Origin of the sequence: Gemmatimonas sp., assembly GCF_036405635.1 — a bacterium.
GTDB lineage: Bacteria > Gemmatimonadota > Gemmatimonadetes > Gemmatimonadales > Gemmatimonadaceae > Gemmatimonas.
The window spans coordinates 57672-109581 of record NZ_DASWXE010000076.1 but is presented as its reverse complement, the minus strand read 5'-3'; the positions used below and the strand labels follow the sequence as shown (position 1 = coordinate 109581).

Genomic DNA, 51910 nt, shown 5'->3' with positions numbered 1-51910 from the left:
GGCCATCGTCGGCACGGCAATGCCCTGCCAGAGCAGGGAACCGATCAGCGGCCATTGAAACATCGCCGGCGTGCTCCCCGACGTGCCCGCCGCCGGATCCACGAGCGTGAAGGAACGGATGCGCGCCGGTTGCTGCGCGGTATAGGTCGCGACGATGGGACCACCGGCCGACAGGCCCACCAGCTGCACATCGCTGGTCCAGCCCAGTGTGTCCAGCAGATCGCCCACCTGGCGGTTGAACAGCGCACGATCGTACGCCACATCCGGGCGATCCGACCAGCCGCGTCCGTAGGTGTCGTAGCGGGCCACGCGGAACCCCGCCCCTGTCAATGCAACGAAGGTCGAATCCCAGATGTACGCCGGTACCGAGAACCCATGGACCAGCAGCACGCGCATGCCGCTGTCCGGACCGGCCACCTCGTAGTGCGTGATACCGTCTGAAAGGCGCGCAAACTGGCCTGGCACATCTCGCCGCGCCGCATCGTCGAGGGTACGTGATTCCGGATCCCGCAGTCGCAGGACGAGAGCGCCGATGGCAACCAGCGCGAGCAGAGCAAGCAGAAGACGTCGCATGCCGGAGTCTACGCCCGCTCCGGATCCTCCGCCAACGCCGTGACGACGCACCGCTGCCCCCGGAGGGCACGGGTCACTATGATTCAGGGGTTCTATCGTCCGGCGCGGCCCCTGAGCCGCGCCGTCTGCGTTCCACCCCCAATGGTGGCCCGAACATGCAGGAGCCCATGCAGCACGCGCATCGCGACTTCCTGAACATCGCCGACTTTTCGTCGGACGAGACGTACGCCCTGCTCGATCTCGCCGAACGGATGCGCACTGGCGCATACCAGGCGAAACCGCTGGCGGGCAAGGCGTTGGCGATGATCTTCATGAAGGCCTCGACGCGTACCCGCATGTCGTTCGAGGTGGGCGCCAACCAGCTGGGTGGCACCGCGCACTTTCTGTCGCCGCGCGATGTGCAGCTCGGGCGCGGAGAACCCATCGCCGATACCGCGCGCGTGCTCTCGCGGTACGTGCACGGCATCATGATCCGCACGTTCGCGCATCAGGATGTGGTGGAGCTGGCGGAGTACGCGACCGTGCCGATCATCAATGGCCTGACGGACCTGTCCCATCCCTGTCAGGTGCTCGCCGATGTGCTCACCATGCAGCAGCACCTGGGTGGCGTGCGTGGCAAGACCGTGGCGTGGATCGGTGATGGCAACAACATGGCCAACTCCTGGATGGAAGCCGCTGCACACCTCGGCTTCACGCTGCGCATGGCCTGCCCGGAGGGCTACGATCCGGACGCACAGTTCCTGCAGGAAGCGAAGGCGAAGGGCGGTGATGTCCACCTGCTGCGTGACCCGCGTGAAGCGGTCGACGGCGCCGACGTCGTCACCACCGACGTGTGGGCGTCGATGGGGCAGGAAGAGGAGCAGGCGCAGCGGGCGATGGCGTTTGCGCTGTACCAGGTGGACGCCGAACTGATGGCCCGTGCCGCCCGTCAGGCCATCTTCCTGCACTGTCTGCCGGCACACCGTGGAGAAGAAGTCACCGCCGACGTGATCGATGGTCCACAGAGTGTGGTGTGGGATGAGGCCGAGAACCGCCTGCATGTGCAGAAGGCCATCATGGCCGTGCTGATGGGTGGCGAGCGCCTGTGACGTTGCGTTGATGGGCGTTTTTGATCGACGCGCCGCTGGGGTGAGCACATGCCCCTAGCGGCTGGGCAGGAAGCACCGGATTTCACGTTGCTCACCGACGCAGGAAAGCCGCTCACCTTGTCCTCACTGCGCGGCAAGTGGGTGGTGTTGTATGCCTATCCCAAGGACAGCACCGCCACCTGCACCGTACAGGCCTGCGACCTGCGGGATGGCGTACCGCGCTTTCGTCGACGCAAAACGGTCGTGGTCGGCATCAGCCCCGACTCGGTGGCTTCGCACCAGCGATTCAAGGCCCGCAACGAGCTGCCGTTCACCTTGGTCGCCGATCCCGACCGTCAGGTGCTGGAAGCGTACGATGTGTGGAAAGAGAAGGTGTTGTATGGCCGACCGTACATGGGCGTGGTACGTACCACGTTCCTCATCGACCCCGCCGGTCGCATCGCGCGGGTGTTCGAACGGGTGAAATCTCGAGGGCACGCCGAGGAGATTTTGGCAGCCATTGCCGAACTGGCATGAGCGCGTAGGTTCGGGCATCTTTCAGGACCTGTGGCCACCACACACTTGGTGGCGCTGGCCAGCTCTTCCATCCCGATCATGACTGCCAACGACTCCGGCGCGCAGGGCTCTTCGCTCAAGCGCACGCCGCTGCACGATACCCACGTCGCGCTTGGCGCGAAGATCGTCCCCTTCGCCGGCTATGAAATGCCGGTGCAGTATCCCGCCGGCATCACCGTCGAACACAAGGCGGTGCGCGAAGCGTGTGGCATGTTCGACGTGTCGCACATGGGCGAAGTCATTGTGCGCGGCCCCGATGCCATTCGATTCGTGTCGTCGGTGACCAGCAATGACGTCGCCGCGCTGGCCGTGGGGCAGGTGCAGTACAGCACCCTGCTGCGCGCGAACGGCACCATTGTCGACGACCTGCTCGTCTATCGCTTCGCGGATCACTTGATGCTCGTGATCAACGCCAGCAATCGCGACAAGGATCTCGCACACCTGCGCGCGCACATGACGGGCTTCGATTGCACCATGGAGGATGTGTCCGACGCCATGGCACTGCTCGCCGTACAGGGCCCGCAGGCACCCACCATCGTGGCGTCGCTCTCCAGCGTGCCACTCGATGGCGTGAAGTACTACTGGTTCACCGAAGGCGAAGTCGCGGGCATCCCCTGCATCATCTCGCGCACGGGGTATACGGGTGAACTCGGATTCGAACTGTACTTCGATGCGACGCGTGCGCCGGACATGTGGAACGCCGTGATGGCGGCCGGCACGGTCACGCCCTGCGGACTCGGCGCGCGTGATACGCTCCGTCTCGAAGCAGGCTTGTGCCTCTACGGCAACGAGCTCGATGACGAAATCACGCCGCTCGACGCAGGACTCGGATGGCTCGTCAAGCTGGGTAAAGCCGAGCCGTTCCTCGGCAAGGACGTGTTGGTGCAGCAGCATCAGGACGGCACCGATCGCAAGCTCGTCGGCTTCACCTGCGAGGAGCGGGCCATTCCACGGCACGGCTACCCGGTCGTCTATGGCGGCGTGTCGTTCGGCGAAGTGCGCAGTGGCACCATGAGTCCCACGCTTGGCATCCCTGTGGGCACCTGCTATCTGCCCGCCGCCGCGGCGGTCGAAGGTACGCGGTTTGAAGTCGACATTCGTGGCAAGCGTGTGCCGGCGCGCGTGGTGAAGCTTCCCTTCTACAAGCGGCCGGGGAAGGCGTGAGTACTCGCGCACGCCCCGCAGCGCACAGTCGCGGCGGCGTGGACGACGCGGAACGCAACGTCGTCGCCATCCTGATGACGGATGTCGAGCCGGCGGTGCGCCTCAATGCGGCATTGGAGGCGGAAGGCGTCGAGACCGTCACGATCTCGCCGATGGATGATGTGCGCGGCGAGATCCGTCGCGCGCGTCCGACCATCGTGGTGTTGACGGGCGCGTTGCTCGATGGTGCCAACACCGCGCTCGTGCGGCAGCTGTTGTGGGACAATGTGCCGGTGCTCGGCTTCACCGATGTCAGCGATCCCACACTGCTCGACCGGCTACGCGAAATCGGCTATGCCGACACCTGGTCCAAGCCCGTCCATCTCGAAGAAGTGGTGGATGCGATTCGTCGGCGACTGGAGCGTCGTCGCCTCGCGGAACTCACTGGATTGGTGGGTGAGTCGGCCGGCATTCGCGAAGTGCTGGTCAAGGTGGAGCAGATCGCGCCGGTGACGAGCACCGTGCTCATCGAGGGTGAGAGTGGCACCGGCAAGGAACTCGTGGCGCGTGCGATTCATCGGTTGAGTCCGCGTCGTGGCAAGCCCTTCATCGCCGTCAATGTCGGCGCGTTGCCGGAGACGTTGCTCGAGAGCGAGCTGTTCGGTCATGAGAAAGGCGCCTTCACGGGCGCCGCAGAGCGACGGCTCGGGCGTTTTGAGCTGGCGGATACCGGCACGCTGTTTCTCGATGAGATCGGCGAGATTCCGCCGTCCACGCAGGTGAAACTGTTGCGTGTGCTCGAGGAGCGCGAAGTCACGCGCGTGGGCGGCAGTCAGTCCATCCCGATCGATGTGCGTGTGGTGGCTGCTACGAATCGGCCGTTGCGTGAGCATGTGGAAGAGGGCGGTTTCCGCGCCGATCTCTTCTATCGCCTCAATGTGCTCAGTGTGTATCTCCCGCCACTGCGGGAACGGCGCGACGATATTCCTTTGCTCGTGCGCCGTTTTGTCACCGAGTTCTCGCGGATGCACGATCGCGAATTCCAGGGCATCTCCGCCGATGCGCTGAGTTTGTTGGTCGAGTACGGCTGGCCCGGCAACGTGCGCGAACTGCGCAACCTGGTGGAGAGCATGGTGGTGCTCGCGCACGGTCGTGAGATCGTGGCCGATGACATTCCGCGCGCGATTCGCGACGGCGGTGGTCGTCGTCTGCTACCGGTGCACGTCGGTCCGGTGTTGCAGGGCGCCGAGCGCGCGCAGGGGCGCGAGTTGGAATTCATTGTGCGCTCACTCGTCGAACTCAAGTTGCAGGTCGAGGAGTTGCGGCGTCGCATGGATGTGGAGACGCGTGTGGTTCAGATGGCGCCCGGGGCACCGATGTCGAATGGTTGGGTCGGAGAAGTGCGGCATCCTGCGTCGTTGGGAGGCGGTGGCTACGAGGACATGAGTGTGGCGGCGGCGTCCGGTGGGCATCGGGGCATCGAGCCCCGGGAGCAGGCGGTGCCGCAGCCCGTGATCACCCTCGATGCGAGCATGACGATGGCCGATATCGAGCGGGTGGCGATCCTGGCGGCCCTTCGGGACAGTGCCGGGAATCGCCGGAAGGCGGCTGAGCGGCTGGGGATCGGGGAGCGCACCCTGTACAGGAAGCTGCGGGAGTACGAGGGCGGGGAAGAGGGCGAAGGGGACTCCACCCTAGAGGAAACATGAGGTACAAGGTCCTACATTCAAGCGGGACAAGTGGTTGGCCGATCGTGAGCCTTGCTACAATGCGATCTCAGCCACATATTTGGCCCGTTGACAGCCGGAGCGGACGCTTCGGTTCGCCTTTGCAGCGGAGCTCAGCCTGTCCATACCAATCAACTTCGGCATGACCTCTCCTTCGGTGTCCGGTGGGACGATCGCAGGAAGCGTACTCCCGATCCGACGTGCGGAGGAGCTGATTCAGACGCTCCCGGGCGTGTTGTCCGTCCGCATCGTCCCAAGTGAGACCGGGGCTGTCGATGAGATTCATGTGCTCACGACGGACCAGGTGGTCCCGAAGCATACGGTACGGAATATCGAGAGCGCGCTGATGGCGCAGCTCGGTTTGCGGGTGAACCACCGCAAGATTTCCGTAGCGACGACGATAGATGCTCCCCGTGCTGTGGATCGGGCCGTGCCGCCTGTGGGCGGGGTGGCCGGTGTGACCGCGGTGCCAGCCGGTGCTCCGGCTTCAGCGTCCACGGCATCGCCAATTCCGTCTCCCGTGGCGGCTCCCGTGGCGGCTCCGGTGGCCGCGGCGGCGATACCGGGCTCCCCTGTGGTTGAGCCCGCCGCCGCTGTGCTGGGGGATGCAACGGCGGGCCTGCCTGGAGCGGTGCAGGAAAGTGTCCTTTCACGTTTCGGGTCGTCTGCCCCCGTAGTGTCCCGTCCCGATGTGATGCTGGGGCGGCGTCTGCTGATCTTCGAGGATATCGAAGTGCGGCGGTCGCGGGTGCGGGGGGTGACCTGTCTGGTCACCCTGTCGCGCGACGGACAGGAGTTTGTCGGTGAAGCGGACGGACAGGAATCGGAGCGGTCTCGGGTCGAGTTGGCAGCGCGGGCAACCGTGCAGGCGATCATGGCAGCGCGTGGAGCGCAGGCAGGTGGCCGTGAACTTGGGCTCGAGGGTGCGAAGGTTCTCGAAGCATTCGATCGAGAGTTTGTCTTCGTGAGCATTTCGGCGCGTGTGGGTCGCGAGCCGGTGGTGTTGACGGGGAGTTGTGAAGTGCGGGAGAGCGCGGAGACGAGCGCAGTACTGGCAGTGCTCGACGCGACGAACCGCTGGTTGCATCTGGACAGATAGGGCGCCGCCGAAGGCACCCGTCCACACACACTTCATTCGTCACCAATCGACGAAGCATCCCGTTGTCCCCGTCAACCGTCGTAGAGCGGAGCTGAGCGGGCAGGCCAAAGCAGTAGGAGCGGAGCCAACCTCGAAAAGCACCCACGTTCTGAAAGGAGCGTGCGTGACTACCCCGAAGGGAGGTGACGCAGAGTGGAATTCCTGGCTGAGCTCGTTGATGTACTCATGTCGGTTGTGTTGGCTGACCTGAAGCTTTGGGGCTGACCTGATAGCTAAGAGTTGGCGGGGCCACACCTTTCCAAGTCGATGAAGACAAGCGTAATCGCCTACGTGTATGCGATCGTGGCAGCCTCAGCTGCCTCGCTTGTCGGGCTCTATCTATACCAGCCAGCTGTCGACTTGGCGCTACTTGAGGGAGCCGGATGGCTTACTCTGGTAGCTTTCCTCGGGACTATCCTGAGCTATAGGGTTCAAGGCAGCACCTTCGGTGCAGTCTCGTTCATTCCTTTCCTGACGGCGTTCGTACTCTATCCGTCATGGGCAACAGTGGGTATCGTCGGCGCTTCTTCGCTTGTCGCCGAGATGCTAAAGCCAAAGCTCGCGATCAAGCGGGCTTTTAATGTCAGTCAGATCGTGCTCGCTGGATGTGTGTCGATCGCTTGCTACCTCCTCCTTGGAGGGCAGTCGTTACAGATCGATCATAGCTTCCAGACCGGACCGCACATCGCCGCGGTTGTAGCATTTCTACTTGTGAATACGCTGGCTGTCGCAGCTGTCATCGGGCTCGCGGAAGGCAAGAGTATCATAAAGACATGGGCTGGTGGGAACTCTGCTGGCCTTGTGTACGACATTGTCGCAGTGCCTGGGGTGTTTGCGTTCGCGCGAGCTTATGTGGATTGGGGTGGATGGGGTGTCGGTGTACTCTGTGCACTAATCTTGGGACTTCGTCTTACCTACCAGTCCAAGCACCAGCTCGAGACCACGAACAAAGAGCTGCTTGAACTTTTCGTTCATACGGTCGAATTCCGCGATCCTTACACTTCGGGTCACTCCCAAAGAGTGAGTCGCTATTCTCGGATCATCGCGCAGGTCGTAGGATTGACCCCCAAAGAGATCGAACGGATTTCGGTCGCTGCTCTGCTCCACGACGTAGGCAAGATTCACGAGATCTTTGCTCCAATCCTCATGAAGCCGGGGCGATTGACGCCAGAGGAGCGTGCAATCATGGAATTGCACCCGATCAAGAGCGCAGAGTTGGTGGCAAAGATCTCCGATCTACAGGATATTGTTCCTGCTGTCCGGCATCATCATGAAAACTGGGACGGAACAGGGTACCCGGATCAGCTAAGTGGACGTGAGATCCCACTGGGCTCACGGATCATCATGTTTGCGGACACGATCGACGCCATGACAACTGATCGGCCGTATCGAAAGGCGCTGGGCGAGACTGAGGTTCGAGAAGAACTCAGAAAATTCAGAGGAATTCAGTTCGATCCCGATATTTGTGATGCTTTGGTCGGTTCTCCGGATTTCCGGCGCCTGTTCGATAGTACCGATTCCGGGAAGGTTCACTCACTCACTCAGATCCTAGAGATCGTTAGGAAGCGAGTGAAGACGCCGGCTGTTGCCTAGACTCTCGGCCATCAAGTATCGCCAAGGTGGAAGCAAGTGCCGTAGAAGGTGTTCCGCGTTCCCTCCTGAGCGTGTTGAGGTAGGTCCCAATGAAGGAATGGGCGTCCTGATATCGCCCTAGTCGCGCCATCGCTCGGGCTATCTGTGTTGTTAGATAGTCGCTCGTGCCGAAGGTCGATGTGCGGCGATGCCTCTCCAGCGCCACCGCTACAATCTCTTCAGTTGGCACCCAAGTCGGATCTTGGAGTGCAACTCCGATTTCGAGCGCGATGACATATGAGCTCGCCTTGATGGTCGGAATCCTAGGAAGAACGGTGCGCAATCTGTCTAGGTGTACGCGCGCCCCTGCAAGATCGCCAAGCTCGATTGCGACATGGCAATAGTGTGCGGTCAAGAAGCCTGAGGACACTGAGTCGTCTTCGGTAGAAGTCAAATTCTGCAGGACTCCATGCCAATGCACGAGATTGCTCGCATCTCCACAGTCGAGGTGCATTTGCGCCAGTTGCCATGCGGGGTAAAGTGCCAGCTTGGGAGCATCGACTGCCATGGCCATGGTAAAGGCCAATCGAAGGTGCTCTTCGGCTTCCACAATTCTTCCGCTCATTCGAAGGGCGTATGCAGATCGCCCGATATCCTGAGCAGCAACCGTCGAGGGTTGGACTCGAGCTAGTCTGCGCACCATCTCCTCTGCAATGCGGCTTGCCGTATCAAGATCCCCAAACACTGTGTGATAGAGCAGTGAGAGTCGTTGACGCTGCTCTGAGATACCACTGGCTGGTTCAGGGTTCGATTCAATGGCAGAATAGCATGCGTCCGCGACAGCAGAGTCACATGTGTTCGCCGCGATGGTCAACCCGATTTCCGCGGCACGGATTCTGGTTGCTGAGATGGCAAGTGGGGCTGCGACTATGCTTGCGCACATCTTAGCCAACTCGTCCCTGTCCGCTAAAGCATCCGCACGGTGCGCAGAGTCGATGGCAGACAAAAGTCGGTCAAGTTCTGCCTCTGTCATCGCCAATGGAGTACGCGGAACTACGTATCCGCCTGGTGAGTGGAGCAACGCCCGCCCGTATTCACCGGCCTCAAGTTCCAGGCGTCCGCACAACCCGTCTAGTTGTGCGCGAATCTCGGAGTCCAGCTCTCCTGTGTCGAGTTGCTGAAGCACACCAAGTATCGTCTTTGGACGCCCCGAAAGAAGAAGATCAGCCGAATGACGAATTGCTACGCGAGCGCATCGGTCAGCACTCCCCGCCATCGCATAGTGATAGAGCGACTCGACCAATAGACTGCCAATTCCAGAGTGCAAATATTCGTTCTCTAGTGTCGACCCAGCTGCCAGGTGTATTGCGAATTTCACAAGGCTAGGAAGTCTCGATATCGCTGTTCTCCCGATCAGATCATGAGTCACCAATACTGAGGCTTCCGCGCGAGACAAACACACCTCTTCTTGGAGCTGCTCGAGGGCAGCCATCAACTCATGATTGGGCAATTCAAGGATCTGACCGATCCGCTCGATGGATGCGAACTTTCCTAACAAGCCAACCGCTTGCATGGCGCGGAGCGCATGCGTGTGGAGTTTATCTATCCGATGCTCAAGGAGGAGTTGCAATGTCGGTGGTACTCCTCCCGCTTCACCGGTCTCGATCCAATAATTGACTAGAGCGCGCAGGACCAGTGGGTTTCCTTCTCCTGCGTCGACGATCCAACGTTCGGTATTGACATCCATCGTCGCGGCATAGTCCTCTCCAATCGCTCGCGCAAGCGTGAGGCTGGCGAGAGGATTGAGAGCCGCCAGAGCTTTGAGCACGAGATTTTGCGGCACACGGCTTGGCCGACTCGACAGTATCGAGCGGGATCGCGATGTGATCACCAAGAGAACTCTCATTGACGGAGTTCTCTGGATTAGGTCGGCAATCGCATCCCAAGACTCGTCGTCCATCCAATGTGCATCCTCGATAACGAGTAGAAGTGGCCGTTCTTCCGATACGGCTCCGACTACGTCGACAATTGCATTTCGCACGGGCTGTGCCCGCACCGTATCGTACCCGTCTTCAGCACGTGAAGTACTGTTCCCCTCCACTCCAGGGTGAGATAGGGCAGGTGCGTCTAGTCGTTCGCCGACGAGCCTTCGCAATACGCTCATGCTTTCTGGTGAACATCCGAGTGCACCAGACGTCGATAGCAGTTCTGGGATGGCCTCAAGGAACACGCTAAGAGGGCGATCTTTGTCTGTCTCTCGGCATTCGACCGAAACTTCTAGATAGCCTTCGATCTGCGCGAGCTTGCCAAGCTCCGAGACCAGTCTGGTCTTCCCAATTCCTGACGGTCCGTGCAGCAGTACCGCACTGCCATCGTTCCAGCGCGCGCGTCGGAGTGACAAAGTTAGGTCGGTAAGCTCCTTTTCTCGGCCTATGAAGTGCCTTTCCGTCGATCCGGGGAGGGGGCGACGGCGTGCCTTAGGGTCCACAAGACGCCTTCTCAATTGCTGTGCGGGCAGCCGGATCTCAGTGGCCTGTGGCCCGAGTTCCAGCAAGTACTTGTCGAGAATCGCCACGGCTTCGACTTTGGATCCGAAGATCATCCGACACTCCGCCAACGTCAGCGTCGCATCCTCATTGAGCGGGTCGAACTGCAGAATCCACCGCGACAACACTTCCGCTGCCGACCAGTCCGCGCGCTCCCGGCGCAGCCGCAGCACTTCCACGAGCACGCGTCGGATATCGCCGTGCACCACCTCTCGCGCCTGCTCGAGCCACACGTCATACGGTGCACTGCAGGCGATGAGGTCGGGCACAAACGTCCCGAACGGTTCGTCGCCCCGCGTGACGTCGCGGTCAAACGTGGCGACTTCGCGCTCAACGGAGAACGTGAGACGCACTTGCGCCCGAGTCAGCTGCACGGCTTCACCACGCAATGCGATGTCGACGCCCATGCTGCGCAGCTTGTACAGCGCCTGCCGAAGGTTCGCGCGCTGCCGCACACTGGCCTGACCGGGCCACAGCTCGCCCAGCAACACATCGCGGGCCACCTGCATGCCAGGGGAATACACGAGCCGCAGCAGGATCGCGAAGGCAATCTCCGACTGCGCCGTGATGATCTGCCCGCCGATGATCATGCGGGCTGCGCCCAGCGTCTGCACCACGAGCTGCGGTCGCTGATCGGTGGGATCCGGCGCCGAATCCCGGCGCAGTGATGGCGGTAGGTCGGCCAACTCCGGTGGCTGACGGTCACCCGATATCGCATTCCTCACTCTGGCCATCGCACGATCCTCCTCGCAGAGCTGTCACCAACCATACCGCCGACGACCTCGGCGTCGCGCCCCATGCTTCGGTTGGGTGTCAGCGGGATGTCATTTCATCGGCACTCCATTGCACGGCGAATCTCCACCCAGTTTGGTCCAAAACACAAGAACGGGAGGGCAACCTGTTCGGTCACCCTCCCGTTCTCCGTCAGCCGTTCGGTCCCGCTGATGTCAGCTCGGGAACTCGATCAAGGACTCCGTCGCGATCCCGTCCGCTTCCGCCTGGAAATTCATCACCATGCGGTGGCGCAGGACACCCTTTGCCACACTGCGCACGTCATCCAGGTCCGGCATCGCACGTCCGTCCATCGCCGCCCGCGCCTTGGCCCCCAGCACGAGATACTGCGAGGCGCGCGGACCGGCGCCCCAGCTCACGTACTTCTTCACCCGTGCGGTGGCCTCAGCGGCGTCCGGACGGGTACTGCGCGCCAGATGCACCGCGTACTTCACCAGACTCGGCGGTGCCGGCAAACGGCGCACCAGACGCTGCATCTGCAGCAGCTCCTCCGCGCCAAGTACCGGCTTCACTTCGCCCTGCGTGGCGCCCGTGGTGGAGAGCACGATCTGCTCTTCTTCCTCGCGGGTCGGATAACCCACCGTCAGTTCGAACATGAAGCGGTCCAGCTGCGCTTCCGGCAAGGGATACGTGCCTTCCTGTTCGATCGGGTTCTGCGTGGCCAGCACGAAGAACGGGCGCGGCAAGTCGTACGTGCGACCCGCTACCGTCACGGTGCGCTCCTGCATGGCCTGCAGCAGGGCCGCCTGCGTCTTCGGTGGGGCTCGGTTGATTTCGTCGGCAAGGACCATGTTGCCGAACACCGGGCCCGGCGCAAAGCGGAACGCCCGCTTGCCGGTGCCGGGTTCTTCTTCCATCAACTCCGTGCCGGTGATGTCACTCGGCATCAAGTCAGGCGTGAACTGCACACGCGAGAAGGTGAGGTCGAGAGCCTGCGAGACGGTCTGCACGAGCAGGGTCTTCGCCAGGCCCGGAACACCCACCAGCACGGCGTGTCCGCCAGCCAGCAGGGCGGTCACCAGGTCGTCCACGACATGCGCCTGACCGACAATGCGCTGCGCGATCTGCTGCCGAAGCTCCCGCCGCGCTGTCGCGAGGCGATCGAGCAAGGCGAGATCGTTTGCGTCCGGGGATGAAGTCACGAGGAAGCGTGTGGGGGGCAGGGAAGCGATCCGAATCCCTCACCGGGAAACGAACGCACGCGAAAGGCATCGACCAACTGGCTGGCGGAAACGATAACGGACGCCCGTGGACGTCCGTTGCCAATTCTTCGCAATGTATCTCCGGGGCTCGTCGCCGGTACGCCCCCGGGGACGGAACGCGGCTCGCCGCTGCGATCCGCGACGGCCGCTGGCGCAGACGCCGATGCAGCCCCTGTCGACTCTACCGCAGGGCGAAGTCGACGCGCTGCTGGACCGGGTAGTTCTCGCTGCGCAGCTGGGCCACCAGCGTGTAGTGCCCCGGCGTGCCCGGTGCCCACTTCTCACGGTACACGGCGGAATCGTGCGCATCCAAGAGGCGGTTCTGCATGGCCTGGGTGAACAAACGGCCAGCACTCCAGCGCCAGATCTCCCGGCCCGCCGAATCCAGCACGACAAAGTCGTGCGTCCGACCATCGGGGAACGTCAGTTCGACCCGCTTCGGGGAGTCGTTCGTGACTTCGATGGCGAAGCCGACCGTCCCATTGGCCGTATCCACCATGACATGAGACACAACCCCTTTGTCCGCCCCCGTTTTCGGGCGAGCGTTTGCCACCGGGCTCGAGGTTCGCGGTCCACACGCGAAAACGAGTCCAGCCGCTGCCAGCAATGGAACGGTGATGCGCGCGAGCATCAGGACGATTGGGAGATTGTCGGGAAGTGACGCGTGTCGCGGAAACGCCGGACTTACATACGGTTGGACGATCAGCAGTCACATTTCGATACGGCGCCACGTTATTAACTCCGGTACGGCCTGTCAAGGGCCCATTTTCGTCCTAAGTGACGATGCAACTTGATCTTTACTGACTTTGATCGTATTGCCGGCGTATGTTCGGTTTCGGTCAGAATGTTCGCTTGCGAAAAATTTCACAAGCCCCTAGGTTCCGCCCTCGAATGGCAGAAAATCCGCATCGTTCCACACCCCCATCCACGCCCACTGGAGAAGTCTCGCCATGGGCGCTGGCCGGACTCGGGATGCAGTTTTTTGCCGCGATTCTGTTGTTCGTGTACGTCGGCAACTGGATGGATCGCCGATTCGACACGGCGCCGCTCTTTCTACTGAGTGGTGTGCTGGTAGGTGGTGGCGGGGCCTTTTACTCCGGCTATCGTCGTGTGACCGCGGCACAGCGCGATACACGCGCTTCATCCGATCGCAACGACGACTCGACACCATGACGCAATCACGTTGGTCACGCAGGTGGTCATGACAAATCCGCCGCTGCAGGATGGCACCACGGCACCGGGTATGATGACGGCGCTGCTGCGATTCACCGTGGCGCAGGTCATGATCGTGATCGCATGCGTGTTCGTGATGCAGACGTTTGTCTGGACCGATGCACCGTCGGTGCAGGCCCTGCATGCAAGTGCATGGCTCGCCGTCATCGTGCAGACGTTCACCTTCGCAATCGCGAAACTGGTGGCACGTCAGCAGGTGATTGCCGGATGGGGACTGGGCGTGCTGTTGCGGTTTGCGTCCGTTGCCTTCTGGGCGTTGCTCGGCATCAAGGCGCTGGGACTGGTGGCTGGCCCCGCGTTGCTGTCCCTGGTGGTGTTCTACTTCCTCTCGACGCTCGTCGAGCCGCTCTTTCTGAACTGACGCTCATACCCGGATGCAGTCGATGATCCGTTCGTTGTCCCGTCTGGCCGGACTGGCCACTGCCGCATTGATGTTGACCGTCGCGCCGCTTCCCGCTGCCGCGCAGGAGCATGGCGCACCCGCTGCGGGTGCCGCCGAACATGGCGCGCCCGCAGCGGGCCCCGTCGACATCATCACGCCGCACATCACCGACGGCCATCATCTCGAACTGCCCTACTGGCAGGCGCCGTTCTACAAGGAAATCGAGCTGCCGCACTGGGAGCCGGTGCATATCGGCGGCATTGCGCTCGATCTGTCGCCCACCAAGCACGTAGTGTTCATGATTGCCGCCGCACTGCTCGTGGCTATCGTGCTCATCACGGCCGCGGTGAAGTCGAAGGCGCAGCATGCCAACGGCGGTCGTTCGAAGGGATTCGTGGGCGGGATCGAAGCACTCGCGCTGTACCTGCGCAATGAAGTCGTGCTGCCGAACGTGGGACACCACGGTGAGGCCTTTGTGCCGTTCGCGCTCACGCTCTTCTTCTTCATCCTGACGTGCAATCTGTTCGGGATGATCCCCTACGGCTCCACCGCCACGGGCAACATCTCGGTGACAGCCACCCTGGCCATCATCACCGCGATCGTGGTGGAACTGGCTGGTATCCGCGCCAATGGCGTGGGTTACCTGAGCACGATCTTCTACTGGAACAAGGACCTGCCGCTGGTCATGCGCGTGGTCATGTTCTTCGTGATGTCGCCGGTCGAAATGGTCGGCAAGATCTCCAAGCCGTTTGCGCTCACGATCCGTCTGTTCGCCAACATGACGGCGGGGCACATCGTGCTGCTCGCCCTCATTGGTCTCATCTTTGCGTTCCAGAGCTGGGCGCTGGCCGGTGTGCCGGTACTGATGGCCGTCGCGATCAGCATGCTCGAACTGTTTGTCAGCTTCCTGCAGGCCTTCATTTTCACGCTGCTCGCCTGCGTGTTCATTGGTCAGATCCGGGAAGCGCACCACTAGTCGTACGCTGTTGCAACGGACGCGCCGCGGTTCTCCCCTGCGGTGTGTCCGGTAGCCGGTCGAGCGACCGGCAACGCCCGTTGAGCTTCACGGCTCGCTGACGGGACATGCGGACCTGAGTGTCCGTCGGGAGTGCAGGTTCATAACGACTACGACTCGGAGTAATACGATGGAAATCATGGGTCTCCTCCAGGCCGCCGCGCCGGTGGTGCAGGATCCGAAGGGCCTCGCCATGATCGGCGCTGGCATCGCTGCCGGTGGTGCCGTGATCGGCGCCGGCCTGGGCATCGGCCGCATCGGTGGTTCGGCGGTGGAAGGCATGGCGCGTCAGCCGGAAGCGGCTGGCCGCATCCAGACGGCTGCGCTCATCCTCGCCGCGCTGATCGAAGGCGCCGCGCTGTTCGGCGTCGTCATCGGCTTCCAGATCCAGGGCAAGATCACGTTCTGATCTGATTGCGTGTGGGGCGTTCGGGTCAATCACCCGGACGCCCCAGCGCTTCCTCCATTCTCGTGGACCTTTCCATGTTCGCTCTTTCCGCCCGCCGTGGCGTGCTTGCTTCCGTTGCCGCGCAGTTGCTGATCGCCACGCCGGCCCTGGCCAATGAGGCCCAGGGTGGCGCCGTGAACCTGCTCGAGCCGAAGGCCGGCTTGATGTTCTGGACGCTGGTCATCTTTGCACTGCTCTTCGTGGTGCTCGCCAAGTTCGCGTTCAAGCCGCTCTTCGCCGCCGTCGAGGCCCGCGAAAAGGCGCTTGAAGACGCGATCGAAGGCGCCAAGCGCGATCGCGCCGCCGCCGAAGCCTCACTGGCTCAGCAGCGAGCGGAACTCGAAAAGGCGCGCAACGAAGCGCAGAGCATCATCGCCGACAGCCGTGCAACGGCCGAGAAGATGCGCGCCGACCTGCTCGCGCAGACCAAGCAGCAGCAGGAAGAGATGATCGAGCAGGCCCGTCGTGCGATCGAAAGCGAAAAGGCCAACGCCATCGCTGACCTTCGCCGCGAAGCCGTCGATCTCGCCATCGCTGGTGCCTCCCGCGTCATCGAGCAAAACCTCGACTCGGCGGGCAACCGCAAGATCGTCGAGAGCTTCCTCGCGTCGCTCGACGGCAAGGCGGCGCGCTGATGTCGGCCGGCGTGCAGGGCGAATCCGTCGCGCGCAATTACGCAGAGGCTCTTCTGGTCCTCGCCCGCAAGGCGGACGACGCGGAGGGCTGGGGGACGACGCTGCGCCAGGTGGCGGACGCCATCAGCAAGGATGTGAACCTTTCGCGCTTCCTCGAGTCGCCGCGCATTGCCGCCGAACAGAAGTCGGCGGTGTTGTCCAAGGCACTCGGCGATCATGTGCCGCGCCTGTTCCTGCGATTCCTGCAGCAGCTCGTGAAGAACCGTCGCCAGATGCTCATCCCGGTCATCGCGGCCGAGTACGAGACGCTGCGTGATGCGGCGTCCGGCGTGGTGCATGCGCGGGTGACGGTGGCCCGTGAGACGGCTGATGACGAAGCCAAGATGATCGCCGATCGGCTGTCGAAGGCGCTCGGCAAGACCATCGTGCCGCATATGACCGTTGACCCAAGCATCCTCGGCGGTGTGGTGGTGCGGGTGGGCGATACGGTCATGGACGGGTCGCTGCGCCGCAAACTGGGTCTGCTGCGCCGCCGGATGGGCGGTGCGCGCGCGTGAGCGGCCGCGTGGAGGTACGCCATGTCCCCAAGCCATGGGGGCATGAGACGATCTGGGCTCACACGGACCGATACGTCGGCAAGATCCTCCACGTCACGGCCGGCCAGGCGCTCTCGGTGCAGTACCATGAGCGCAAGGACGAAACGGTCTACCTGCTGCAGGGCGAGATGAAGTACTGGGTCCAACTTCCCGGAGAGTCGGAACTTCAGGACCAGCGGCTTACCACGGGGCAGTCGTTCCGCATTACGCCGGGCACCATTCACTACATCGAGGCCGTCACCGATTGCGACGTGCTCGAGGTGAGTACGCCGGAGCTCGACGACGTGGTGCGCCTCAAGGATCGCTACGGCCGGGAAGGCACGAACGCCCCGTAAGTCACCCGCTTCGAGGCCAAACCATGACGGCGACGCCCCTCCCGGGGGACGTCGCCGTTCTGCATCTTGGGGGCACAGCGCCGCTTTGCTGCGCCCTGTCCACCATACATCCCGACGACATCATGAAGGTTATCATCCCGCTCGCCGGTAAAGGCACGCGACTCCGCCCGCACACGCACGTGGTGCCGAAGCCGATGCTCAAGGTCGCGGGGCGCCCCGTCATGAGCTATGTGATGGACGATGTCATGCGCCTGGGTAACGTCGAGCAGGTCGTGTACATCACGGGGCATCTCAAGGACAAGGTCGAGGCCTATACACGGGCCAGCTACGACATTCCCAGTGTGTTCATCGAACAGGCGGTGCAGGACGGGACCGCGGGCGCCGTGGCGCTGGCCAAGGAATATGTCGACCAGCCCGTGCTGATCATCTTCGTCGACACCATCTTCGACGCCGACCTGAGCATCACCAAGGACACCGACGCCGACGGCATCATCTGGACCAAGGAAGTCGAAGACTACCAGCGCTTCGGCGTGGTGGTGACTGACGCCGATGGTCACATGACGCGCATCGTCGAGAAGCCCAAGGACCCGATCTCCAAGCGCGCCAACATCGGTCTGTACTACATCCGCAACTGGAAGCTGCTGTACGAAGGCATCGCGCATGTGTTGACCACGGCCCCGAACAAGGGCGAGTGGTACCTCACGGACGCCTTCCAGTACATGATCGACAAGGGCGCGAAGATCAAAGTCGTGGATGTGGACGGGTGGTATGATGCGGGACAGCTCGAGACACTGTTGGACACCAATCGCACGATGCTCGAGAAGGGACGGGCTCGCCGCCCGGCCTCGCTCGGCGAGGGCGCCACGATCGTCGAGCCGGTCTACATCGAAGACAATGTCACCATCGAGTACGCGACTGTGGGACCCAATGTGTCCATCGGTGCGGGCAGTGTGGTGCGTCATGCGACCGTGCGGGACACGGTGGCTGGTGAGCGCACGCAGATTCTCAACGCGACACTCCACGACTGCTTCCTCGGCGATCACGTCGTGGTGGATGGTGTGAGTGGCCGGATGACGCTCGGCGATCACTCGGAGCTGCGAGGCGAAGGCTGATGACCGACGACGGGAGGCTCTCGAGACGCACGTTGCTGGGCGGTGCGGCTGCCGCAGCCGCCACTGCCATGGTCGGTGCGCCCATGCGGCTGCTGGCCAGCACTGATGACTGGCGTGTCGATCTTGCTCCTCCCGTGCCGTCCACCAACGGCAGCATGCTTGGCGTGCCGTTTGCCAGGTATGACGTGGTGCGCATCGCGATCGTGGGTACCGGACTGCGTGGTCGCTCGGTGCTCAATGAATGGCTGGCTATCGAGGGCGTTGAAATTACCGCACTCGCCGACATTGCCCCTGAGAAGGCTCAGCGGGCTGTAGACATGGTCACGAAAGCCGGACGCAAGGCACCGATCGTGTACACGAATGGCGAGCGCGATTTCGAGCGCCTGGTGCAGCGTGAAGACATCGACTTCGTGTACACCGCGACACCGTGGCAATGGCACACACCGGTGATGCTGGCCGCACTCGCCAATGGCAAACATTGCGCCAGTGAGGTGCCGATCGCGATGAGCGTCGAGGATTGCTGGAAGCTCGTGGAGGCGTCGGAGAAGGCGAAGCGACACTGCCTGATGATGGAGAACTGCTGCTACGGCAACAGCGAACTGTCCGTGTTGCGCATGGTGCGTGAGGGGATATTCGGCACACTGCTGCACGCCGAAGCCGCATATCTGCACGATTTGCGCAAGATCCTGTTCGAGGATCGGGATGAGGGGCTGTGGCGTCGTGCTCCGCACACCGAACGCGACGCCAACTTCTATCCGACGCACGGTCTCGGTCCCGTGGCGCAGTACCTCGGCATCCACCGCGGCGACCGGTTCGACTACATGGTCTCGATGGGGTCACCGGAGGCCGGGCTCAGCGAATGGCGTGAGCAGCATGTGCCTCAGGGCGACGCCAAGTGGAGCGAGCGCTACAAGGCTGGCGACATGAACTCGTCGCTGATCAAGACGGCGAAGGGGCGCACCATCCTGTTACAGCATGACGTGGTGAATCCACGCCCATACTCGAGGCTCAACAACCTGCAGGGCTCCAAGGCGATCTTCAACGACTACCCACCGCGGTTGTATATCGACGGTGCACCAGACGGAGAACGATGGACGCCGCTGGCCGATCTGCAGGCCCGCTACGAGCATCCGCTGTGGACCGCCGTGGGTGAAAAGGCGCGCCAGGGCGGGCATGGCGGCATGGACTTCGTGATGGCCTACCGTCTGGTGCAGTGCATGCGTGAGGGGCTGGCTCCGGATTTTGATGTGTACGACGCGGTGGCGTGGAGTGTACCGTTCCCGCTGAGCGAGCAGTCCATGCGGAAGGGCAGTGCACCGATCAAGTTCCCCGACTTCACGCGTGGCGCGTGGCGGACGTCCACGGCGCCCTAGGGTCCGGGCACCACACCCTGACGTCATTGGCGATACGCACCGCAGTCATCATGGCGCGCGGGCTGGGCACGCGCATGCGACGGGCTGATGCGGCGGCGTCGCTCAATGCCGAGCAGGATGCTGCTGCGTCGACTGGCACGAAGGGACTGATCCCCATTCGCAGGCCTTTTGTTGAATACTTGATCTCGGGGTTGGCCGATGCGGGTATTGAGCGCGTCATACTAGTGGTGGGTCCTGCGCCGGATCCGATCCGTGAGCATTTTGCCACGTCACCACCGCGCCGCGTGGAGCTGGCGTACGCGGAGCAACCCGCGCCGATCGGTACGGCCGATGCCGTGGTGCGCGCCGCCGCTGTCGTGGGTGATGGAGCGTTTCTGGTACTCAATGCCGACAACTACTACCCGGTGGCTGCGTACGCGGCGCTCGCCTCACACGAGGGCGCGGGCACAGTGGCGTTTGACCGGGATGTCCTTGTCCGTGACGGCAACATCGACGCCGAACGGGTGCGAGCCTATGCGGTGCTCGATATCGACGAAGACGACATATTGCGCGGCATCATCGAGAAGCCTGGTGACAGTCTGGATCCTGCAGGTACGTCGGCCCGATGGGTGGGCATGAATCTCTGGGCCGTTACGCCGGATATTGTGGATGCGTGCCGTCGGGTGCCGCGTTCGACGCGCGGAGAGTACGAGCTGCCGGAGGCGGTGGCGCTTGCCTTGCGCGAGGAAGTCCGCATTCGCGCCATCCGGATGGCGGAACCTGTGCTCGATCTCTCGCAGCGGAGTGATATCGCATCCGTGACGGCTCGGCTCATGTCCGTCAATCCCGTCGCGTGATGAGTCGGAGAACGTCGCCGTGATGGGGGGCAGAGCCATCCTCGATGCCTACCCTCTCCCGGACGCGCCGCTCTCGCCAGAGGCGGCCAAGGCCGCTGAGCAACTGTGGCGAGACGCACACCTAGCGCTCGATCGTGTGGACGTACCGCGGCGGGATCGCCGCACCTGGCTCGTGCCCGGGCGTATCGAAGTGCTGGGCAAGCATGTGGACTACGCGGGTGGGCGTTCGCTGCTGTGCGCCGTGGAGCGCGCGCTGGTCGTGGTGGCGCGACCCCGCGACGATGCGATGGTCGTTATTCGCGACGCACGTCGCCGTGAGACCGTGTCCATGGCGATCGGTCATCCACAGCGTGGATCAATCCCGTGGTCCGTCTACCCACGCACTACGGTGTCCCGATTGATGCGCAACTTTGGCGGGGCCGTGCGTGGTGCCGATATCGCCATTGCCAGCAACCTGCCACCTGCTGCGGGTGTGTCCAGTTCGAGCGCACTCACCGTGGGCCTCACCGTCGCGATGGCCTCAGTGGCGGACCTGACGCAGGATGCACGATGGACGAGAGCCATCACCGATCGTCTCTCGCTCGCTGGCTATGTGGGCGCACTGGAGAACGGCGGCGATTTCGCGGGGTTGGGCGGCGAGCGAGGCGTGGGTACGATGGGCGGTGCACAGGATCAAACGGCCATCCTCTGCTGCGCGCCGGGCCAGCTCGATGTGTTCCGGTGGATTCCGGCGGCTCACGAGCAGACCGTGCCCTGGCCGGATGGTCATCGTTTTGTCATTGCGGTCAGTGGTGTGGTGGCAGCCAAGACGGGCGCGGCACGGGAACGCTACAATCGCGTGGCACGCACGGCGCATCGCCTGGTCCAGGCCTGGAATCGTCATACCGGTGATGATGTGCGCACGCTGCACGGCGCGTTCATGGCTGCCGCTGGCGGGGGCGTGCCAACGGATGTGCCACGGGCCTTGATGACGGCCGCAGAGCTCGCGGTGGATCCCGACTTCAGTGCACACCACTTTCGCGCACGGCTCGAGCAGTTCTTCGAAGAGGCCTTTGTGCTCGTGCCCAAGGCTGCTGATGCTTTGCGGTCCAGTGACCTGTCCGCATTCGGATCATTGGTCGACGCCTCGCAGTTCGGTGCCGAGCGGGCGCTGGAGAACCAGATTGCGGAGACCGTGCATCTCCATCGCTATGCACGCGATCTGGGCGCCGACGCGGCCAGTGCGTTTGGCGCCGGATTTGGCGGCAGTGTCTGGGCGATGATTCCCGCTGCGCAGGCCGATGCCTTCATGGCGCGTTGGCGCGAGCGCTACGTGCGCGCGCACCCCGTCGCGGCGCAGCGGTCGCAGTTCTTTGTCACCGCGCCGAGTGCTTCAGCGTTCGAGCTGGTTGACTGACAACGGCTCGGTGGCAAGGCGCAGTACGAGACGCAACAAGCGCTCCACGCCGCGGTGACTGTCCCGATCATCGAACCACTCATCCAGTGTGTGCGCACCGCCGCCTGAACCTCCAGCACCCAGCGCGATGGCAGGGATGCCTCGGGACAGTGGAATATTCGCGTCCGTGGACGCAATGCCGGGACGCGCCGTGCGACCCACCTGCTCCGTTGCGACGATGGCGGCGCGCACGAGCGGATGGTGATCACCGATGGCGCCAGCGGGGCGTTCACCGAGTACGGTGACCTGTTGGGTCAGTGGCCCACGGCCGTGTCGTGCAGACTCATCGCGCACGGCTTGACTGGCAATCGACAGCACAGACGCGCGCAATTGCTGGACAGCGTCCTGCTGGATACCGCGAATGTCGATGTCCACCAAACCCGTGGTCGGAATGGACGTCAGTGATTCCCCGCCGCCGATGCGGGTCACGGCCACGGTCGTGCCGGCCGGGCGCTGCGCCGACAGACGCTCTACGCCAGCCACCATGTGCCCGATGGCGTGAATGGGGTTGGCGGTGTCGGCATCGGTCCAGCTGTGCCCACCGGGCCCCGACACCATGATCCGCAGTCGCACCGAACCCGGTGCACGGTGCACGATGGTGTCGTCGCCGGGTCCGTCGATGGCGATGACGGCAGATGGTGCACGCTCACGATCGACACGATCATCGAACCAGCCGCGCGCACCGCGAAGGTCTCCTGTTCCTTCTTCACCCACCGTGGCGACGAGGTGCACGGGCCGGGTGAGGTGACGCAGTGTCGCGGCGTCGCCAAGGCTGTGAGCAAGTGCCAGCAATACCGCCAGCCCGCGACTGTTGTCGCCAATGCCGGGGCATCGCACCATCGAGTGGTCGCGATGCACGACGAGCGGGGTATTGGCGTCGAACACCGTATCGAGATGCGCCATGCACACGATGGGCGCTGCTGTATGCCCGTGTGGAGACACCACTGCGCACACGTTGCCGTATCGATCCCGGCTGACGGCAAAGGCAGGGATCGCCCTGAGCGCCGCCTCGATATGGGCGCCGCGTGCACCCTCCCCGCCCGTGGGCGAGGCAATGCCGGCAATGGTCATTTGCTGAGCGAGGATCCACTCCTGCCGACCACGCCAGTGATCGACAAGAGTGTGAATCCATGCGTCGGATGCTGGAGCACCGAACATCGGACCGCCCAGAACCTCAGTGGCCTACTTCTTCACTTTGCTACCGTTCGGTCCAATCGTGCGCTCGAACAGCTCGAAGATGCGGCGATATTCATCGGTCCACGAATCGGGGCGCACGAACCCGTGGTCTTCGACCGGATACACGGCCAGCTCCCAATCCGTCTTGCCCAGCTCGATCAGGCGCTGCGACAGACGCACGATGTCCTGGAAGTGCACGTTCGTGTCGACCATGCCATGTGCCATGAGGAGCGGATCCTCGAGGCCTTCGGCAAAAAAGATCGGCGACGAGCGACGATAGGCGAGCGTATCGCCCTGCGGCAGGTTGAGGATGCCGCCCGTGTAGCCGTGGTTGTAATGCGCCCAGTCGGTCACGCTGCGCAGTGCGGCACCCGCGCCGAACGACTTGGGCGCCGTGAACAGCGCCATCAGCGTCATGAAGCCGCCGTAGCTGCCGCCGTACAGGCCGATGCGCTCGGGATCGATGCCATGTTCCTTCTGCAGCCACTTGGACGCATCGACATGGTCCGCCAGATCGCGGCCACCCATCCAGCGATAAATCGCCGTACGCCAGTCGCGTCCATAGCCCGCGCTCGCGCGATAGTCCACATCGAGCACGATGTAGCCCTTGCTGGCGAGCAACTGGTTGAACATGTACTCGCGCGTGTACGTGCTCCAGAAGTCGTGCACGTTGTGCAGATAGCCCGCACCATGCACGAACATCACCGCACCGCCGTTGGGCTTCACGCCCATGTCTTCCGGACGATAGATGCGCGCCGGTACCTCGATGCCATCGCTGGCCGGGATCTTCACGATCGCCGGCTTGAGCCAGGTGCGCGAACGGAACGCCTCAGACGTGGACACCGTCAGACGCGTCTGGTTGCTGCCATCGGCGTTGATCACATACAGCTCGGGCGGCAGGTTGCTGGCTGAGTACACATCGGCGAAGCGCTTGCCATCAGGGCTCGGCGTGAGGCTGTGACCACCATGCTCGCGCGTGATCTTCGTGCGCAGGCCACCGGTGGCGGCCATGCGGTAGGCATGACGCACGAACGGTGACTCCTCGCTGGTGTGCAGCAGGAACGACGTGCCGTCGTCCGAGAGCTCGGCACGCTCCACTTCCCACTTGCCGCTGGTGAGCGGCTGCGTGTCACTGCCATCCGCGTTGGCGGTGTAGAGGTGCGCGTACCCGCTCACTTCGCTGCCATACCACACGCGGCCATTCGGCAGCCAGCCCATGCAGTTCGAGCAGGGGCCGCCCACATAGGCGGTGTCGTTGAGCGCATGCACCACACGCACCGCGCCCGTGTCGCTCACCGACGTGAGATAGCGCCACTTGAAGTCGGGCGTGGACGACGTGATGAGGGCCGCAGATCCGTCGGCCTTCCAGCTCGCCACACGCACCTGCGAGGCAGGACGGTCGAGACTGTTGGCGATGATGCCAAGCGGCTGCAGCCGGCCGGTGGCCAGGTCGAGCCGATAGGCACGTGACCGACCGGTGACATCACCCACCTTCGTACGCGATGGAATGTCTTCGGTGAAACCGCTTGCGGTCACGTAGTTCGGTACGATCGTGTTGCGCGGCTGGCCAGCACCACCGGCAGCGGCCGCGCCACCCTGACCGCCGCCCTGTGCACCGAATCCACCGCCGCCGCCGGGCCCGAATCCACCCGGGCCAGACGCGGTGGTCAGCACGGCGTACTTGAGCGACGGCGACACACTCAGCGATGCCAGACGTTCACCGGCGGGCAGGTACACCGTGGGCAAGCCACGCCCCTGTGCGGCCAGGCGCTGCGCACGCTGCAGCGAGTCGGCACGCTGGCGATCGCGAATCACGTCGAACAGTTCGAGCTGCTGACGTTCTAGCTCACCACGCATGCCCGTGGCACGCTCGGGATCGCGCGGCGCCGGGCCGTTGCGCACGTCGGTGAGCTGCCGCAGATCGCCGTTGGTCAGGTCCAGCACATACGCATTGCCGTCGCGCTGAAACAGCAGCGAGCGATCGTCGGCCGTGAATCGCGGATCCGCTTCGGCGGCGGCCGTCTGCGTGAGGCGTCGCACAGCACCAGTGCGCACGGTGATGAGATACAGGTCGCCACGCACCGCTGTGGCGCGCCGTGTGCGATCTCGGCTCAGCACTCCATCGGCCAGCACCGCCGACACGCTATCCATGTGGGCATCCGTCACCAGCTCCGGCTTCGCGCCGGCAGTGGTGCGCACGCGATACGGACGCAGCGGCTCATTCCACGGCGCACCGGCCGGCGCCCACTGGAAGTACAGCCACTGACCGTCGGGACTCCACGCCGCGCCCTGCGGATCGCGGCCCGTGTGTTCTGGCCCCCGCATGATGTTCGCGATGGTGAAATCGAACGAGCCGGACGCGGGGGCCTGCGCCGACAGGGTCGCGGGCAGCAGCGAGGACGCGGTTCCCGCCAGCGTGACGCCGAGGGACACCATGACAGACGCGATCGACGCACGGGGCGCCGATCGCGTGGGGGCAGAGACGGGCATGGACTTGAGGGGTGAGACGGTCAGCAGCAGCGAGAACCCGGACGGGTGTAGCGATCCGCGAGACGTTCACGCTCGAACGCCGTGGCGTCGAGCGGCGTGCACTCGGGGTACTGGCGACGCATGTGATCGAGGTAGGTGTCGTAGTCCGGCACCCCGATGATGCGGCGCACAACGGAAGCCACGCGCTCTACAGCGTGGCGGATCCGCGCGAGCGGCGACATTGACACGGCATTCGCGCGATCAGTGAGCGGATCGCCGGAAAGCGATGCGCCAACGGATGGGCCGGTGGACATGACTTGAGGGCAGGAGCAGCGGGAGAGCCACGGCACACACATCTGCGATGCCGCGGCACGAAACCGGTACCTCAGGGCCCCGGAAGGCCCGTCACACGCGACGCGGGAGAGGCGGGACTCACCTGCGACATCCCGGAAAGATCGTGCCCGGAAGCCCTGAGCGCGAGAGGGACCAATGACAAAGGCCACGGAGCGCCAAGCCCCGTGGCCTTGTCATCCTGCGATGTCGCGTCAGCGACCCATCAGGCGCCCGTCAGCTGGGTACGCTGATACGGCGTTTCGGTGCTGCCCACGGCCTGCTTGCCGGACGTCACCGCCAGCCACTGACGGATGGACGACGCGAGAATCACGACCACCGCGAGCAGGAAGAAGGCGGCGATCGCGGCGTCGAGTCGATCGTTGAAGATCATGCGCTGCGCCGCGGCCGGTGACGGAATGTTCGCCGGCAACGTGCCACTCGCGATTTGCTCGGTCAGCATGCGGGCATGCGAGAGGAAGCCGAGCTTGGGGTCGCTGGAGAAGATCTTCGTCAGACCGGCCGTCGACGTCACGATCACCAGCCACACCAGCGGGATGATCGTCACGAACGAGTACTTGGCCTTGCCCATCTTGATGATGACCGTCGTGCCCACGCACAGGGCCACAGTCGCCAGCAGCTGGTTCGAGATGCCGAACAGCGGCCATAGCGAGTTGATGCCGCCAAGGGGGTCAGTCACACCCTGGTACAGGAAGTAGCCCCACATCATCACGAACAGCGCCGAGCAGATCACGACCGCCGGATACCACGCCACACGACCAAGGGGCTTGTAGATGTTGCCCAGCAGGTCCTGCAGCATGAAGCGACCGACACGCGTGCCGGCATCCAGCGTGGTCAGGATGAACAGCGCTTCGAACATGATGGCAAAGTGGTACCAGAGCGCCATCGCACCGTCGCCGCCCAGCGCGCGTGAGAACAGGTGCGCCATGCCCACCGCGAGGCTGGGCGCGCCACCGGTGCGCGAGAGCAGCGAGTGCTCACCCACCTGCTTGGCCAGCAGCTCGAGATCGGCCGCCGTGATCGTGGCGAACAGGCCCCACCCGTTGATCGTGTCAGCCGCGCTCATCGCCGTCGTGCCGATGACGGCCGCCGGTGAGTTGATCGCGAAGTAGATGCCCGGCGTGAGCACGCAGGCGGCGATGAGTGCCATGATGGCCACCATCGACTCAATCAGCATGCCGCCGTAACCAATCAGACGGGCGTCCGGCTCACGACGCAGCAGCTTGGGCGTCGTACCCGAGGAGATCAGAGCGTGGAAGCCCGAGATCGCACCACAGGCAATCGTGATGAACACGAACGGGAACAGCTTGCCCGCGAACACCGGTCCGGTACCGTCGATGAACTTCGTGATCGGCGGCATTTCCATATCGGGCAGCACCCACAGGATGCCGATGCCAAGCGCGGCCACCACGCCGATCTTCACGAACGCCGACAGATAGTCGCGAGGCGCCAGCAGCATCCACACCGGCAGCACCGAGGCGAAGAAGCCGTAGATCATGATCGAGAACGACAGCGTCGTGCCGCTCAGTGTGAACACCGGCGCCCACTCAGCGGACTCCGATACCCACTTGCCGATGTAGAGCGACAGGAACAGCAGTGCGAGACCGCCAGCCGTGGCTTCGAGCACCGCACCGGGTCGCACCCAGCGCAGGTAGCCACCCATCAGCATCGCGATGGGGATGGAGAGGCCAATCGTCACCGTACCCCAGGCGCTGTCGCGCAGGGCATTCACGACGATGAGTGCCAGCACGGCGATCAGAATGACCATGATGCCGAGGATGGACACCAACGCCACGGTACCAGCGAGGGGGCCGATCTCGTCCTTCGCCATCTGGCCGAGCGACTTGCCGTCGCGACGCACGGACGCGCACAGGATCACGAAGTCCTGTACCGCGCCACCAAGCACCACACCGACGAGAATCCACAGCGCGCCCGGCAGGAAGCCGAATTGCGCCGCGAGGGTGGGACCGACCAGCGGTCCGGGACCGGCGATGGCCGCAAAGTGGTGGCCGAACACCACCCACTTGTTGGTCGGGACGTAGTCTCGGCCGTCATCCAGACGTTCGGCCGGGGTGGCCCGCGTCGGGTCGAGGGCGAAGATGTCGCTGGCGATGATCCGGCTGTAGAACCGGTACCCGATCAGGTAGACACAGACCGCGGCCGTGAGGAGCCAGGCAGCGCTGATCTTTTCTCCTCGGTTGAGCGCGATCATGGCAAGCGCGCCGGCACCAAGAAGGGCCAGGCCGATCCAGGGAAGGTATTTCAGCAGACGTGACACGCGGCGGGGGAGGGAGGGAGGTCCGCAAGGTGAGATGACCGTACGCGTTCGTTAATGCGCTCGCGCACCAGCCATTGTCAATGAACGCCGACCCGGAAGTGGGCGTTGGGGGCACCATGGGGGACGTTGGGTCGCTAGACTTGTCGTCGGTCCCATTCCTTGCTCGCCATCGTTCCTGTCCAGTCATGCCTACTCCCGTAACGCTCATCCCCGGCGACGGCATCGGTCCGTCCATTGCCGAAGCCACCGTCCGCATTCTGGCTGCCGCAGGCGCCGACATCGAATGGGACCGTCAGGTCGCCGGTATGGCCGGTGTGGCCCGTTGGAATGATCCGATTCCCGAGGCCACGCTCGACTCGATCAAGCGCACGCGCCTGGCCCTCAAGGGGCCGCTGGAAACGCCCGTGGGCGAGGGGTTCCGCTCGATCAATGTGGCCCTGCGCAAGACGTTCGACCTGTACGCCAACGTCCGTCCGGCGTACACCATCGTGCCGGGCCGTTTCGATGACATCGACATCGTGCTGGTGCGCGAGAACACGGAAGGCCTGTACATCGGCATCGAGCACTACGTGCGCATCGGGGACGATCCGAAGGCGGCGGCGGAGTCGGTGGCCATCATCACGCGCGAAGGCTCCGACCGCATCGTGCGGTACGCGTTCGAGTACGCGCTGGCCCATGGCCGCAAGAAGGTGACGCTGGTCCACAAGGCCAACATCCTCAAGTTCTCGCAGGGCCTGTTCCTCGACGTGGGCCGCATGGTGGCCGCGGAATACGCGGGACGCGTGGAGTTCGAGGAGCGCATCATCGACGCGATGGCCATGCACCTCGTGATGCGCCCGGAACAGTTCGACGTCATCGTGACGACCAACCTGTTCGGCGACATTCTGTCGGACGAAATCTCCGGTCTCGTCGGTGGCCTTGGTCTCGCGCCGGGCGCCAACATCGGCAAGACCGCGGCGATCTTCGAGGCGGTGCACGGCACGGCGCCCGACATCGCGGGCAAGAACATCGCCAATCCGGGCGCGCTGCTGCTCGCGGCCTGCATGATGCTCGAGCACATCGGTGACAATGAGCGCGCGCAGCGCATCCGCACCGCGTTCGAGCGCACCATCCGTGAAAAGCTCGCCCTCACGCGCGACCTCGGTGGTACGGCCACCACGGACGAATTCACCGACGCGGTGATCGCTCAACTTGGCTGAACCGGTACCAACCGCCGCAGGTGGGCAGGGCGCGCCGACGGATACTCCGCTCGTGCGCGTCCTGCATCTGTCCGACATCCATTGTGGGCACCCTTTCGTGGGTGCCCACGTGGACGGAGCGCTGGCCCTCGCCCGCGCCGGTAAATGGAACGCCATTGTCGTGTCGGGCGATTTCTCACAGCGTGCCCGCGAGCGGGAATTCCGACAGGCACGCGAGCTGCTGGACACTTTTCGTGCCTTTGCCCCGGTACTCACTGTCCCTGGCAATCACGACACCGCCTGGTGGCACGCGCCCTTTGGCGCCGGTGACGCCTCGCGACTGCACACGCGCTATCGCGCCTGGATCGATGACAACATCGAACCGGTGCTGCGTCTGCCTGGCCTCTCGATCGTCGGTCTGAACTCGGCGTGGGGCATGCTGCCCGCCGCCATGACGTGGTATCCGCGCGACTGGCGCGTGAAGGGCGGGCTCACCGACAGGCAGCTGGATCATGCCGCCGATCGCCTCGCCGAAAGCCCTGCCGGAGATCTCAGGCTGCTGGTCGTGCATCACAATGTCGTGCGGGGCAACCTGTCGCGCCGGTGGGGCATGACACGCCCGCAGCACATGCTCGATCGCATCGCCGCCATGGGTGTGGACGTGGTGTGCACGGGACACGATCACGAGGAGCGCGTGGAGGTGGTGGAGCGCCGCACCGGCCAGTTCGTGATCAGCGCGGCGAACACGCTCTCCCGCCGCATGCGCGGCCGACGGGCCAGCGCGCTCAACATCATCGAGGCCACCCCCACCGACGTCACCGTCTCGGCGTGGACCTATCTGGACGGTAGCTTCATCGCCGGTCCGGCCCGCGCCTCGATGCCCCGCCATTCCTGAACTGTTGAAATCCTGCTTGACAGTGGGCGCCGGGATAATATCTTAGTTCTAAGATAAATCTCGCTCCAGGAGCAGGAGGCAGTACCATGTCGATTCTCGGACTTCATCATGTCACCCTCGTTGCGCAGAATGCGCAGCGCACGGTCGACTTTTACACCCGCGTGCTGGGTCTCCGTCTCGTGAAGACGACGGTCAATTTCGACGACCCGGGCAGCTACCACCTGTATTTCGCCGACGAAACCGGCGGGGCAGGGACGGTCATCACGTTCTTCGAATGGCCGCGGGCGCCGCGGGGCCGCACGGGCATCGGCGGCACGCATCACATTGCATTGCGCGTACCCGACCAGGACGCGCTGCTGCGCTGGAAGCGTCGCCTCACCGACCTCGGCATCCGCGTGCGTGGGCCGTGGAATCGCGAGTATTTTACCAGCATCTACTTCCGTGACCCCGACGGCGTGATCATCGAGATCGCGACTGACGGCCCGGGGATGCTCTTCAACGAGCAGTCGGGTGAGATCCTGCAGCGCACACCGCCTGCGGCGCTGATCGCCGGGGGACGCGACGAAGCGGCGATTGCCGCGATCACCTGGCCGGAGCCGGTGCCTGTCATCGATGCGGCGATGTCACTCACACGTGGCATGCACCACCTGACGGCCATGACATCCGACATCGAGATCACCGATCAGTTCCTGGGTCAGATCCTTGGCATGTCACTGGTGAAGAAGACCGAAAATTTCGACGATCCCGGCACGCGCCACTGGAGCTGGGGGCTGCCTGATGCGCGTCCCGGTTCGTTGGTGACGTATCTGGAGCGTCCGGCCACGGAACGACGCTCACACATGGGCACCGGGCAGACGCACCACTATGCGCTGGCGGTGGCCAACGAGAGCGTGCAGCTCGAGATGCGCGACCGGCTGCTCGAGGCGGGCATTCAGGTGTCGCCGGTGCTGGACCGGGTGTACTTCAAGAGCATCTACACGCGAGATCCCGATGGGCACATCGTGGAACTGGCCACGATGGGGCCTGGCTTCCTCGTCGATGAGCCGGTCGCGACGACGGGCAACACCCTGCGTCTGCCGCCCTGGCTCGAGGAGCAGCGGGCTCGCATCGAACCCGCGCTCACGCCACTTGATCGTGCACCATGGCCGCACGATGGCCATGATGCTGAAAAGGGCATGAGAGGGTATGCGCGGCGACTGTCGGTGTCCGAAGCCAATGGTACCGGAGGCGCGTCGTGACATTCACGTCTATCTCCGGGCCACACGCGGGGCTGGCGCCGGTGCTCGATGGGGCACCGCTGTCCGACGCTCGCATGGCACTGATTCTGGTGCATGGCCGTGGGGGAACCGCAGACGGTATGGTGCCTGTGGCGCGAGCGGCACGGGCACTGGATGCCGCGCTCATTGCGCCGCGGGCGAGCGGCAACAGTTGGTATCCCAATCGGTTTCTTGCACCGCAGGAAGAGAACCAGCCGTGGCTGGACAGTGCACTGAGCGCGGTAGGCAGTGCCGTGGCGATGGCTGCCGCTGCCGGAATTCCGGCGGCGCGCACCATCCTCGTGGGTTTTTCGCAGGGCGCCTGTCTGAGTCTCGAGTATGTGGCGCGCGCCGCGGCACATGGCGAGGCGCCGGTGGGCGGCGTGGTGGCGATGGCGGGTGCGCTGGTGGGAGATCCCACCTTGCCGCGCGTGGCCGATCCGGCACGGGCAAGCGCATTGACCGGTACGCAGGTGGTTTTGGCATGTGGCGATGCCGATCCGCACATCCCGGAGGATTTGGTACGGCGTGCCGCCGAGTACTTCGCAGCGCTGGGTGCGCAGACGGAACTGCGTATTTACCCCGGCGTGGGACATGACATTGTCGGCGACCAGATCGCCGCGCTGCGATCGCTGGTGGATACCGTGCGTGCGGAGCTTCCCGCCTGAGCGGTGGGGCATCATCTTCAACGGGATGCCCCACGACCGCACGTCGCAGCTCGGATTCGATTTTTTCGCGCCGGTCAGCGCGCCTGAAGCGACACCGTTGCATGCGGTGTCGCCGATGGTGCTGATGCAGGTTGTGCCGATGGCGGATGTGCCTCTTCCGGTGGTGGCACCGGTGCAGCCGCAGGCCCCGTTCGCGAGGTTGGCTGTCCAGCCCGAGCCGACACTGCTCGGCATGGAGGCGGTGCCAGCGCCGATGGAGATGGAGGCGCCACCTCAGGAACCGCGTCCCGCTCGTGGGCGTACCGCGGTCCGCGCGCGAACGGCGGTGCTGTTCTCCCGCTTGCAGGACCTGGGACTGCGTGGGGTGGATGGTCTGGTGCTGATGCGCACACGCACGGTGATGGTGTCACTCATCGGTCGTACGTTGCGGGTGCACGAAGGGTATGCCGACGCACCCGAGCGGGTGTTGCGCGCCGTCGTGGCATTTGCGATTGCCCGCACGAAAGCCGAGCGTCAGGCGGCGCGTGATGTGATTCTCGCGCATGACGTGGAGCGTGCGCCGGCGCCGCGTCGCCGCGAACCGGCCCGTCCTGGCGATCTGCCGATGCTGGCACAGTTGGCCGAAGCACATCGTCAACTCAATGTGCAGTGGTTCGCGGGATCGTTGCACGGCATCCCTGTGCGCCTGTCCAGTCGCATGGCGACGCGACTCGGGCACTTTGATCCCGGCTCGAAGCACACGCCGCCGGAGATCGTGCTGTCACGCACGCACATCACCCGGCACGGCTGGCGGGAGGCGATGCACACCCTGCTGCACGAGATGGTGCATCAGTGGCAGCATGAGACAGGGCGCGTGGTGGACCACGGCAGCGAGTTCCGTCAGAAGGCGCGTGAAGTGGGAATCACGCCGGCGGCCCGCCGGGATGTGACGCCGCTGGAGAGGAAACGCCGAGCGGGAACGAGTTGATCCCATCCTGCTGATCGTCTCACGCGTGCAGTCGGTCAGAACGAAAGGCCACGACATTCGTCGTGGCCTTTCGTTGTTCTGCACACGAGACACGGCGGCGGGAGAGGCAGACTCTCCCGCCACCGAATCCGTCACGGCGTGCGGGTGCCGTACACGGCGGCCGAGCGCACGGTCAGGCCTTCCGTGGTCGCCGTCGCGCCGCCAGCGCTGTAGGCGATCGCGCCGAACGACACCGACGTGCCGGCGCGCAGGCCCCAGTTGTTGTCGAACCCGGCGACTCCACTGAAATCAGGCATTTCCACCTCATACGTCGATGCTCCGGCGAAGTAGGCGCGAGTCGCCGAGACGCCCCAGTAGCGATTCACGCCGCCCACTGTCTGCGAGAAGGTGCCGAACAGCATGTCGCCGTAATCGGACTGCCAGGAGCCGCTCACCCGGAGGCGGGCGTAAGGCGCGGTGGCAATGGTCACCAGACCGCTGCCGGTAATGGCCAGGTCGGGGCCGAGGGTGATGCTCTTGTCGCCGAGGTTGCGGTTGAACAGCGTGACCGAGCGCGACGACACCGGGAGATTGTTCACGATCACGGTGGATGTGGCCTGCACGAGGTGGAAGTCACCCGCCTGCGTCAGGTTGGACGGGAGGCCGTACACCGTGTTGGTCGCTCCCGAGCCGCCCGTGAGATTGCCGAAGGAGAACCCACCGAACGTGCCGTTGCCCGTCTGGAAGGTGGCAATGACCGTCAGCAGCCCACCCGACGGATTGGTGACCGTCACCTGAGCGGTGCCCGGCGAGAACGCTTCACTCGAGTTGAAGTCGATCACCGGAATCGTGCTGCCGCTGGCGTAGTTCACGTTCCGTCGCAGGATGCCCTTGTCCGGCACGATGGCGACGGATGAGCCGTTGATGGTGGTGCTGGCACGGAAGGCGATGAGGTCGGTATTGCCCTGCGCCACGCCCGTGAGGTTGAAGCCATTCTGGCCGAAGGTGGACTGGGCAAAGGCGCCGCCGATGCTGACCTGGCCCGACTGCAGCGCGCCGCTGAGACCAGCGAACGTACCGTTCAGGGTCTTGCCGCTCTCCGGATTGTTGGTGCACTCGGCGAGGCCGTAGGTCGTCAGTTCCTGCGCCGAGCCGTAGTACACAGTCACCGCGAAGCCGTTGTTGCCATCGGGCTTCGCCCACGCCATGCCGCCCACACCCGTGATGCTGAAGCTGTAGGTCTGGTTGGCGCCAGCCGTGGCACGGGTCCATGCGCCGGTCGTACCACTGCGGTATGCCACCCAGAGGGGGTACTCGGTCGCATCGCAGAAGCGGGCCGTCACGTTGCCGCTGCCACCGCCAGTTGCCGTGACCGTGCCCGCCACCGTGGTGGTGACGTTGGCCAGACCGGTCGCGGTGCCGGTGATCGTGCCGGTGAATGCGCCCGTCGTGGCGCCCGCCGTGGCCGTGAACGTCACCGTGGACGTATTGCCGGTCGGCGCTGCCGGATTGAAGGTCGCCGTCACGCCCGAGGGCAAGTTGGTGGCCGCGAGGTTCACTGCGCCCGTGAAGCCACCCGCGCGGGTGATGGTCACCGTGCTGGTGCCCGTGCCGCCCTGCTGCAGGGTCACGGCGCTGGCGGCCATGGTGTAACTCTGCGCGGCGGTGACGGTGAGATTCACCGTGACCTGCGCGTTGGTGGTGCCACCGCCGGGGAGCGCGCCGCTGGCGCTGACCACGATCGGGTACGTGTTCGGTGCCACCGTCGAGGCGACGGTGAAGCTGAGCGCCGATGTCGGCGTCGCAGCGGTGAGCGTGGCCGGCGAGAACGTCGGCGTGACGCCCGCAGGAGCACCGGTGGTCGTGAGAGCGACATCACCCGTGAACCCGCCCAGGCGCGTGAGGGTAATGGTGGCTCCACCTGATGTGCCGGCTGCGGTGGTGACCGTCGGCTGGCTGGTGGCGACCGAGATGCCTGGGGCCGCTGCGATGGTGACCGCCACCGTCGTGGTGGGGTTTGGAGTCACACCTGTGCCGGCGCCCGTGATGGTCAGGTTGAACGTGCTTGGAACCGCGGCCGCCGTGGTGACCACCGACAGCGTGGCCGAGTTGGCGCCAGTCGCAATTGAAGTGGGAGCCACGGTCGCCGTAACGCCCGCCGGTGCGCCATCCACCGTCAGCGCCACCGCACCCGTGAACGTCCCTGTGCGGTTGAGCGTGATGTCTGTGGTGCGTGTCTGGCCGGCCGTGATGCTGAGGGCCGGGTTCACGGCCGTCAGCGAGAAGCCATTGGCCGTCGCGGAGGTTACGGTGAGGGTGACCGTGCGATTTTGCGTCGTCACACCGGTACCCGAAGCGGCCAGCGTCACGGCCGTCGCGGAGACAGCAGGTGCCGTGGCGCTGGCGGTGAGCACCATGGTGCCGGTCGTGGCACCAGCTGCGATCGTGACGTTCGGCGCGGTGACGCCAGTGGGCAGGCCCGTTGCCGCGACCGTCACAGCGCCCGTGAAGCCACCTGCCCGCTCGATGGTGAGCCCGATATTCTGCGATGCGCCCTGCGTGATGGACGCCGTGGCAGGGGTGGCCGTGAACGTGATCGACGGCGTCGGCACCTCCACGGTCACGTTGGCCGTGGCGTTCGTCACGCCCGGTCCGGACGCAATGATCTGAACGGCGCCGCCGGTGGCCGTCGCACTGGCCGTAATCGTCGCCACCGACGTGGTGGTGGCCGATGACAGTGAAGCGGGATTGAACGTCACCGCCACGCCGCTGGGCAGCGTCGTGCTGGTGGTGAGTTGTACCGCGCCCGTGTAGTTGCCGCCGCGGGTGAGTGTCACAGTGGTCGTTGCGCTCGCACCGCGCGCAACGGAAACAGTCGCAGGCGATGCCTGAATGGCAATCGTCGGTGTGGGCGGCGGGGTGACAGGCCCGCCATCGCCGTCTCCACCGCCCGAGCATCCGGCCAGTGCGAGCAAGGCGAAACTGAACAACTGCAAGCGACGCATCGAAGTCCTCTAGTTTTTGGATAGTGACAGCGAAAGAACTGTCCAAGGCGGATACGACCGCCGAAACCACAAAGTGTCAACCAATCCCGGCCATTCCCTGCCGAGGCGATACCGGGTCACTACATTTCGCCGTCACAACAGGACAGCCCGTCCCTTTTCCGCCCCGCCTTCCGCATCCCTATGGCCTCCGATCCCCTCCTCGCGCGAGCCGTGCCGGCCCTGCCGTCCGTCGACCTGAAGGCCCATGCGGCCGATCTCTTCAACATCGATGCGGCCCTCACGGAAGAAGAACGCGCCATTCGCGACACCATCCGCCAGTTCGTCGACGAAAAGCTCATCCCCGTCATGGGTGACTGTTACGTCGAAGGCCGTTTCCCAGACGAGCTGATTCCGGAGCTCGCCGAGCTCGGCGTGCTGGGCGCGAATTTGCCCGAGGAGTATGGGTGCGCGGGCCTGTCCAGCGTCGCCTATGGTCTCATCATGCAGGAACTCGAACGCGGGGACTCGGGCATCCGCTCGTTCGCCTCGGTGCAGGGCGCGCTGGTGATGTACCCGATCTTTGCCTTCGGTTCGGAAGAGCAGAAGCGCCACTATCTGCCCAAGCTCGCCAAGGCCGAATACATCGGTTGCTTCGGGCTTACCGAGCCGGATTTCGGATCGAATCCCTCGGGCATGATCACGCGCGCGCGCCAGCAGGCCGATGGATCGTGGATCCTCAACGGCGCGAAGATGTGGATCACCAACGGCTCCAAGGCGCACGTGGCCGTGGTGTGGGCCAAGACCGGTGACAGCAACGACGACAGCTCCATCCGCGGCTTCATCGTGCCCACTGACACGCCGGGCTTCCAGGCGCGTGACCAGAAGGGCAAGCTCTCGCTGCGCGCCAGCGATACGTCGGAACTCGTACTCTCGGACGTGCATCTCCCGGCCGACGCCATCCTGCCGCATTCGAACGGTCTCAAGAGCCCGCTCATGTGCCTCACGCAGGCGCGTTACGGCATCTCGTGGGGCGTACTCGGCGCCGCGATGGCTTGCCTCGAAGAGGCGGTCTCGTACTCGAAGAGCCGCGTGATGTTCGACAAGCCCATCGGCGGCTTCCAGATCCAGCAGGTGCGCCTCGCCGACATGCTCACCGAACTGGTGAAGGGTCAGCTCGTGTCGCTGCACCTCGGACGCCTCAAGGACGCTGGCAACTTCACGCCGGTGCAGGTGTCGCTCGCCAAGCGCAACAACTGCGATATCGCCACCAACATCGCCCGCGAAACGCGACGCCTGCTCGGCGCGAATGGCATTCTCGCTGAATACTCAGCGATGCGACACATGGCCAATCTCGAGAGCGTGTACACATACGAAGGCACCCACGATGTGCACTCGCTGATTCTGGGTCAGGCACTCACCGGCTTGAACGCATTCAAGTGAGCTGAGTTTCTCACTGCTGTGTATTGCACAACGCCCGCGTCGAGACTCTCGATGCGGGCGTTGTGACATGATGGGCACGCTTGCTTGCCGGCGAACGCCAGCGAGGTAGGTTCTGCGAAAACAGTCCTACCTTGTCGAGGAGCAATCGCATGGAGCAGTCCGTCAGAATGTTGGCGAGGTGCCGTACATGCCTCCCGCAACACCGTCGCTCACCGGTTCGCATGTTGGGTATGCTGTTCGCAGCATGCCTCATGAGTTTCAAACCGGACCGGGTTCCGTTGCAGGCGCAAAGTGGTGGGCAAAGTACCGGAGTGATTGCAGGTGTCGTGGTGAATGATCGTAGTGGTGCACCCGTCAGTGATGCGCAGGTTGCCGTGGAAGGCCGCAATGTCGGCGCAACAACAGACGCCGCCGGACGCTTTCGGTTGGTTGGGCTGACGGGCAGTGGCAACGTGGAGCTGACCATTCGGCGTATCGGTTTCCAGTCCCGCACCATGAGCGCGGCGATCGGTGCCACCGATGTCCGCGTCGGACTCATCGAACGCGCGATGGAACTCACCTCGGTGGTGACCACCGGCACGGCAGGTATCGCCGAGAAGCGTGCGATCGGCAATGCAGTCACCACCGTGAATGCCGCCGAAGTGGTGGCGACGCAACCGGTGAACTCCTTTCAGGAACTGCTGAACGGACGTGCATCCGGCGTGAGTATCACGGCCAGCTCTGGTCAGGTGGGTACGGGTTCGCGCATTCGCGTGCGTGGTGCGTCGTCGCTTTCGCTGTCCAACGATCCCCTCATCTACGTGGACGGCGTGCGTGTCGACAATACACAGGCGTCGGGACCGGCGAACCAGGCGTTCGGTTCGGCGTCCATTTCGCGGTGGAACGACTTCAGTCCCGATGACATCGAAAGCATCGAAGTCATCAAGGGCCCAGCGGCTGCAACACTCTACGGCACTGAAGCCTCCAACGGTGTCATCCAGATCATCACCAAGAAGGGCGCTGCCGGTCGGCCGGTGTGGAACCTCGTGGCGCGTGGTGGCACGAGTTGGGTGCCCAACTGGCTCACGCGCTTCGAGGACAACTACGGCACGGTACCACGCGCGGGCAGTACGACTGCGTTGGACACGGTGACGATCTCCACCCGCCAGCTCAACGACTCGCTCAATGCGCGCTTCGGCAACGACATCTTCACGACCGGCGAGTTGCAGGACATCCAGCTCTCGCTCGCTGGTGGCGGCTCCACCGTCCGCTACTACGCGGGTGGTGGTTATGAGGAGAATCGCGGCGCTGAGCGCGTGAATCGCCTGCGTCGCATGAATCTGCGCGTCAATGTGCAAGCCAATCCGTCTCCTTCCATCGATCTGCAGACGAGCCTCGGCTACACCTCCGGCCGTACATACCTGCCATACGAGGCGGGCGGCGGTGGCGCCACGTGGGCCACTTACTATGCGTCGCCGAGCTTCCTGTACGGTGGTGTGGGTGTGAGTACGCGCGCACCCAACAATCCGCAGCTCGGTTTCCGTTCCGGGCCGCCAAACATCTACTACCAGGCCTACGACCTCTTCCAGGATGCGGACCGTTTCACCACCAGCTTCCAGATAGCGAACCGGCCCACGTCGTGGCTCAATCATCGCCTCATCCTCGGTATTGATCGTCTCGCCGAGAACAATGAAGAGCGCACGCCGCGCAACGACATTCTGGGGGCGACCTATGCATCGTTCGCCAGCAGCGGGCCACCCACGTCTGGGTCCATCTCGGCCTCCATGCGCGATGTGACCGTGACGTCGTACGACTATGTCGCGAACGCGAGCTTCTCGCTCACGTCGGCGTTCAAGTCGGTCACCTCGGCGGGCGGCCAGATCTACATGCGGCAGTCACGGTTGCGCGGCATCAGCGGGTCGACATTCCCGGCAGCCGGTCTCACGTCGATCGCGTCGGCGTCCATCCGCAATGTGGGTACGGACGAGCTGTTCCAGAACAACACTGTCGGTGCCTTTGTGCAGCAGCAGGTGGTGTGGAACGACCGCTTGTTTCTCACTGGCGCCATTCGTACCGACGACAACTCGGCGTTCGGCACCAACTTCGATGCCGTCACGTACCCCAAGCTGAGCGCATCGTGGGTCGTGAGTGATGAACCGTCGCTCAGCATCCCGTCGATGTTCAACATGCTCCGCGTGCGATCCGCGTACGGTGCCAGCGGTTTGCAGCCCGGTGCGTTCGACGCCATTCGCACGTACACGGCAGCGGGTGGGTTTCTGACACCGTCGTCGGCCGGCAATCCCGACCTCGGCCCCGAGCGCAGTACCGAGTTTGAAGCCGGTCTCGACGCGGGTATGTGGAACGATCGTCTGGCCATCGAACTCACGTACTTCAAGGGCAACACCAAGGACGCCATTCTCTCGCGACAGGCGCCACCGTCCAACGGCTTCCCGGGCTTGCAGCTCTTCAACGCCGGGCAGGTCGACCGCAACGGTATCGAATGGATCGTGCGCAGTACGCCCATTCGTGGAGACCGGCTGGCATTGGATCTCACGTTGAGCGGCTCCACGAATCACTACAACATCGCCTCGCTGGGTGCGGGCACGGACTTTGTCTCGCTTTCCAGCAACGTGGCGCATCGTGTGGGTTACGCGCCTGGTGCCTGGTGGGATCGACGGGTGGTGAGTGCCGGATATGACGCCACCACCAAGCGTGCCACCAATCTGATGTGCGATGACGGCAAGGGTGCCACGGTCGCCTGCGCCTCGGCGCCGCGCGTGTTCCTTGGCAACTCGGTGCCCACATCCGAAGGTTCATTCACGGCAGGGCTCACACTGTTCGGCAATCTGCGTATCAACAGCTTCCTCGACTGGCGCGGCGGTTACAAGAAACTCGATGGCAACTACCGTGTGCGCTGCGGAGCATTCGTGCTGTGCCGTGAGCTCTACTACCCCGATGAAGTGGAAGACAAGGCGCTGCTTGGTGCGGTGCAGGCTGGCACGGCGTACACGCATCACCTCATCTCCGACGCGAGCTTCATGCGTCTCCGTGAGCTCTCCGCCACGTACACGCTGCCCGCGCGTTTTGCGAGCACGCTTGGCGCGAGCCGCGCCTCGGTGACCATCGCCGGTCGCAACCTCGCTTTGTGGACCAATTTCCCCGGCATCGAACCCGAGGCCTCGTTCAATGGCGGCACGCGAGGCGGCGCATTCGGGCAGTGGGAGCAGAACGTACTGCCGCAGCTTCGTCAGTTCGTGGCCACCGTCAACTTCAACTTCTGATCATCATGAAAACCATGACGATGAAGGTCGTGACGGCGGTCCTGGCCGTATTGGTCACCGCCGCATGCAGCGGGTTCGATCGCCTGCTGAGTGTGCAAACACCCAGTCGATTGGCCGAGGATGCGTATCTGGTGCCGGCCAACGCGGCATTGATCTCCTCCAGTGCCGTCGCCGACTACGAATGTGCCCTCGGCTCATATGCCGTGGCCAGCGGGATGGCTGCCGGAGAGTTGTTCGATGCCACGCAGACCGCAGCACGCTGGAGTTATGACCGGCGGAATATCCTGGCGGTCGATGCCACCTACTCCACGTCCAACTGTGAGAACATTGGCGTCTTCACGCCCATCAACACAGCACGCTACACGAACGATCAGGCGGTGACCAAGCTGGAAGAGTGGAGCGATGCGCAGGTGCCCAACCGCCAGCGTCTCATTGCCGTCAATTCGGCGATGGCCGGATTCAGCCTGATCCTGCTGGGTGAGGGGTTTTGCAGCGGCACGATCAATGTGGGGCCGTCGCTGACACCCGCCCAACTCTTCGATTCCGCCGAAGTGCGGTTCACCAAGGCCATCGCTGCGGCAACGGCGGCCAATGACGCCGCAATCCTGAATCTCGCCTATGCAGGGCGGGCAAGAGCGCGCATCAACAAGGCCAATCGCACGGGCGCAGCAGAGGATGCGGCACGGGTACCTGTGGCCTTCGTATACAACGCCACGTCGGACGCCACCGTGGGGCGTCGTAACAACCGCGTCTTTCAGCAGAACAATCAATCGTTTTCGGTGACCGTGGCGACGGCCTATCGTACGCTCAACGACCCGCGTGTCTCGCTGACCAACCAGAACCGCCTAGCGTCGGATCAGGTGAATCAGTTGTGGACCCAGAACAAGTTCGCGAGTCTCACAGCGAGCTATCCGATCGCGTCCGGCATCGAGAGTCAGCTCATCCTCGCTGAGGCGCGTGGTGGCGCTGAAGGCATTGCGATCCTGAATGCGCTTCGGGCTCGCACTGGTGTGGCGTTGCCGGCGCTCACGGCGCAGGAGACGGCGAATTTCAATGACGCAGTGGCCGAGGAGCGTCGGCGGGAGCTGTTCCTGCAGGGCAATCGCTGGTTCGACGTGCGCCGTTTCAATCCTGCGCTGGTGCCCACCACGGGCACGGCGTACGCCAAGGGCGGCGTGTACGGTGACCAGCGGTGCTGGCCGCTACCAGACGCGGAGCTCCTGGCCAACCCCAACACGCGCGGCTGAGAACCACCGCCAGTGCGGGTGCTGAAATGACAGAAGGCGGTCGCCAGATATCTGGCGACCGCCTTCGTCTTCGGTGATGCACAGCTCTCGCGCGATCAGCGCGAGCGCCGCCGCCGCGCAAAGAACAAGGCTGCCACGCCAGCACCCACCAGCGCCAATGTCGACGGCTCGGGGATCTGGGTGGTGGGCAGGTACCCTGCGTAGCTGTTGCGATAGAACTCACAGTTGCTGGTCGCGCTGCGCAACACGAAGTCGCCGTTGCACGAGCCGTAGCCGGCGGCCAGTGCCACGTTCGGTGCGAGCACCGAACCGCGCATGCTGCCGTTGAAATTCACCGTCGCGTTCGTCGAGCTGTTGAGATTCCACAGCAGTCGCGACGCGAGGCCACCGGGATTGTCGGAGTTCACCTGGCCGCATCCGCCGAACTGCGTGCTGTTGGTAGCGGTGGTGCAGAAGTTGAAGCCGGTGTTGGCGAACAGCGTCTTGCCGTCGAAACCGGTGACGTTGACGATGATCGTGGCACCCGGCGGCGCATAGAAGTGATAGCCACCGGTCGCGGCAGCCAGCGAGGCTGCCGAGATCTCGAACACGTTCACGTCGCCCGTGCCATAGAACCACAATTGCGACCACTGCGAGGTGGCGGTCGTGGTGGGCGTGAGTGCGGCAATCTGCGTGGACAGGCCCGTCAGTCGGGTGTACTCGGCCACAAAGTCCACGGGCAGAGGGGCACCCACCGTCTTGCCGGCAACCGTCGCGCTGGTCAGCGCCGGATCAGCCGCGAAGTAGCTCTTCCCGTTGTAGACCTGACCATTGGTGATCTGGGCCGCGCCGGCCACCACGAGGGCGCCGTTGGCTACAGGGCCGGGCAGCTTCGCACCGACCGCCGCGCCCGTCATGCTGAGCGCGCCGCCCACCGCGAGGGTGCCATTCACTTCGGTGTTCTGCTGTGAGAAGCTGCCGAACGTGAAGACGTTGTAGTTGGTGAGCCCCTGAGCGTTGGCCTGCGACAGCGGCGCGGCCAGCAGTGCGAGGGCAAAAACAGCAAACCCGGCGATCAGCAGTGCGGTGCGACGGCGATCGCTCGCCGGGACCGCCCGCGACATCGCGGGGCTGGACAGTGCAGTGGTGCGGAATGAGCGCAGCATGATCATTGGGGCTGGTCGGGCCTGCCAGAGGGCCACCCTTTGGAAAACAACACGTCTCTCGATGTCGACGATTGACCCCTCAGGGAGGTCAAGAATGCGACGCTACCGACGTATTTGGAAATCTAAACGACCTCGACCATTGAATTCAATCGAACGTCCCATGCCTTTGGGTCGTATTCCCTCGGGTAAAGCAGCATAAATGTGACGATACCGTCGCATTGCCCGACGGGTGGACGCTCTCTAGCTTCCCCTGTGCCTCTTTGTTTCTTCCCTGACTCTCGAACGGAGCGACCGCGGTGAAGATCGCCGTGTGCATCAAGCGCGTGCCCGTGATGGAAACCAAGTTCGCCATTGCGGCGGACGGGACCCGGGTGGACGACGCTGGACTCAAATACGACGTCAACGACTTCGATCTGTGGGCGATCGAAGCCGGCCTGCAGCTCAAGGAAAAGAACGGCAACGCGGGTGAGGTCGTCGCGATCTCGCTCGGTCCTGATGCGGCGCAGGAACAGATCCGCAAGGCGCTCGCGATGGGTGCCGATCGCGGCATCCTGCTGCAGGCAGCCTCCACGCCGGCCGACGGTCTCGCCGTCGCCCGTGCCCTTGCCGCTGAGCTCAAGGACGGCGGCTACGATCTGGTGCTGTTCGGCCGCATCGCGGTCGACTCCATGAACCAGATGACGGGCCCGATGGTCGCCGAACTGCTCGATCTGCCGTGCGTCACGAACGTCTTCCGCCTGGAGATCAGCGGCAAGACGGGTCGCGCTGAACGCGCACTCGAAGGCGCCAGCGAGGTGGTGGAGTTCCCGTTGCCCGCCCTGCTCACGATCGACGACGGCCTGAACAAGGAACGCCTGCCGTCGCTCAAGGGCATCATGGCGGCCAAGAAGAAGACGCTCGATGTGAAGCCGGCGCAGCTGGGCGAAGCCCGCGTGACTGTGCAGAAGATGGTGCTCCCGCCCGAGCGTGCCGCTGGCCGCGTCCTGGGTGACAGCGCGGCCGCGGTGCCGGAGCTGGTGAATCTCCTTCAGACCGAAGCGAAGGTGCTCTGACCATGGCCAACGTTCTCGTTTTTGCAGAAGTCCGCAGCGGTGAGCTGCGTAAGGTCGCCTACGAAGCGGTGACGGCCGCCCGCCAGATTGCCGACCTCTCGGGCGGTGGCAACGTGCACGCGGTGCTGGCCGGCGCGGCCGGTATCGGCGCCAAGGCCGAGGCCCTCGCGCAGTACGGCGCTGACAACGTGCTCGTGCTCGAGCATGCCGGCTTCGCACAGTACAACCCGGAAGCACTGGCCGCGACGCTGGCCCAGCGCCTCGGCACGGGCAGCTATGGCTTCGCGGTGTTCAGCGCCACGGCGCAGGGCCGCGATCTGTCGCCCCGTGTGGCGGCCAAGCTGGGCGCTGGCCTCGCGCCCGACCTCACCGGCTTTGCGGTCGAGGGAGGGCAGGTGGTGGGCCAGCACTTCAACATGAACGGCAAGACGATTGCCACGCTGGCGCTGACCGGTTCGCCGGCCATCCTGTCGCTGCGTCCGGCCGCTTTGCAGCCGATGGCCAACGCCAAGCCGCTCGCCACGGAAGCCATCACGTCGGCTGCCGATCCGTCGGCCTCCCGCGTGAAGGTGGTGGAGCTCAAGCAGGGCAACACCGGCAAGATCGATCTCAACGATGCGCCGGTGATCGTGGCCGGTGGGCGTGGCCTCAAGGCGGCTGAGAACTTCAAGCTGTGCGAAGATCTCGCCGATGCTTTCGGCAACGCGGCGGTCGGTGCGACGCGTGCGGTGACCGATGAAGGCTGGCGTCCGCACTCGGACCAGATCGGTCAGACGGGTCGCAACGTGAGCCCCAACCTGTACATCGCCGTCGGTATCTCGGGCGCCATCCAGCACCTCGCTGGCATGCGCTCGTCCAAGACCATCGTCGCGATCAACAAGGACAAGGACGCACCGATCTTCAAGATTGCCGACTACGGCATCGTGGGTGACGTGTTCGAAGTGATGCCAGCGCTCACGGCTGCGGTGAAGGCCGCCAAGGCGCAGGGCTGATTTTCCGCTGTACCCAGGCCCCATCGCCGCGAGGCGGTGGGGCTCTGTTTTGCCCCCCGCCGCGAATGCCATGTACGGCCCCGGCCGCCATGCGCTTGTCGCCTGCGCTTGTCGCGACTCCTCTCCCGGTCTAGCTTCGCGCCATGACCCTGTCCAACCTCGTATTCGCGGTGATCCTCACCGGCGGCTTCTGGATGTTTGCCCAGCAGGCGCAGCGGCTCGTCCGCTGGCTCAAGCTGGCCAAGCCGGAAGACCGCACCGATCACCCCGACATCCGTACAAAGAACTTTCTGCTGATCGGTCTCGCCCAGACGAAAATTCTGCGCGACCCGTTCGGTGGCCTCATGCACGCCCTGGTGTTCTGGGGTTTCTGCGTCCTCGGTCTTGGCACCGTCGAGATCTGGATCCAGGGGCTCTACACGCCGTTCAACTGGGGCGTGATCCTGCCGCGCATGCTGTACGTGCCGTACGTTTTCTCGCAGGAGATCTTCGCGGTCTTCGTGCTGATGCCCGTCGGTTACCTGCTGTATCGCCGCCTGGTGCTCAAGCCGCGCCGGTTCACGGTGGACACGGTGCACAGTGGCGAAGCGGTGCTGATTCTGTGCGTGATCGCCACGCTGATGCTCACGCTGCTGCTGGTGTTCGTGGGTGATGCCAAGCAGCCTGGTGCCGATCTGGTGGGCCGCCCCATCACCGCCATGTTGCTGCCGATCTTTGGCGGCATGTCGGCCGAAACGGCGCACATCATGGCGCGCGTGTCGTGGTGGATCCATGCGGTGCTGATCCTGTGGTTCCTGAACCACCTGCCGAAGTCCAAGCACCTGCACGTGCTGTCGTCGCTGATCAACGTCTGGCTTTCCAACACCAGCGGCCCGGGCCGCATTGGTGCGATGAAGCCGATGGATCTCGAGGCGGAAGACGCCGAGCAGTTTGGTGCCGCCGACATCGAGCACCTGTCGTGGAAGAACCTGCTGGACGGCTACTCCTGCACCGAGTGTGGTCGCTGCACTGCGGCATGCCCGGCCAACACCACCGGCAAGCTGCTCTCGCCACGCATGATCGTGGTGAAGACGCGCGCCCGCCTGACGGAAAAGGCGAGCATGCTCGATCTGGTCGCGGCAGGCGGGGGCACCGCCACCGAAGAACAGCAGGCGGTGCTCGACAAGAACCTGCTCGACGACTGGATCACCGAAGAAGAGCTGTGGGCGTGCACCAGCTGCCGCGCCTGCGTGCAGGAGTGCCCGGTGAGCATCGATCAGCTCGAGATCATCAACGAGCTGCGCCGCGACCTGATGCTCATGGAGTCGCGCTTCCCGGAAGAGTTGCAGCCGGCGCTCACGAGCCTCGAGCGCAACGGCAGCCCGTGGGCGTTCAGCTCGTCCGATCGTGAGAAGTGGGCGGAAGGCATGAACATCCCGACCATGGCCGAAATGGCTTCGTCGGGCGAGAAGCCGGACATCCTGTTCTGGGTCGGCTGTGCCGGTTCGTTCGATGATCGTGCCAAGAAGATCACCGTGGCGTTCGCGCGCATCCTGCAGGCGGCCAATGTGAAGTTCGCCATTCTGGGTCAGGAAGAGACCTGCCACGGCGATCCGGCCCGCCGCATGGGCAACGAGTATCTCTACCAGATGCTCGCCAAGGGCGTGATCGAGACGCTGAACGGCTACGAGATCAAGACCGTCGTGACTTTCTGCCCGCACTGCTTCCACCAGATGGGCAAGGAGTTCCCGGATCTGGGCGGGCACTACGAAGTCATTCACCACACCGAGTACATCGAGCGCCTGCTGGGTGAAGGCCGTGTGCCGCTCGACACCGAGCATGGCCAGCGCCTCAAGGTCGCCTACCACGATTCGTGCTACCTCGGTCGCTACAACGAGATCTACGACGCGCCGCGCAACACGCTCAAGAAGGCGCTGCCCATCATGGAATTGGTGGAACCCGCACGCACGAAGAGCCGTGGCATGTGCTGCGGTGCCGGCGGTGGTCGCATGTGGATGGAAGAGAACGACGGCAAGCGCGTCAACGTCGAGCGCAGTGAAGAGCTGCTCGCGACGGGCGCCGATCAGATCGCCGTGGCCTGTCCGTTCTGCATGACGATGATCAACGACGGTGTCGCCAGCACGGGCAAGGAAGTGCCGGTGTTCGACATCTCGGAGATCGTGGCGTCCAAGTTGGCGGTATCGGCCAGCTCGAACTGATCTTCTACGCTCGACGAACAAAGAGGCCGCGCTCCATTTCGGAGCGCGGCCTCTTTGTTCGCCTCAACCGCATCGTCAGTTAGGGCTTGATCTCCAGCGCGGCCTGCGCTGCCGTCAACTGCTCGCCACCGAAGTCCACCACGGCATACAACGTGTAGTGCCCGGGTGCGAGCTGCGGCATGGCCAACCGGAACTTCTCGGCGCGGCCCGCGTCCACTCGGCGCGCATCGGCGAAGGGTACCGCCAGCACGATCTCGTCGAACTCGTCGCGCACCTGCAATTCGCCCACGATGGTCGTGGCCACGGACCCCGTGTTGCGGTAGCGCACTTCGAGCTGCTTGCCCTTGAGGAGCAGGTCGCTCACCTCGCCATCCACGACAGGAGCCGGAAGCGTGTCCGTCACCGTCGTGTGCGTCGGACCATTGGTCACCGACTGCGCGCGCAGGGCGGCCAGCGGAGCGAGGGCAATCGCGCCGAGGGCGAGGATGCCCAGAGCGATCAGGGGGGCCCGGAGGTAGGAGACCGGTGCCTTGGAGGAGGGGGAGAAAGGCATGCCGATCTCTACTGGAAGGATGATGCCACGCGAATCAGCAGGAGAAATGGTCGTATGAGCCCATATTTTGTGGTGCAGGTGCGACAGTCGCTGTCGCCTGCAGCCCTCATGCATCAGATCACGACTTTCTGAGTCGCATGATCTGCACCTGCTGCTTCACCGCGCCTTCCTCGAAGGGCACCGTGGTGGTGGACACGATGCGCAGGCCGACCGTGGGCAGGTGCTCCTTGAACGCCGGCAGGGCGAGCCGACCGGGATCGGCCACGAGGGCCACACCATCGTCGCGCAGCGCGCGTGCGAGGCACTCGGCGACCAGCGTGGCGTACTCCTTCTCGTACAGCACATCGGCTGCCATGACCACGTCGAACGTGCCCAGGTCCTCCGGCCAGTGTCGCCAATTCACCATGCGCACCGCCGGCTCCACCCCCAGGTTGCGGCGGGCATTGCTGCGGGCCATGTGCAGCGCGTCTTCGTAGTAGTCGGTGCTGGTCACGTCAAAGCCGGCCGCCAGCGCCGCCACCGTATCGAGCCCGAGGCCACATCCGAGTTCGAGCAGCGTGCGCCCCTGTCCCGCTTCGTCGAGCAACGCACCGGCCAGCACGCGCGCCGAAGGCCAGAGATCGGCCCAGTAGGGCAGGCGCTCGTCATGCACATAGTCCGCTTCGCTGATCAGATGATCGGCGTTGGACGGCTTGATGAGCTGGAATTCACGGGCATTGGAGCCTGTGCCCACCGTGATGGGCGACTCGACCAGCGTGAAGCGTCGGGCCAATGCGGCGTCGAGCGTCTCGCCGTGCAACGAGGCCATCGCCTGCGCGGCTGGATCGAGCGCCGAGAACTTGGGTTCACTCATGGAAACGTCAGGCAGCGGTGAGGAACGGTGCATCGGGGAGCAGCAAGGCACTGAGCATCATGCCGGGTTGCACCTGGCTGACCTCCTCGGGCACGAGCACGAGCGCATCGGCGTGCACCATGCTTTGCTGCAGGTTCGATCCCTGCGGGCCGGCAATCGTGGCTTCGAGCACGCCATCCATTGCAACCGACAGACGAGCGCGCAAGAAGTATGAGAGAGCTGCTGGTGTGTCGATGTGTTCGCACATGCGCACCGGCAGTTTCACGTGGCACGTGGTGATGTGGCCACCTAGCTGGCGCAGCAACGGCCAGGCGAACAGCATGCCCGTGACCAAGGTGGACACTGGGTTACCTGGCAGTCCAATCCATGGCACGTCGCGCACCATACCCGTGCCGATCGGACCACCCGGGCGAATACGAGCACGCCAGAATTGCTGTGTGCCGCCAAGCGCCATCAGTGCATCACGCGTGTAGTCGTGTGCCCCCACCGACACGCCACCGGTGGTGATCAGCAAGTCACAGCCATCGCCGAGCGCCGCATCCATCGCGTCGGTCATCGCCTGCAGCGTGTCGGGAACCAGCGGCGCCATCGTCACGTGTGCGCCAGCGCTGCGGAGCAGGGCCGGCAGCGCATAGCTGCTCGACGATACGATGCGCCGGCCAGACAGCACCTCGTCGAACGCTTCCACCGGCACGAGTTCGTCACCGCTCGAGAGCACGGTCACCCGGGGAGCGCGATGCACCCGCACCACGGCCTGACCCACCGACGCGAGCATCCCGAGGTGTGCCGCGCGGATGGACGTACCGGGCGTGAACAGTGTGACGCCGACTGCGACATCCTCACCGCGAGGACGCACGTTCCCGCGGCCCTGCGTGTCGCGATCGCTCACGATGCGCACGGTCGCACCATCGCCGTTTCGCGTGGCTTGGTCGTCGGTGTCTTCGATACGGATCACCGCATCGGCGCCGGGGGGCATGGGCGCGCCGGTCATGATGCGTACGGCGGTGTGTGGCGTGACGGCTGGCAGTGCCGACGGATCGCTCCCGGCGACACTCGTTCCCACGACCGGCAGCGCACGGGGCTCGTGAGCCGATGCCCCGACCACATCGGCACGCCGCACCGCATATCCGTCCATGCCTGCATTGTCCCACGGCGGCAAGGACACCCGGCTGGTGATCGACTCAGCAAGCGCGCGTCCGAGCGTTTCTGTGAGCGGCAGCGTCACCACCTCGGTCGCACGGTCCTGCGTCGCGCGCAGAATGCTGGTCAGTGCATCGTCGTACGACAGGCCGCGCCGTACCGTCGGTTCATTGCTCACGGGTGCACGCTCTCAGGGCCGATGCTCATTGCGGCAGAGCAGGGAAGCGGCCACCGGCCATCGTGCGCACCAGCAGGTCCTGCACGCGCTCCACCTCACGCGTGGGCACCGAGAAGTTGTTGCACAGCAGCGAGAAGAACAGCAGACGACCATCGCTGCTGGTCACGTACCCCGAGAGCGAACGGGCCTTGTCGAGGGTGCCAGTCTTGGCGTGCACGTTGCCCTGGGCCGGCGTGTCCTTCATGCGGTTGGCGATCGTGCCATCGACACCGGCCACGGGCAATGCATCACGGAACATCGTGTACCATGGCGAGCGGTGCATCGCATCCAGTACCCGCACGACCGCACGCGGAGTCAGGTAGTCGTGACGCGATAAGCCGCTGCCATCGCGGTACGCCACGTCCTGCCCGGTGATGCCCCACTCGGCCAATGTGCGAATGCCCACCGCACGCGCGCTGTCCGCTGAGCCGTCGCCCGACGTCACGTAGCCCGACGTGCGGAACAGCAGCTCGGCGATCTGGTTCTGCGATGGCTTCTGCATACGGCGCAGCACGTCCGCAAACGGCACGCTTTCGATCACGTACAGGGTATCGGGAGCCGTGACGACCTGTCGTGAGCCCTGACGCGTGTCGCGCCGGATCACCGTCCCCTGGACAGCGATCTTTCTGCCGTGCAGGGCGTCGCCCAATGCGGCAATGAACGCGTCACCCGGATGACGGTAGGCTACCGTGATGCGTGTGCTGTCGCCGAGTGGCATGGTACCACTTACGACGACCTGATGACCAATACTGTCGTAAGCCACCGACAGGGGTTCCGGAGCCCGCATGGGCGCGCCCGCGATGCTGTCGCGTGTCACGGCGTCGATGCGCAGCGCCGGATAGCGCTCCGTCGGCGCGCGCTTGACCTGCACCTTCTGACCGACTTTCGCGCCAGCTTTCACATGCAGGTACAACTCACCTTCGTTGTAGGTGAGTTCGTCGATGGCTGCGCTATAACCGAAGTCGAAGTCATCCCACGCCCAGCCGAAACCGGTCGTGGCGCCCGGAAGTGCATCACCCCACGGCAACACGCGTCCGGTGATGCGCTTGATGCCGCGGGCCTGAAGTGCATCGAGCACACCATCGAAGGCGCTGGCGGCTCGACCACCACGCAGGGCATCGCTGATGCTCGGATCGCCGCTGCCCTGCACGAGCACGTTGCCGTGAAAGACCGCGCCGCGCTGTACACCGTCCAGCAGCACCGGGGTGCGCCAGCGGAAGTCGGGCCCCAGACGCTGCAGGGCGATGGCTCCCGTCAGCAGTTTCTGGTTGGACGCCGGCATGAACAATCGGTCCGCGTCGTGCGAAAGGATCGTGTCGTTGCGCTCTGCATCCACCAGCAGAATGCCCCAGCGCGCGTTGCGCCACATGGGCGCGGCCAGCACCGAGTCCACCAGGTACTGGAGCGTATCCCGCGTGCCGGGCATGGCAATCGTTGCCATGGGCAACATGACCGGGATCATTTCCGGGGCCACCGGCTCCGGGCGGTGCGGTCCAACCGGTGCCGGCACCGATGGGCGAGCGCAGGCCATCACGCCGGCCGCCACACTCGCCGCAAGGATGCCAACGGACGACCAGCGCTTTCTATCGACCACGCTCACGCGTCCACCTCGTACGTGCTGCTCAAGGTGGTATCCTCGGCGAGGTGTACCCGAACCACATGTGCTGTCGTGTGGGCCAGTGCGGCCTGTACCCGCTCACAAATGAAGCGCGCCAGGTTCTCGCCCGTCGGAATCAGCTTGCCTTCCGCGAACTCCGGTACGTCGAGATTGATGTTGCGGTGGTCGAACCGGTCACGGACTTCGCGCTGCAGCACGCGATCCAAAAATCCAAGATCCACCACGAACCCAGTCTCCTCGTCTACCGGACCGGCTACC

At 64.1% G+C, this 51910-nt stretch carries 43 protein-coding genes (1 of these 43 running past the window's edge); 28 read left to right on the top strand and 15 right to left on the bottom strand.

The window, feature by feature from the left end; translation table 11 throughout:
* Positions 1-573: alpha/beta fold hydrolase (locus tag VGE27_RS05815; RefSeq protein ID WP_331048694.1), on the bottom strand; the 573-nt coding region annotated here is incomplete at its 3' end.
* Between the two features lie 167 nt (positions 574-740).
* Here VGE27_RS05815 and argF point away from each other — a divergent pair.
* The 6 genes from argF (at position 741) to VGE27_RS05785 (ending at position 7817) form a co-directional block, all read left to right on the top strand.
* Entirely contained in the window at positions 741-1661 is a 921-nt protein-coding gene (gene argF / locus VGE27_RS05810; RefSeq protein ID WP_331048693.1) for an ornithine carbamoyltransferase, read from the top strand.
* A 48-nt stretch (positions 1662-1709) separates the two neighbouring features.
* The gene (bcp, locus tag VGE27_RS05805) at positions 1710-2177 is read left to right on the top strand and encodes a thioredoxin-dependent thiol peroxidase (protein ID WP_331048692.1); all 468 of its coding nucleotides are present in this window, start codon (positions 1710-1712) and stop codon (positions 2175-2177) included.
* A gap of 78 nt (positions 2178-2255) precedes the next feature.
* A complete protein-coding gene (gene gcvT / locus VGE27_RS05800) occupies positions 2256-3380 on the top strand; it encodes a glycine cleavage system aminomethyltransferase GcvT (RefSeq protein WP_345787988.1) in 1125 nt (374 codons plus the stop codon).
* Positions 3377-5068, top strand: coding sequence for a sigma-54 dependent transcriptional regulator (locus VGE27_RS05795; protein WP_331048690.1), 1692 nt, complete (start codon positions 3377-3379; stop codon positions 5066-5068). The genes gcvT and VGE27_RS05795 overlap by 4 nt, the downstream gene beginning before the upstream one ends.
* 160 nt (positions 5069-5228) lie before the next feature.
* On the top strand, positions 5229-6185 hold the full coding sequence (locus VGE27_RS05790) for a hypothetical protein (RefSeq protein WP_331048689.1): 957 nt from the start codon (positions 5229-5231) through the stop codon (positions 6183-6185).
* A 306-nt stretch (positions 6186-6491) separates the two neighbouring features.
* On the top strand, positions 6492-7817 hold the full coding sequence (locus tag VGE27_RS05785) for an HD-GYP domain-containing protein (protein WP_331048688.1): 1326 nt from the start codon (positions 6492-6494) through the stop codon (positions 7815-7817).
* Here the strand turns inward: VGE27_RS05785 and VGE27_RS05780 are convergent.
* The 3 genes from VGE27_RS05780 to VGE27_RS05770 form a co-directional block, all read right to left on the bottom strand.
* Entirely contained in the window at positions 7783-10959 is a 3177-nt protein-coding gene (locus tag VGE27_RS05780; protein ID WP_331048687.1) for an ATP-binding protein, read from the bottom strand. The genes VGE27_RS05785 and VGE27_RS05780 overlap by 35 nt on opposite strands.
* A gap of 330 nt (positions 10960-11289) precedes the next feature.
* On the bottom strand, positions 11290-12276 hold the full coding sequence (locus VGE27_RS05775) for a MoxR family ATPase (protein WP_331048686.1): 987 nt from the start codon (positions 12274-12276) through the stop codon (positions 11290-11292).
* 241 nt (positions 12277-12517) lie between these two features.
* The gene (locus VGE27_RS05770) at positions 12518-12847 is read right to left on the bottom strand and encodes a BsuPI-related putative proteinase inhibitor (RefSeq protein WP_331048685.1); all 330 of its coding nucleotides are present in this window, start codon (positions 12845-12847) and stop codon (positions 12518-12520) included.
* Positions 12848-13227: 380 nt separating this feature from the next.
* Between VGE27_RS05770 and VGE27_RS05765 the strand changes: the two genes are divergently transcribed.
* The 11 genes from VGE27_RS05765 (at position 13228) to VGE27_RS05715 (ending at position 21697) form a co-directional block, all read left to right on the top strand.
* On the top strand, positions 13228-13509 hold the full coding sequence (locus tag VGE27_RS05765; protein WP_331048684.1) for an AtpZ/AtpI family protein: 282 nt from the start codon (positions 13228-13230) through the stop codon (positions 13507-13509).
* A 28-nt stretch (positions 13510-13537) separates the two neighbouring features.
* On the top strand, positions 13538-13930 hold the full coding sequence (locus tag VGE27_RS05760; RefSeq protein ID WP_331048683.1) for a hypothetical protein: 393 nt from the start codon (positions 13538-13540) through the stop codon (positions 13928-13930).
* 22 nt (positions 13931-13952) lie between these two features.
* Positions 13953-14927, top strand: a complete 975-nt coding sequence (gene atpB, locus VGE27_RS05755; RefSeq protein WP_331048682.1) for a F0F1 ATP synthase subunit A — start codon at positions 13953-13955, stop codon at positions 14925-14927.
* 178 nt (positions 14928-15105) lie between these two features.
* On the top strand, positions 15106-15375 hold the full coding sequence (gene atpE / locus VGE27_RS05750; RefSeq protein WP_197525981.1) for an ATP synthase F0 subunit C: 270 nt from the start codon (positions 15106-15108) through the stop codon (positions 15373-15375).
* 74 nt (positions 15376-15449) lie between these two features.
* Positions 15450-16049, top strand: a complete 600-nt coding sequence (gene atpF, locus VGE27_RS05745; protein ID WP_331048681.1) for a F0F1 ATP synthase subunit B — start codon at positions 15450-15452, stop codon at positions 16047-16049.
* Positions 16049-16606: a F0F1 ATP synthase subunit delta gene (locus VGE27_RS05740; protein WP_331048680.1), complete on the top strand. Its 558-nt coding sequence runs from the start codon at positions 16049-16051 to the stop codon at positions 16604-16606. Before atpF ends, VGE27_RS05740 begins: the two co-directional genes overlap by 1 nt.
* Positions 16603-16980, top strand: a complete 378-nt coding sequence (locus tag VGE27_RS05735; protein WP_331048679.1) for a cupin domain-containing protein — start codon at positions 16603-16605, stop codon at positions 16978-16980. The genes VGE27_RS05740 and VGE27_RS05735 overlap by 4 nt, the downstream gene beginning before the upstream one ends.
* A 122-nt stretch (positions 16981-17102) precedes the next feature.
* The gene (locus tag VGE27_RS05730; protein WP_331048678.1) at positions 17103-18092 is read left to right on the top strand and encodes a sugar phosphate nucleotidyltransferase; all 990 of its coding nucleotides are present in this window, start codon (positions 17103-17105) and stop codon (positions 18090-18092) included.
* Positions 18092-19465, top strand: coding sequence for a Gfo/Idh/MocA family protein (locus VGE27_RS05725; RefSeq protein ID WP_331048677.1), 1374 nt, complete (start codon positions 18092-18094; stop codon positions 19463-19465). Before VGE27_RS05730 ends, VGE27_RS05725 begins: the two co-directional genes overlap by 1 nt.
* A gap of 50 nt (positions 19466-19515) precedes the next feature.
* Entirely contained in the window at positions 19516-20301 is a 786-nt protein-coding gene (locus VGE27_RS05720) for a sugar phosphate nucleotidyltransferase (protein WP_331048676.1), read from the top strand.
* Positions 20302-20323: 22 nt separating this feature from the next.
* Positions 20324-21697: a galactokinase gene (locus VGE27_RS05715; protein WP_331048695.1), complete on the top strand. Its 1374-nt coding sequence runs from the start codon at positions 20324-20326 to the stop codon at positions 21695-21697.
* Here VGE27_RS05715 and VGE27_RS05710 read toward each other — a convergent pair.
* The 4 genes from VGE27_RS05710 to VGE27_RS05695 form a co-directional block, all read right to left on the bottom strand.
* Entirely contained in the window at positions 21674-22894 is a 1221-nt protein-coding gene (locus VGE27_RS05710) for a M20/M25/M40 family metallo-hydrolase (RefSeq protein WP_331048675.1), read from the bottom strand. The two genes, VGE27_RS05715 and VGE27_RS05710, sit on opposite strands and share 24 nt — an antisense overlap.
* A gap of 24 nt (positions 22895-22918) precedes the next feature.
* Positions 22919-25402, bottom strand: coding sequence for a prolyl oligopeptidase family serine peptidase (locus VGE27_RS05705; RefSeq protein WP_331048674.1), 2484 nt, complete (start codon positions 25400-25402; stop codon positions 22919-22921).
* A gap of 20 nt (positions 25403-25422) precedes the next feature.
* Positions 25423-25695: a YbdD/YjiX family protein gene (locus tag VGE27_RS05700; protein WP_331048673.1), complete on the bottom strand. Its 273-nt coding sequence runs from the start codon at positions 25693-25695 to the stop codon at positions 25423-25425.
* A gap of 242 nt (positions 25696-25937) precedes the next feature.
* Entirely contained in the window at positions 25938-28010 is a 2073-nt protein-coding gene (locus VGE27_RS05695) for a carbon starvation CstA family protein (RefSeq protein WP_331048672.1), read from the bottom strand.
* Positions 28011-28195: 185 nt separating this feature from the next.
* Here VGE27_RS05695 and VGE27_RS05690 point away from each other — a divergent pair, with 185 nt between their 5' ends.
* The 5 genes from VGE27_RS05690 (at position 28196) to VGE27_RS05670 (ending at position 32974) form a co-directional block, all read left to right on the top strand.
* Positions 28196-29209, top strand: coding sequence for an isocitrate/isopropylmalate dehydrogenase family protein (locus VGE27_RS05690; RefSeq protein ID WP_331048671.1), 1014 nt, complete (start codon positions 28196-28198; stop codon positions 29207-29209).
* 52 nt (positions 29210-29261) lie between these two features.
* Positions 29262-30083: a metallophosphoesterase gene (locus VGE27_RS05685; protein WP_331048670.1), complete on the top strand. Its 822-nt coding sequence runs from the start codon at positions 29262-29264 to the stop codon at positions 30081-30083.
* Positions 30084-30169: 86 nt separating this feature from the next.
* Entirely contained in the window at positions 30170-31321 is a 1152-nt protein-coding gene (locus VGE27_RS05680; protein ID WP_331048669.1) for a VOC family protein, read from the top strand.
* Positions 31318-32007: an alpha/beta hydrolase gene (locus VGE27_RS05675; protein ID WP_331048668.1), complete on the top strand. Its 690-nt coding sequence runs from the start codon at positions 31318-31320 to the stop codon at positions 32005-32007. The genes VGE27_RS05680 and VGE27_RS05675 overlap by 4 nt, the downstream gene beginning before the upstream one ends.
* Positions 31988-32974 (top strand): SprT-like domain-containing protein, encoded by a 987-nt coding sequence (locus tag VGE27_RS05670; protein ID WP_331048667.1) that lies wholly within the window; start codon positions 31988-31990, stop codon positions 32972-32974. The genes VGE27_RS05675 and VGE27_RS05670 overlap by 20 nt, the downstream gene beginning before the upstream one ends.
* 131 nt (positions 32975-33105) lie before the next feature.
* Here the strand turns inward: VGE27_RS05670 and VGE27_RS05665 are convergent, their stop codons facing one another.
* Positions 33106-35958, bottom strand: coding sequence for a hypothetical protein (locus tag VGE27_RS05665; RefSeq protein ID WP_331048666.1), 2853 nt, complete (start codon positions 35956-35958; stop codon positions 33106-33108).
* Positions 35959-36138: 180 nt separating this feature from the next.
* On the opposite strand from VGE27_RS05665, the gene VGE27_RS05660 reads away from it, so the two are divergent.
* The 3 genes from VGE27_RS05660 to VGE27_RS05650 all read left to right on the top strand — a co-directional run bounded on the left by VGE27_RS05660 (position 36139) and on the right by VGE27_RS05650 (position 41884).
* Positions 36139-37377 carry an acyl-CoA dehydrogenase family protein gene (locus tag VGE27_RS05660; RefSeq protein WP_331048665.1) on the top strand — a complete coding sequence of 413 codons (1239 nt, stop codon included), beginning with the start codon at positions 36139-36141 and terminating at the stop codon, positions 37375-37377.
* Between the two features lie 251 nt (positions 37378-37628).
* Positions 37629-40637, top strand: coding sequence for a SusC/RagA family TonB-linked outer membrane protein (locus tag VGE27_RS05655; protein ID WP_331048664.1), 3009 nt, complete (start codon positions 37629-37631; stop codon positions 40635-40637).
* A gap of 5 nt (positions 40638-40642) precedes the next feature.
* Positions 40643-41884 carry a RagB/SusD family nutrient uptake outer membrane protein gene (locus VGE27_RS05650; protein WP_331048663.1) on the top strand — a complete coding sequence of 414 codons (1242 nt, stop codon included), beginning with the start codon at positions 40643-40645 and terminating at the stop codon, positions 41882-41884.
* A 95-nt stretch (positions 41885-41979) separates the two neighbouring features.
* On the opposite strand, the gene VGE27_RS05645 is transcribed toward VGE27_RS05650, so the two are convergent.
* Positions 41980-43029, bottom strand: a complete 1050-nt coding sequence (locus tag VGE27_RS05645; RefSeq protein ID WP_331048662.1) for a choice-of-anchor A family protein — start codon at positions 43027-43029, stop codon at positions 41980-41982.
* Between the two features lie 296 nt (positions 43030-43325).
* Here VGE27_RS05645 and VGE27_RS05640 point away from each other — a divergent pair, with 296 nt between their 5' ends.
* From VGE27_RS05640 to VGE27_RS05630, 3 genes are all read left to right on the top strand, one after another.
* Positions 43326-44081 (top strand): electron transfer flavoprotein subunit beta/FixA family protein, encoded by a 756-nt coding sequence (locus VGE27_RS05640; protein ID WP_331048661.1) that lies wholly within the window; start codon positions 43326-43328, stop codon positions 44079-44081.
* A 2-nt stretch (positions 44082-44083) separates the two neighbouring features.
* The gene (locus VGE27_RS05635) at positions 44084-45073 is read left to right on the top strand and encodes an electron transfer flavoprotein subunit alpha/FixB family protein (RefSeq protein WP_331048660.1); all 990 of its coding nucleotides are present in this window, start codon (positions 44084-44086) and stop codon (positions 45071-45073) included.
* Between the two features lie 143 nt (positions 45074-45216).
* Positions 45217-47271 carry a (Fe-S)-binding protein gene (locus VGE27_RS05630; RefSeq protein WP_331048659.1) on the top strand — a complete coding sequence of 685 codons (2055 nt, stop codon included), beginning with the start codon at positions 45217-45219 and terminating at the stop codon, positions 47269-47271.
* Between the two features lie 79 nt (positions 47272-47350).
* Here the strand turns inward: VGE27_RS05630 and VGE27_RS05625 are convergent, their stop codons facing one another.
* The 5 genes from VGE27_RS05625 to VGE27_RS05605 form a co-directional block, all read right to left on the bottom strand.
* Positions 47351-47824 carry a hypothetical protein gene (locus VGE27_RS05625; protein ID WP_331048658.1) on the bottom strand — a complete coding sequence of 158 codons (474 nt, stop codon included), beginning with the start codon at positions 47822-47824 and terminating at the stop codon, positions 47351-47353.
* A gap of 118 nt (positions 47825-47942) precedes the next feature.
* On the bottom strand, positions 47943-48677 hold the full coding sequence (locus VGE27_RS05620; protein ID WP_331048657.1) for a class I SAM-dependent methyltransferase: 735 nt from the start codon (positions 48675-48677) through the stop codon (positions 47943-47945).
* Between the two features lie 7 nt (positions 48678-48684).
* Entirely contained in the window at positions 48685-49995 is a 1311-nt protein-coding gene (gene glp / locus VGE27_RS05615) for a gephyrin-like molybdotransferase Glp (RefSeq protein ID WP_331048656.1), read from the bottom strand.
* A 25-nt stretch (positions 49996-50020) separates the two neighbouring features.
* A complete protein-coding gene (gene dacB, locus VGE27_RS05610; protein ID WP_331048655.1) occupies positions 50021-51634 on the bottom strand; it encodes a D-alanyl-D-alanine carboxypeptidase/D-alanyl-D-alanine endopeptidase in 1614 nt (537 codons plus the stop codon).
* A protein-coding gene (locus VGE27_RS05605) for a 6-pyruvoyl trahydropterin synthase family protein (protein ID WP_331048654.1) crosses the window boundary here: on the bottom strand, positions 51631-51910 show its 3' portion. It continues 149 nt past the right edge of the window; 280 of the gene's 429 nt are visible here — the last part of the coding sequence; its start codon lies beyond the right edge, outside the window; its stop codon occupies positions 51631-51633. The genes dacB and VGE27_RS05605 overlap by 4 nt, the downstream gene beginning before the upstream one ends.

Excerpts from the sequence above, each read along its gene's own strand:
- argF (WP_331048693.1), top strand. The coding sequence starts at position 741 with ATGCAGCACGCGCATCGCGACTTCCTGAACATCGCCGACTTTTCGTCG.
- bcp (WP_331048692.1), top strand. The coding sequence starts at position 1,710 with ATGCCCCTAGCGGCTGGGCAGGAAGCACCGGATTTCACGTTGCTCACC.
- gcvT (WP_345787988.1), top strand. The coding sequence starts at position 2,256 with ATGACTGCCAACGACTCCGGCGCGCAGGGCTCTTCGCTCAAGCGCACG.
- VGE27_RS05790 (WP_331048689.1), top strand. The coding sequence starts at position 5,229 with ATGACCTCTCCTTCGGTGTCCGGTGGGACGATCGCAGGAAGCGTACTC.
- VGE27_RS05785 (WP_331048688.1), top strand. The coding sequence starts at position 6,492 with ATGAAGACAAGCGTAATCGCCTACGTGTATGCGATCGTGGCAGCCTCA.
- VGE27_RS05765 (WP_331048684.1), top strand. The coding sequence starts at position 13,228 with ATGGCAGAAAATCCGCATCGTTCCACACCCCCATCCACGCCCACTGGA.
- VGE27_RS05760 (WP_331048683.1), top strand. The coding sequence starts at position 13,538 with ATGACAAATCCGCCGCTGCAGGATGGCACCACGGCACCGGGTATGATG.
- atpB (WP_331048682.1), top strand. The coding sequence starts at position 13,953 with ATGATCCGTTCGTTGTCCCGTCTGGCCGGACTGGCCACTGCCGCATTG.
- atpE (WP_197525981.1), top strand. The coding sequence starts at position 15,106 with ATGGGTCTCCTCCAGGCCGCCGCGCCGGTGGTGCAGGATCCGAAGGGC.
- atpF (WP_331048681.1), top strand. The coding sequence starts at position 15,450 with ATGTTCGCTCTTTCCGCCCGCCGTGGCGTGCTTGCTTCCGTTGCCGCG.
- VGE27_RS05740 (WP_331048680.1), top strand. The coding sequence starts at position 16,049 with ATGTCGGCCGGCGTGCAGGGCGAATCCGTCGCGCGCAATTACGCAGAG.
- VGE27_RS05730 (WP_331048678.1), top strand. The coding sequence starts at position 17,103 with ATGAAGGTTATCATCCCGCTCGCCGGTAAAGGCACGCGACTCCGCCCG.
- VGE27_RS05725 (WP_331048677.1), top strand. The coding sequence starts at position 18,092 with ATGACCGACGACGGGAGGCTCTCGAGACGCACGTTGCTGGGCGGTGCG.
- VGE27_RS05720 (WP_331048676.1), top strand. The coding sequence starts at position 19,516 with ATGGCGCGCGGGCTGGGCACGCGCATGCGACGGGCTGATGCGGCGGCG.
- VGE27_RS05715 (WP_331048695.1), top strand. The coding sequence starts at position 20,324 with ATGGGGGGCAGAGCCATCCTCGATGCCTACCCTCTCCCGGACGCGCCG.
- VGE27_RS05710 (WP_331048675.1), bottom strand. The coding sequence starts at position 22,894 with ATGTTCGGTGCTCCAGCATCCGACGCATGGATTCACACTCTTGTCGAT.
- VGE27_RS05705 (WP_331048674.1), bottom strand. The coding sequence starts at position 25,402 with ATGCCCGTCTCTGCCCCCACGCGATCGGCGCCCCGTGCGTCGATCGCG.
- VGE27_RS05700 (WP_331048673.1), bottom strand. The coding sequence starts at position 25,695 with ATGTCCACCGGCCCATCCGTTGGCGCATCGCTTTCCGGCGATCCGCTC.
- VGE27_RS05690 (WP_331048671.1), top strand. The coding sequence starts at position 28,196 with ATGCCTACTCCCGTAACGCTCATCCCCGGCGACGGCATCGGTCCGTCC.
- VGE27_RS05680 (WP_331048669.1), top strand. The coding sequence starts at position 30,170 with ATGTCGATTCTCGGACTTCATCATGTCACCCTCGTTGCGCAGAATGCG.
- VGE27_RS05665 (WP_331048666.1), bottom strand. The coding sequence starts at position 35,958 with ATGCGTCGCTTGCAGTTGTTCAGTTTCGCCTTGCTCGCACTGGCCGGA.
- VGE27_RS05660 (WP_331048665.1), top strand. The coding sequence starts at position 36,139 with ATGGCCTCCGATCCCCTCCTCGCGCGAGCCGTGCCGGCCCTGCCGTCC.
- VGE27_RS05655 (WP_331048664.1), top strand. The coding sequence starts at position 37,629 with ATGAGTTTCAAACCGGACCGGGTTCCGTTGCAGGCGCAAAGTGGTGGG.
- VGE27_RS05650 (WP_331048663.1), top strand. The coding sequence starts at position 40,643 with ATGAAAACCATGACGATGAAGGTCGTGACGGCGGTCCTGGCCGTATTG.
- VGE27_RS05645 (WP_331048662.1), bottom strand. The coding sequence starts at position 43,029 with ATGCTGCGCTCATTCCGCACCACTGCACTGTCCAGCCCCGCGATGTCG.
- VGE27_RS05635 (WP_331048660.1), top strand. The coding sequence starts at position 44,084 with ATGGCCAACGTTCTCGTTTTTGCAGAAGTCCGCAGCGGTGAGCTGCGT.
- VGE27_RS05630 (WP_331048659.1), top strand. The coding sequence starts at position 45,217 with ATGACCCTGTCCAACCTCGTATTCGCGGTGATCCTCACCGGCGGCTTC.
- VGE27_RS05625 (WP_331048658.1), bottom strand. The coding sequence starts at position 47,824 with ATGCCTTTCTCCCCCTCCTCCAAGGCACCGGTCTCCTACCTCCGGGCC.
- VGE27_RS05620 (WP_331048657.1), bottom strand. The coding sequence starts at position 48,677 with ATGAGTGAACCCAAGTTCTCGGCGCTCGATCCAGCCGCGCAGGCGATG.